Raw genomic sequence first — 57671 nt, 5'->3', positions numbered from 1 at the left:
TCCCGCTGGCGGTGCAAAAAGATAAGTCAGGTTTATTTTTTCAGATAAATCATTGGGATAATATAAGGCATCCTTATTTTATCCATTATTTCCCACTTATTTCACGGCAATTCAGATCTGGTATGCATCTTGCCTGTTAAATAACGAATATTTATTTAACAGGGACAATGTGATGCTGATGAAAAAATTATGCTTACGCAAATGCCGTCTCGCCGTTGCGGTCAGCGGGGCACTGGCGCTGTTTTCCGCGTTACCCGCCCACGCCTCGACGCTGCGGATCGCCATGACCGCGGCCGATATTCCCCTGACCCTCGGCCAGCCCGATCAAGGTTATGAAGGGAACCGCTTTACCGGAATTCCGCTGTACGATGCCCTTGTGGAGTGGGATCTATCACAAGGTGAAAAGCCCAGTGGCCTGGTGCCCGGCCTGGCGACGGAGTGGCACGTTGACCCGCAAAATCAGAGCCGCTGGATCTTTACCCTGCGCCCGGGCGTGAAATTTCATGATGGCACTGAGGTCAACCCTGATGCCATCGTCTGGAACGTCGATAAGGTACTGAACAAAGCCGCGCCGCAATATGCCCCTGGACAGATTGGCAATACGCTGTCGCGCATGCCGACCCTCACCGGAGCGGAAAAGATTGATGACCACACCGTCGCGTTGACCACCTCAGAACCGGATGCGCTGCTGCCGTACAATATCACCAACCTGTTTATTGTCTCACCGACCGCCTGGCAGAAACTGTATGACGCGGTGCCGGCCAGCACCGGCGATACCGCCGCGCGCAGTAAGCTGGCCTGGACCGAGTTTGCCGCCCATGCGGTGGGCAGCGGTCCGTTCAAAATGGAAAAACTGGTTCCCCGTCAGCAGCTGATCCTCGATAAAAACCCCGACTACTGGAACAAAGATCGCATCCCGCGGGTGGATAAAGTGGTGCTGATCCCGCTGCCGGAAGCCAACGCCCGCACCGCGGCGCTGCTCTCTAAACAAGTTGACTGGATCGAAGCGCCGGCCCCGGATGCGGTGGACCAGATTAAAGCCCAGGGCTTTAAAATCTACGCCAATACCCAGCCACACCTGTGGCCGTGGCAGTTCTCCTTCGAAGAGGGCTCCCCGTGGAAAGATATTCGGGTGCGCAAGGCCGCCAACCTGTGCCTGAACCGCGCCGAGCTGAAAAGCTACCTTGGCGGCTACATGACCGAAGCCACCGGCGTCTATGAAGCCGACAGTCCGTGGCATGGCAAGCCAACCTTCCAGATTAAGTATGACCCGGAAACCGCCCGCAAGCTGATGACCGAAGCCGGATTCAGCGCCAGCAAACCGCTGCACGTCACGGTGGCGACCTCGGCCTCTGGCTCCGGGCAGATGCAGCCGCTGCCGATGAACGAATACATCCAGCAGAGCCTGAAAAGCTGCTTCTTTAACGTCGATATCAAAGTGAACGAGTGGAACACCCTGTTCACCAACTGGCGTCTCGGGGCGAAAGATCCCGCGGCGAAAGGGATCGATGCGATCAACGTTAGCGCCGCGGTCAACGATCCCTACTTTGGCCTGATCCGCTTCTCCACCGCCAAAGCCTTCCCGCCGGTCGCCACCAACTGGGGCTATTTCTCAACCCCGGAAACCGAAAAGCTGGCCACCGCCGTGAAGCACGCCTTTACCCCGGCGGAAATGGACAAAGCCGCCGGTGAACTGCACGCCGCACTGGTCGATCAGGTGCCGTTCCTGTTCGTCGCCCACGACGTTGGGCCGCGGGCGATATCTCCGGCGGTCACCGGCGTGGTACAGCCACAAAGCTGGTTTATCGACCTCAGTCTGGTGAGCAAGAAAGAGTAATCGCAACGGGAGCTACCGATGATCAATACGCTGCTATATCGCATCCTGCTGGCCATCCCCACCATGCTTGGGGTGGCGGTGATCTGTTTTATGTTGGTGCAGATAGCGCCGGGAGATCCGCTGGTCTCGGTGATGCCGCCGGATGCTTCCGAAGCCCTGCGTCAGACCTTAATGCAGGCCTACGGCTTTGATAAACCGCTGCCGCTGCAATTTGTTCACTGGCTGTGGCGGGCGCTACACGGTGACCTGGGGATGTCGGTAGCGACCGGTCGGCCGGTGATCGGCGAAGTGATGACCGCCGTTGGCTACTCGCTGCGCCTGGCGCTGCTGGCGACGGTGATCGGCTTTGTGCTGGGCAGCCTGTTTGGCTTTGTCGCCGGTTACTTCCGTAACAGTATTGTTGACCGTCTGGCTTCTGTGCTGTCGGTGTTTGGCGTCAGCGTGCCGCACTACTGGCTGGGGATGCTGCTGGTTATCGTCTTTAGCGTTAAGTTCGCGCTGCTCCCGGCGACCGGCGGCGGGCCGATTGGTGAAGTGGGCTGGCAGTGGGACTGGGAGCACCTGCAGTTCATGCTGCTCCCGGCGATCACGTTGTCGGTGATCCCCACCGGGATCATCGCCCGCACCGTGCGTTCGCAGGTGGCGGACATTCTCAGCCAGGAGTTTATCGTCGGCCTGCGCGCCCGCGGGCTTAACGAGTCACGGATCTTCTTGCACGTGGTGAAAAATGCCGCCCCGACCGCACTGGCGGTGATGGGATTGCAGGTGGGTTATCTGATGGGCGGCTCGATTCTGGTGGAGACGGTCTTCTCCTGGCCCGGCACCGGCCTGCTGCTCAATACCGCCATTTTCCAGCGCGACCTGCCGCTGTTGCAGGGCACCATCTGGGTGCTGGCGCTGTTCTTCGTGGTGCTCAACCTGCTGGTGGATATGCTGCAAACCAGCCTCGACCCGCGCATTAAGAGGAGCTGACGATGGTGGATACTGTGACACCCAAAAGCATTGCCGTGACGTCGGTTACCCCTGCCCGACAAGGCTACTGGCGCGGCGTGATACGGCGTTTACTGCGCGACCCCGGCGGCGTCTTCGTCGGGGCCATTATCCTGATCCTGTTGGCGCTGGCGCTGTTTGGCCCGTGGCTGATCGTAAAGGACCCGTATCAGACATCGATGTTTTTACGCCTCAAGCCAATCGGCACCGACGGTTTCCCGCTGGGCTCGGATGAGCTAGGGCGCGATATGCTCTCAAGGCTGATCCTCGGCACCCGTCTGTCGCTGTTTATGGGGATTGTGCCGGTGGTCTTCGCCTTCTTTATCGGCGGGGCGATCGGCATTATCGCCGGCTATGCGGGCGGGAAAACCAACACCCTGATTATGCGTACCGTCGACGTTTTCTACGCTTTCCCTTCCGTGCTGCTGGCAATAGCGCTCTCCGGGGCGCTGGGAGCGGGCATCGGTAACGCGCTACTGTCGCTGACGCTGGTGTTTGTCCCACAGGTGGCGCGCATCGCCGAGAGCGTCACCGCCCAGGTACGGCATATGGACTATATCGAGGCCGCCCGGGCCACCGGCGCCAGCGCGTTCACCATCATTCGCGTTCAGGTGCTGGGCAACGTATTGGGGCCGATTTTTGTCTTCTCCACCGGGCTGATTTCGGTATGCATGATCCTCGCCTCCGGGCTGTCGTTTCTCGGCCTCGGGGTGCGTCCGCCAGAGCCGGAGTGGGGCTTGATGCTGAACACCCTGCGCACGGCGATCTACACCCAGCCGTGGGTGGCGGCGCTGCCTGGCCTGATGATCTTTATTACCTCCATTTCGTTCAATATCCTCGCGGACCGCCTGCGTGCGGCAATGGCGATTAAGGAGTAAGCGATGCAACCCTTTATCAAGACCGACCTTGGTGGCCCGGCCCAGCCGCTGCTGAAGGTCAATAATCTGCTCAAGCACTTTCCTGCCGGCGGCGGCAAAGGCCGCGACGTGGTACAGGCGGTGGATGACGTCAGTTTTACGGTGCTCAAAGGCGAAACTCTCGGTGTAGTGGGGGAGTCGGGTTGTGGTAAATCAACCACCGCGCGCCTGCTGATGCAGTTGCTTAAGCAGGACAGCGGCGAGCTGATCTTCGACGGCCAGGAGGTGGGGTCATCGCGCCTGCCGATGAAAGCCTATCGCCGCCAGGTGCAGATGGTCTTTCAGGATAGCTACGCCTCGCTGAATCCGCGCATGACCATGGAAGAGAGCATTGCCTTTGGTCAGCGGGTGCATGGCGTCAGTGCCAAAGAGGCCAGCGAATATGCCCGCTATCTGCTGGCTCATGTTGGTCTTGAGCCGGGTCGCTTTGCCCACCGTTACCCCCATGCGCTCTCCGGCGGCCAGCGTCAGCGCGTGAATATCGCCCGCGCGCTGGCAATGAAACCCCGGCTGGTGATCCTTGATGAAGCGGTCTCGGCGCTGGATAAATCGGTGGAAGCCCAGGTGCTGCAGCTGCTGCAGGAGCTGAAACGCACCCTCGAGCTGACCTATGTGTTTATCAGCCATGACCTGCACGTGGTGCGCTGGCTGTCGGACCGGATCCTGGTGATGTATCTCGGCGAAGTGGTAGAGGTTGGCCCCGCGGAACAGCTGTTTACCGCCTCGGCACACCCCTATACCCGTGCGTTATTAAGTTCGATGCCGTCGATGGATCCGCAGCACCGCACCCTGACTTCGCCATTGAACGGCGATCCGCCGAGCCCGATTTCCCCGCCCTCCGGCTGCCGCTTCCATACCCGCTGTCCGCATGCGAGGGCGGTGTGCTCGCAGGTGAAGCCGAAGCTTGAAAACATTGGCGAGGGGCATCAAAGCGCCTGCCTGATGGCGCAGCCCGCCTCGCCCTGGCATCAGAATATCGCTATCCAGGAGGTGAGCCATGTCGCATGACGCTTATGTCCACATCCGCGATTTGCGGGTCGAGTTTCGCCGCGACGGGCAGACGGTCAACGCGGTCAACGGCGTCTCTTTCGATGTGCAAAAAGGCGAAGTGATGGCGTTGATTGGCGAGTCCGGTTCCGGGAAAAGCGTGACCTTGCGCGCCCTGATGCGTCTGCATCCGCCGAAAAGCAGCGTCCTTTCCGGCACGATGCGGGTGGGGGGCGAAGAGGTGTTGACCATGAGCGCCTCACAGCTACGACGCTACCGTGGTGCACGCTGTGCGATGATTTTCCAGGAACCGCTGCTGGCGTTCGACCCGGTCTACACCGTCGGGCAGCAGATTGTTGAAGGTCTGCGCCGCCACGAAGGGCTGTCGCGTCAGGCGGCGCGGGAGCGGGCGCTGGAGGCGTTGCGTCAGGTGCGCATCCCCAGTCCGGAGCGGCGGCTGGATGCCTATCCGCACGAGATGTCCGGTGGTATGCGCCAGCGGGCGATGATTGCCCTCGCGCTCTCCTGTAATCCGCAGCTGCTGCTGGCGGATGAACCGACTACCGCGCTGGATGCCACGGTGCAAATCCAGATCCTGATCCTGCTGCGGGAGCAGCAAAAGCAGCGCGATCTGTCGATTATCTTTGTGACTCACGACATCGGCGCGGCGGTGGAGATCGCTGACCGGGTGGCGGTGATGTATGCCGGGCGCATCGTCGAGGAGGCGTCGATAGAGGACATTTTATATCGTCCTCGCCACCCCTATACCCAGGTGCTGCTGGGCAGTCGTCCGAAGGAGGGGCTGAAGAAGGGCGATGCGCTGCACTGTATTCCCGGTGCGCCGCCGGATCTCTCGCACCTGCCGCCCGGCTGCGCCTTTGCCGAACGCTGCCCGCACGCGCAGCCTGCCTGTTCGCAGAGCCAGCCCACTACCGAGCAGGTTGGGCCGCGCCACGTGGTGAGCTGTCATCGCTGGCGGGCGTTGAGCCCGTCCGTTGAACACCGGGCGCTGTACGCCTGAAGCAAAGAGGAAACCACTATGCAGGATGATCTTCGCGCCTTTATGCCCTATCCGGCGCATCCGGTGGCCCATGCGTTAAGCGGGCCGCTGAGCGGGATGACCTTTGCGGTCAAAGATTTGTTCGATGTGGCGGGCTACCCGACCGGCGGCGGCAATCCGCATCTGTTGGCGCTGTCCGGAATAAAAAACCGCACCGCGCCGGTGGTGCAGACGTTGCTGGACAACGGCGCGCGCTTTATTGGTAAAACCCACACCAGCGAACTGGCGTACTCCATGAGCGGGCACAACGTGCATTACGGCACGCCGCGCAACGGCGCCGCACCGAACCATATTCCCGGCGGTTCGTCGTCCGGGTCGGCGTCGGCGGTGTCGAATGACGCCTGCGATTTTGCTCTCGGCACCGATACCGGCGGGTCGGTACGCACGCCGGCCAGCTACTGTGGGTTATACGGCCTGCGTCCAACCCACGGCCGTCTCTCCCTCGACGGCTGTCAGCCGCTGTGTGCCAGCATGGATACCTGCGGTTTTTTTGCCCGCTCAGCGGCGGTCTTCTCCGCCGTGGCCGACTGCCTGCTGGGTGAGGCGTCTGCGGATATCGCAAACGTGCGGTTGGCCAGTCACGATGGCCTGTTTTCCCGCTTGCCGCTGCGCAGTCTGCAGGCATTGCAGCCGGTGCGTCAGCGAGTCAGCCGTGAGTTCGGGCCGGTCACCGTGTTGAACGCGCCGCTGCCAGAAGTGGACGAGATCTATCTCGCCTTTCGCCAGATTCAGGGCTACGAGGCGTGGCAGTCGCAGGGCGAGACCATTGAGCGCTATGGCCTGCAGTTGGGACCGGACGTGCGCGAACGCTTTTTCTGGGGCAAGGCGGTGACCTCCGCGCAGTTTGAAGCCGCCTGCCAGCAGCGCGAACGTTTTAGCGCCTGGTGGGACCAACAACTTGGCGATGCGGTACTGGTGATGCCGACCGTTCCCGACGGGGCGCCGTTGTTGACCGCGCAGGCGGAGGAGATCGAAGCGGTGCGCCGTCTTTCCCACGATCTGCTGTTAATTTCGGTGATGACCCGGCGCCCACAGGTGACGCTGCCGGTCGCTCAGGTGGGCGGTCTGCCGCTGGGCATCTCACTTTTAGGGCCACGTGGCAGCGATCGTCTGCTGGTCGCGCTGGCCAGCGCATTGATGCAAGGAGACCAATATGAGCAGTGATGTCCTTTTTACCCCAGTAACCGAAACCGCCGCCTATCGTATCAATGGCGAACGTCTGTGGGATTCCCTGATGACGCTGGCGGAAATCGGCGCCACGCCGAAGGGCGGCTGCTGTCGCCTGACCCTGACCGACCTCGACCGTCAGGGGCGGGATCGGGTGATTGGTTGGGCGCAAGCGGCCGGGATGAGTGTCACCGTGGATAAAATCGGTAACGTGTTTATGCGCCGGGAAGGGCGTAACCCGGCGTTGCCACCGGTGGTTTCCGGCAGCCATATCGATACCCAGCCAACCGGCGGTAAATTTGACGGCAACTACGGCGTGCTGGCGGCGCTGGAGGTGGTGCGCACCCTGAACGATCTGGAGATCGAAACCGAGGCGCCGATTGAAGTGGTGTTCTGGACCAACGAAGAAGGGTCGCGCTTTGTGCCGGTGATGATGGGTTCCGGGGTCTTTGCCGGGGTCTTCCCACTGGAGACGATCTACGCGGCGCAAGATAGCGAAGGCAAAACCGTCGGCGAAGAGCTGGCGCGTATCGGCTATATCGGCAGTCAGACGCCGGGCGATCATCCGATTGGCGCCTACTTCGAAGCGCATATCGAACAGGGACCGATTCTGGAAGATGAAGAGAAAATTATCGGTATCGTGCAGGGCGTACTGGGGATCCGCTGGTATGACTGCGTGGTGACCGGCCAGGCTTCCCACGCCGGGCCGACGCCGATGCGTCTGCGCCAGGATGCATTGCAGGTGGCGACCCGCATAATGCAGGAAGTGGTGGCGATTGCCGGACGCAGCACAGAAGGGCGCGGCACGGTGGGAATGGTGCAGGTCCATCCGAACAGCCGCAACGTGGTGCCGGGTGAGGTGGCGTTTTCCATTGATATGCGCAATCTCAGCGATGCGCTGGTGGATGAGATGGATCGCCAGCTGCGGGCGTTTATCGATCGCGTCGAGCAGGAGAGCGGGCTGACGGTGGCGCTGAAAGAGGTCAGCCACTATCCGGCGGCACCGTTCCACCCTGAGTGTCAGGCGGCGATTGCCGGGGCCGCGCAGCGTCTGGGGTATCCGGCGCGGGAGATTGTCTCCGGGGCCGGGCATGATGCGGTATATATGAGCTATCTGGCGCCCACCGGGATGATTTTTATCCCCTGTAAGGACGGTATCAGTCACAACGAGATCGAGTATGCGTCGCCGGAGCATGTCACCGCCGGGGCGAACGTGCTGTTACAGGTGATGTTGCAGTACGCGCAAGCGGTATAGGCGACGCCTGGAACCATTCCCGGTGGCGCTACGCTGACCGGGCTACGGGGTTACCGCCGTCTGGGGGTTGGTAACCTGGGCACCACACCCCGGTGGCGCTGCGCTGACCGGGCTACGGGGTTATCGCCGTCTGGGGGTTGGTAACCTGGGCACCACACCCCGGTGGCGCTACGTTGATCGGGCTACGGGGTTACCGCCGTCTGGGGGGGGTAACCTGGGTACCATTCCCCGGTGGCGCTGCGCTGACCGGGCTACGGGGTTATCGCCGTCTGGGGGTTGGTAACCTGGGCACCACACCCCGGTGGCACTACGCTGACCGGGCTACGGGGTTACCGCCGTCTGGGTTTTGTAGCCCGGACAGGCGCAACGCGCCGCCTCCGGGAGAGGTACTGCGGCGGCCGCTAACCCATTTGTGCCAGCTGCCCGCGCAACACGTCGACCCCTTGCTCAATGGCGTCGGGGTTAATGGCGTGGAACCCCATGCGGAAGAAGTTACCCGGTGGTGCATCGCTGAGAAAATGCCGCGCGCCGGGCTCAATCAGCACACCCGCATGGGTGGCGCGCCAGGTCAATTGCTGGGTGTTGATCTGCTCAGGGGTCGCCAGCCAGAAGGCGTTGGCGTGTTCACTGCCGGCAATAATCCGGCACTCTGGCAGATAGTGTTGCAGGGCATTATGGAGGCGATCCCAGCGCTGGGCGGAGTCGTAATGGTAGCGCCGCAGATGCGTTTCGTAGTGGCCCTGGGCGAGGAAATGGGCCATCTGATACTGAATATTGGTGGGCGGATGACGATACATCAACCGGCGCAGCGCCCGCGCTTCGTCAATCAGGTCCGGGTCGGCAACCATAAAGCCCAACCGCAGGCCCGGCGACAGCGCTTTTGACAGGCTGCTGACGTACACCACTCTGCCGCTACGGTCGCTGGCCTTCAGCGCCGGGAGCGGGTTGAGCATAAAGTTACTTTCCGAGTCGTAATCATCCTCAATAATCACCGCGTCGTGGCGCGCGGCGTGCTCCAGCAGCTGGCTGCGTCGCGCCTTGCTCATCGCCACGCCGGTCGGCACCTGGTGGCCCGGGGTAACGTAGTAGTAATCGCAGGGGGCGTCGTTAAGGACAATGCCCTGTTCATCCACCGGGTGCGGCACAATATCGGTATCGGCGAGCAGGAAGGTGTTGATGGCCTCGCGAAAGCAGGGGTTCTCCACGCCCACACGGGTCTTCGCTGACATCAGCAGGCGGGTCAGCAGGTACAGCGCATTCTGCGAACCGAGGGTGATCAGGATCTCATCCGGCGCTGCCACAATCCCGCGTTTCGGCAACACCCGGGTGCGGATCTGCTCAATCAGCATCGGCACATCCTGGTCGATATGGTCCACCACCCATGCCGGGTCGCGCACGCCGCCGTGCAGCCAGTTGGCCGCCGAACGCCAGGTCGCTAGCGGGAACTGGCGGGTATCTGGTTGACCGTAGATAAACGGATAGCGGTAGTTCATCCAGCCTGCCGGTTTGAGAATCGACTCCTGTTGGCTGGGGGTGATTTGCAGCCGCGCGCCCCATCGTGGTGCAGAACTCTCGCGTTGCGGTGCAGTTTCCACGGTGGCAGCAGAGGAATGCTGGTAATCCGGATGCAGATAATACCCGCTGCGCGGACGGCTGATGAGGTAGCCCTCGTTCACCAGACTTTCAAACACCAGTGCCGTGGTATTGCGCGATACCCGTAGCTGGCTGGCCAACTGGCGGCAGGAAGGGAGCGGGGTATCGGCGGAAAAAATCCCGCCCAGAATGGCGTTAATCAGCGTCTCGCGCACCTGCTCCTGCAAACCGCGGTGCGGGTCGAAATCAACATGTAACAGGTGTCGGATCATGCTCAGCTCCTTACGCAAACGCGTGCTGCAGGAACTGGAGCAAATTCCATACCACCCTGAAAATGACTGACACATCCCCGCAGCGAATCTGGCTCTATCGAGAAATTTAAAACCGTCCCTACAGTAAAAATGTATTCATCAGCCGCGGACCGGAGCTTCCATCGGCACATATTTTGCAAAACCTTTTCATGTTCGGGAATGAACACGTCTGGCGAATTAATTTAGGGGTGGATTGATGAAAAAATCATTAGGTTCAATGTGTCTTGGCGCCGTTATGGCAATGGCCTTTTCTTATCACGCAGTCGCCGCAGATCTTCCGGAAATTGAAAAGTCCGGCACCCTGAAAGTCGCGACGGAAGATGATTACGCGCCTTTTAACTTTATGAATAACGGCCAGGCTGACGGCTTCAACAAAGATATGCTAGATGAATTGCGCAAATATGCAAAATTCCATGTTGAGCAAAGTATTTTACCGTGGACCGGATTATTAGCAGCGGTCTCAACCGGTCAGTACGATATGGCCTTAACCGGTGCGGTTATTACCGACGATCGTCTGAAAGTATTTGATTTCACCCCACCGTGGGCCTCTGCCCAGCACTATTTTGTTAAACGTGCCGGCGATAACTCACTGAATACTATTGCTGACCTCAGCGGTAAAAAAGTGGGGGTTCAGGCGGGTAGTGCGCTGCTGGCGCGTCTGCCGGAGCTGAAAGCGATGCTGGAGAAAGGCGGCGGTAAACTGGGGCCGGTGGTGGAGTACCCCTCCTACCCGGAAGCCTACGCCGACCTGGCTAACAAACGCCTCGATTACGTGATTAACGTGGTTATTTCGGTTAACGATCTGGCCAAAGCCAAACCGAAGGTCTTCGCCAAGGGGCTGCCGGTGTCGGGTCCTGGCTATATGGCCTGGCCGATTCCGAAAAACTCACCGCAGCTGTTGGCCTATATGACCAAATTTATGAACCATATGCGCGAAACCGGCAAGCTCGCCGAGCTGCAGAAAAAATGGTTTGGCGAAACCTACGATGACCTCCCGACAGAGCCGATTACCAACCCGGAACAGTTCCATAAGCTGGCTGGTTTCTGACAAGTTGCGGCGGGTAACCGCCGCGTGTTAATGCGAAGGAGGGCTCTATGGACGCAATTTCCTGGCAGTTACTGATTGAAGGCGCATGGACGACCCTCTGGATTTCGGCTATTGCGATTACTTTTGGCGTAGTGATTGGTTTGCTGATTGCGCTGGTGCGGATGTTACGCCTGCCGGTTATCGATCAGCTGCTGGTGGTGTATATCAGCCTTGCCCGCGCCACGCCGCTGGTGACGCTGGTGCTGTTTCTGTTTCTCTCGTTGCCCACCGTGGGGATCAACCTCGACAAAAACATGGCGGCTATCGTCGCGCTGACCCTCAACACATCGGCGTTTAACGCAGAAATCTGGCGTAACGCCTTCCGCACTTTCCCCCGTGAACAGCGCGAGGCGGCAGAGTCCGTCGGGATGGGACGCTGGACCTATTTCCGCTACATCATGCTGCCGCAGATGTGGATCGAGAGCCTGCCAGCACTGGTCAACGAAATGTCTTTCCTGATTAAAGGCAGCCCGGCGATCGCGGTGATCGGCGTGGTCGATTTGACCCGCGTGACCAACCGTATTTCATCCGTCACTTACGAACCCTTGTCGCCGATCCTGGCGGCGGGCCTGCTGTACGTCGTGCTTATCGGTACGCTGCTGAAATTGCAAAGCATGGCGGAACGTAAAGCCAAACGCCTGGCGCGATAATCACAGGAGGATCTATGAATCAGTGGGCCGTTATCTGGTCAGTGCGCGACAGCTTTATCGCTGGATTGCTCGCCACCCTTGAGCTTTTTATTACTGCAGCAGTCGTTGGATTTATTGCCGGAATCGTCTTGTGTTATTTAACCGAATATCAGAAAAAGACCCTGAACCGGTTAATTGTTGGCTTTGTCAGCTTAATGCGGGCCATTCCTTTTCTGATTCTGGCTTATTTGCTCTATTACGGATTACCGGAAGTCGGGATCAGTATGGAAGCATGGACCGCCGGGTTAATTGCATTAATTATCTACCATGGTGCCTATTTCTTTGAAATATTGCGCAGCCAGCGCCGGGTATTTTCCGGGGGCTATATCGAAGCCGCCGTCGCCCAGGGTTTTTCGCGTTATCAAATTTTTCGGCGGATTATTTTGCCGAATATCGTCTCATCAGCCTTACCGCTACTGGGTAACCAGTTGATTATTTGCCTGAAGGATACTGCTTTTCTGAGCATTATCACCGTTCAGGAGATTACCGCCGCGGCCAACAGCGTCCAGGCGACCTATTTCATCCCGTTTAACGCATTTATTGTCGCCATTGCGCTGTACTGGGCCGTCAGCATTGTGCTGGAGCTGCTGATCAAACGATTGAGCGCTCTGGGAGCCAAAAGAGGAATGAGTCATGCCTGATACAACGGCTGTGAGTATTAAAAACGTCTCCAAGCAGTTTGATAATATTGAGGTGCTGCGCGATATCAACCTGACGGTTGAAAAGGGGTCGGTGGTGAGTATTTTAGGCTCGTCTGGCTCCGGTAAATCGACGCTTCTGCGCTGTATGAACTGGCTGGAGCAGCCGGATCGCGGCGAGATCCATATCGGTGGCCAGCGTCTGGGAATTGACGAACAAAACGGTAAGGCCATGTCCCATCGTCAGCTGTCGAAGATTCGCGAGCGGGTGGGGATGGTGTTCCAGAGCTTTAATCTGTGGCCGCACCTGAGCGTGCAGCAGAATGTCAGCGAGGCGTTGCTGCGTGTCAAAGGCATGAAGCGCGATGAAGCCAATGCTATCGCTCTGCAGCAACTGGAAAAGGTGGGGATGGCGCACAAAGCTGATGCCTGGCCGATTACCCTGTCCGGCGGTCAGAAACAGCGGGTGGCGATTGCCCGTTCGCTGGCGATGTCGCCGGAGGTTATCCTGTTTGATGAACCGACGTCGGCGCTGGATCCTGAGCTGGTCAATGAGGTGCTGGGAGTCATGAAGGCGCTGGCGGCAGAGGGGTATACCATGGTGGTGGTGACCCACGAAATGGATTTTGCCCGGCAGGTGTCAGATGAAGTGGTGTTTCTTGAAAAAGGATTGCTGATTGAGAAAGCGCCACCGGAGAAGTTTTTCACCAACCCGGACTCCGAACGCGTCAGACAGTTTTTACAAAGCAGCCGCTAATCAATGCAGTAGCCCGGACAGATGCTTGAGGCGCCTGTCCGGGCTACAAACCCTAAAACCTCAATCGCGGTCAATGGCGAACGGCTGCCAGGCCTGACGTACCGGCATGACTTCAACCCGGTTGATATTCATATGGTCCGGCAGGGTGGCGATGTAAAACATCTGTTCGGCAATATCCATCGCGCTCAGCGGGGTGGTGCCGCGATACAGATTATCCGACGCCGCCTGGTCGCCTTTGGTGCGCACCAGGGTAAATTCCGTTTCGGCAATGCCCGGAGCCAGGTCGGTGACGCGCACGCCGGTCCCGAGCAGGTCGCAGCGCAGATTGTAGCTAAACTGCTTCACAAAGGCTTTGCTGGCGCCATACACGTGGCTGCCCGGATAGGGCCACTGGCCGGCGATAGATCCGATATTGATGATGCTGGCGCCCGCGCCGTGGTTAATCAGCGTCGGCAGCAGCGCGTGAGTGACGTTCACCAGCCCGGTGACGTTGGTATCGATCATCGTTTTCCAGTCTTCCAGTTCGACCTTCTGCGCCGGCAGCGGCGATAGCGCCAGCCCGGCGTTATTGATAAGCGTGGTCACATCGGCAAACTCAGCGGGAAGGGCCGCCACCGCTGCCGCCACCGCGTCGCTGTCGCGGACGTCAAGTTCGATAATATGCACCGGGACTTGCGCGGCGAGCTTATCCTGTAATGTCTTCAGTCGCTCAAAACGACGTCCGCTGAGGACCAATGACCAGCCTGCCTCGGCAAAGACCTGTGCTGCTGCCTCCCCAAATCCCGAGGTTGCCCCGGTAATAAACACCACTTTGCTCGTTGTCATTTCATGCTCCTGTGCAGGTTGTCGTCCCACTATAAAAAAGCCTTCCTGACGGGCACAGAGCCAGTCGCGCTGTGGCGATGTGACACGGTGTCACATCATTTTCCTCGCACTGGCTCTATCCGTTTTCCCGCTATGCAGCCAATGATGAATCCAACAACAACGACATGAGAGAGGGCAGGGTATGAAGCTGGCATTACAGAACGATGTTACGGTAAGCAACGATGAAGTACGCCAACTGGATCGTGCTTATGTCTTTCATTCGTGGTCAATACAGGGCAACGTCAATCCGCTGGTGATTGCCGGGGCTAAAGGCTGTGAACTGTGGGACTACGACGGCAATACCTACCTTGATTTCAGCAGCCAGCTGGTGAACGTCAACATCGGCTATCAGCATCCTCGGGTGCTGGCGGCCATGAAAGCGCAGATGGATGAGCTGGTGACCATTGCGCCAGCTACCGCCAACCTGGCGCGTGGCGAGGCGGCAAAACGCATCGTTGAACTGGCGCCGGAAGGCTTCAGCAAGGTGTTTTTCACCAACGCCGGGGCGGATGCTAACGAGAACGCCATCCGCATGGCGCGACTGTACACCGGGCGCGATAAAGTGCTGTCGGCCTACCGTTCCTACCACGGTAATACCGGTAGCGCGATTGCCGCCACCGGCGACTGGCGTCGCGTACCGAACGAATATTCACGCGGACACGTGCACTTCTTTAACCCGTATCTCTATCGCAGCGAATTTAATGCGCTGACGGAAGAGGAAGAGTGTCAGCGTGCGCTGGCTCATCTGCGCAGAATGATCGAGTGTGAAGGCCCAACCGCCATCGCCGCGATTCTGCTGGAGTCGATTCCGGGGACTGCCGGGATCCTGGTGCCGCCTGACGGCTATATGCAGGGCGTGCGGGCGCTGGCCGATGAGTTCGGCATCGTGCTGATCCTCGATGAGGTGATGGCCGGCTTTGGGCGCACCGGTAGCTGGTTTGCCTTCGAACAGGACGGTATCGTGCCGGATCTGGTGACCTTCGCCAAAGGGGTGAACGCCGGGTATGTGCCGGCAGGCGGAGTGTTGATCAGCGATCCTATCGCCCGCTACTTTGACGACCATTTCTTTGCCGGAGGGCTGACCTATTCCGGTCATCCGCTGGCGATGGCGGCGATTGTTGCCACCATTGACGCGATGAAAGAAGAGAAGGTGGTGGAGAACGCGGCGACCATTGGCAATGAGGTACTGCGTCCGGGGCTGGAAGCGCTGGCAGAGAAGCACGCGATTATCGGCAACGTGCGCGGGCGTGGCCTGTTCCAGGCGTTGGAACTGGTCAGCAATCGTGAGCAGAAAACGGCGTTAACCGCGGCGGATATGGCGGCGATTAAAGGGGCGTTAACCGAGGCTGGCCTGCTGGCGTTTGTGGTGGAAAACCGCATCCACGTAGTGCCGCCGTGCACCATCAGCGCCGAGCAGGTGGCGAAAGGGCTGGCGATTTTCGACAGCGTCTTCAGCCGTTTTGCCAGCCTGGCGAAGTAACGCCCGCACGCTACGATTCCCGGATAAGGCATCGACGTCTTACCCGGGAAAACCTTATCCCATCCGATGTTCACCGTTCATCAGCGCTTTGCGGTCGAAGAAGCGCTGAATCACCCCTTGCGCCATAAAGGCCGCCCGGTCTGACATATGGGCAATCACATCGGCATCGTGGCTGACCAGCAGATAGGTCATTCCATGCTCCTGTTTCAGCCGGTTCAGCAGATTGAGGATCTCCGCCTGCACCGACATATCCAGCGCCGAGGTCGGCTCATCCAGCAGCAGGATCTGCGGGCGCAGCAGCAGGGCGCGGGCAATTGCCACGCGCTGACGCTGGCCGCCGGAGAGCTGGTGAGGATAGCGTTGGACGGCATCCGCCGGTAGACCTACCTGTTCCAGCGCGGTGGTCACCCGCTGCGTAATTTCACCGATACCATGAATTTTCAGCGGCTCTGCCAGGGTGCGCCACAGCGTATGATTGGGGTGCAGCGACGCGTAAGGATCCTGAAACACCATCTGCACGTTGCGCCGCAACGCCCCTTGAAAACGCTCGCCGGGGGTGATGGCCTTATTGAAGAGCTCGACGCGGCCGTGCCACTCGCGCTGAAGACCGGCGAGCACCCGTAAAATAGTTGACTTCCCGCAGCCGGAGGCGCCGATCAGGCTGAAGGTTTCCCCCGCCTCAACGCTGAAAGTGGCCGCAGAAACTGCCGTTTTATCGGCAAAATTGACCTGCAATGCATCGAGATTAACGACTGCCATGTGCCGCCTCCGTAAAATCCAGGGTTCGGTTGAGCGTCGGCAACATCTGGCCATAGGTGCCGGCATCGGGACGGCAGGTCCAGAGCGTGCGGGTATAGGGATGGCTCGCCTGCGGAAGTTCCCGCGCCGGCATCTCATCTACCTGCATGCCCTGATACATCACCAGCACCCGGTGGCAATGTTCAGCCACCAGCGGCAGATCGTGGCTAATCAACAGCATCGCCATTTGCCGCTGCTCGCACTGCTCCACCAGCAGTTCGAGTATCTGGTTACGCAGCCGGGAGTCGAGCGCCGAGGTGGGTTCATCGGCAATCAGTACCTTCGGGTTGTTAAGCAGTGCGATGGCGATCATCACCCGCTGTCCCATCCCGCCGGAGAGTTCGCCGGGATAGCGGCGCAGCACCGGGAGATCGAGGCCGACCGCATCCACGGCGGCTTTCACCGCCTCCAGTCGGGCGCGGCGGTTCAGACGCTGATGCAGCGTTAACGCTTCTTCCAGCTGATCCTGAATGTTTTGCACCGGGTTCAGCGCATAGCGCGGGTCCTGCAAGATCATGGCGATATCGTTGCCACGCAGCGCCCGCCAGCCGCGGTCGTTAAGGGTCAGAAGGTCGTGCCCCAGCACGTTCAGCGTTTCCGCGCTGACCACCCCCGGTTTGCGTACCAGCCCCATCAGAGCGCGGGCGGTCATGGATTTGCCCGAACCGGACTCACCCACCAGCGCCAGCCGTTCGTTGCCGAGAGTAAAATTGACGTTATTCACCACCCGGGCGGCAGGGTAGTCGATGCACAGCCCGCTAACGGAGAGTCGGGTATCAGTCATGTTGTGGCTCCAGAACATCGCGCAGGCCGTCGCCCAGCAGGTTAAATGCCAGGCTGGCGATCAGGATCACCGCGCCAGGGGCGGCGGCAATCCACCACTGATCGAAAATGACCTGCATGCCGTCGGCAATCATCGCCCCCCATTCCGCCATCGGCGGACGCGCGCCGAGGCCAAGGAAGCCCAGCCCGGCGGCGGCGAGAATAATTCCCGCCAGGTCCAGCGCCAGACGCACGATAGCAGAAGGCAGGCACAGCGGCAGAATATGGCCGACCAGCAAACGCCAGCCGCGGATCCCCATCATTTCGGCGGCGGCCAGATAATCACTGTGGCGCAGGCGCTGTATTTCGCTTCGTGCCTGACGGGCATAGGCCGGCCAGGTGGTGAGGGCCAGCGCCAGCGCGCCGTTGACCAGCCCCGGCCCGAGCATGGCAACAAAGGCAAAGGCGAGGATCAGGCGCGGCATTGACATCACCACGTCGGTGAAGCGCATCAAAATACGCTCCAGCCAGCCGCCGTAATAGCCGGACAAAATCCCCACCAGCAGGCCAACGGGCAGGGTGATAAGGGTGACCAGCGCCACCAGCCCCAGCGCCGGGCGCGCGCCGTAAATCAGACGTGAGAGCAGGTCGCGGCCATAGCTGTCGGTGCCGAGCCAGTGCTGGGCACCCGGCCCCTGCAGCCGCGCGGCGGCATCCTGCCAGTTAGGGTCGAGCGGCGCCAGCCAGGGGGCGAACAGCGCCACCAGCAGCAGCAAGGTGATAATCACCAGCCCGCAAAAGGCGGCGGGGGAGCGACGCAGGCGACGCAAAAACAGATAGGTCGGCATCAGCGTACCCTCGGGTCGGTCAACCGGACCAGCAGGTCGGTGAGGTTATTAATGAAGACAAAACTCGCGCCAATCAGCAGCGTACCGCCCATGATGGCGGTGGTATCGCCGGCAAACAGTGCGGTGGTCAGGTAGCGGCCAATTCCCGGCCAGGAGAAGACGGTTTCGGTCAGGACCGCCCCTTCGAGCATCGAGGTCCAGGCCAGCGCGATGACCGTCAGCAGGGTGCCACGGATGTTCGGCAGCACGTGGCGCAGCAGAATCGTCATCTCGCTGGCGCCTTTGGCGCGGGCCAGCAGGATGTACTCTTTGTTCATCTCGCTAAGGCAGGCGGAGCGGGTCAGGCGGGTAATACTGGCCAGCGAATAGTATCCCAGCAGCAGCACCGGCAGCAGCAGATGGCCGATGGCGTTTTTGAACGCCGCTTTATCGCCGGAGAGCCAGGTGTCGATCAGCACGAAGCCGGTCCGGGGCTCGACGGTATATTGATAAATATCGTCCAGCCGACCGGGACCTGGCGTCCACTGCAGTTTGGCGTAGAACAGCGCCAGCATCAGCAGGCCGAGCCAGAAAATAGGTACCGAGTTGCCGATCAGGGTAAAGGTGCGTACCGCCAGATCCCATGGTGACCCCACGTAGCGCGCGCACAGTACGCCAGAGATCACCCCAAGCAGCGCGCCAACGATCAGCGCCAGCGTGGCCAGTTCGAGGGTGGCGGGAAAGGTGGCGAGCAGATCCTGCAGCACCGGCTGACCGGTGGAGCTGGCAATGCCCAGATCGCCGTGCGCCAGGTTGACCAGGTAATGCCAGAACTGCACCGGCAGGGCGCGATCCAGCCCAAGTTGATGGCGAACCTGATCGTAGGTGGACTGGCTGGCATGATCGCCAACGATTTGCAGCACCCGGTCAACCGGCGACAGGGCCGAGAGCGCAAAGGTGACCAGCAGCAGACCGAGCAGGGTCAGCGCCAGGGTGAACAGCCCCTGAAACAATGCGAGCAGAGGGCGCGTGCTGCGCCGCTCTGCTCTGGTAGGTAAAACAGCAGACATGGTTATTCCGTCGGTAAAAATGCAGTGTTATCAGTTGGTGCGATTTGTTGTTGTAGCCCAGTCAGCGTAGCGCCTGCCCGGGCCACCTGGGTTACTTGGTCACCCGGTCATACCAGACCATGTCGGCGTTCAGGCCCTGCTGATAACCTTTGACGTTATCGCGGACCACGATCTGGGTTTTCCCTTGATCAACGAAGACGTAAGGCGAGCTGCGCTGCAACTCTTCCTGCATTTTTTTATACAGATCGAGGCGTTTTGCCGGGTCCGCTTCGGCCACCGCGGCCTGGGTCTCTTTGTTCAGCTGCGGGATCTGCCAGCCGTTCAGGCCGGCGACGGTGCTGGATTTACCGTCATTCCAGGCGAAGGCGCTGGCGTTAGAGTGGGCGTCGAAGTAGTCGGGGATCCACAGACGAATAGCCGCCTGGTGCTGCTTCGCGCGCACCCGGGCATACACCTGGCTACCGGCAGCCGGCAGCAGATCGATCTTCACGCCGCCCTGGGCAAAGCTGGCCTGCATTGACTGGGCGATGGTGATGAACGGTGGTTTGTTTTCAACATCAAGGGTGAAATGAGCATCTTTGATCCCGGCTTTGGCGAGGATGGCTTTGGCTTTCTCAGGGTCAAACTTAAAGGGATTGTTGTCCAGCGCGCCCGGCAGACCCACCGGCAGGAAGCTCTGATGGACGAAATACTGGCCCTTGAGCAGATCTTTGGTAATGCCGTCGTAGTCCACCAGCCAACGTGCTGCTTCCCACAGGGCCGGATTTTTCAGCAGCGGGTTAGCGCTGTTGCCGGTGTTGAACGCCAGGTAGTTCTGCTCGGCGGACGGAATGCTCAGCACCGTGACGCCCGGCTTGCCCTGCAGAGCGGCTATCTGATCGGCCCCGAGATCGCGGGCGACATCAGCATCGCCCTGCTGAATCAACAGGCGGCGAGACGCCGGGTCGGGGACGTTTTTAATAATCACGTTTTTCAGTTTTGGCGCACCGGTCGGCGAGCTGTCGTTGGCTTCCAGCACGATGGCCTGATGCGGTTGATAGACGCGCATTTTGAACGCGCCGCTGCCCGCGGAGTGCATTTTCAGCCAGCTGTTGCCGAAGTCGTTATCTTTGACGTTCGGCGCCACCAGTTTTTCATCGACGATGGAGGCGATCGGCGTGGAGAGAATATTCAGCGCAACCGCCGGGCTGACGTCGGCGGTCCAGTGCAGCTCCAGGGTGTGGTCATCCACCTTTTTCAGCTGGCTGGCGATGTTATCCGGCTGCCAGCCGAGAACGTTAAGGATAAAGGCCGGGGATTTGTTCAGCGTCACCGCGCGGGTGTAAGAGAAAATAATATCTTCCGGGCGCAGCGGGTTACCGGAGGCAAATTTAGCATCGGGCTTGAGCTTGATGGTCAGCGTTTTGGCTGCCGGATCTGCCTGCCAGCTTTCTGCCAGAATCGGGGTGATTTTTTCAGGGTTATCGCGGTCCGGTTGAACCAGGCGTTGATAGAGGCTCGGTACCGTCTGAATACTGGACAGCTCATTGGCTTCCGCCGGGTCGAGGCTGACAATATCGTCGAGTCCCTGGGCAACGACCAGGGTAGTTGGCGGTGTAGCGGCATGGACGGCAGCGGAGAGCGCGGTCAGCACCAGTAAAGACAGCAGTTTTTTGGTCATGAGCAATCCCTGAAAAATGTTGTTTTGATTATTTATGCTTCGCTACGTTAGGCCGCTTCACTGTCGTCGTAAAGTCAAAATACCAATAAGCTTATGCATAAAAAGAATAATCAATAGGCTTGAGTTATAAACGGAAAAAATGACGGCGCGGTTTCCGGGTTTATCGCAACTTGATATAACTATTTGGTTACCAATCAATGGGGTAAGGTCATGCCGGAAATCAATCAGTATGGTCAGTGGGTGAACGACAGGGTCGCCGACTGGCAAGGTGCCAGCCTCCTTAAGCGTCTGCCATTGGGCGGGCGTTTTTGCCAACTGGAGCCGCTGGACGTACGCCGCCATGCCGCCGATCTGTTTGCGGCCTACGCGCAGGGCGACGAGAGCTACTGGACCTGGCTTGCCAGCACACGGCCGGAGAGCCTTGAGGCCACCGCCCACTGGGTTGCCGGGAAAGTGAACGATGACGCGCTGGTGCCGTATGCGGTTATCGACCGACATAGCGGGCGAGCGCTGGGGCTGGTCAGCTATATGGCTATCGACCGCGGGATGGGGACGGCTGAAATCGGCCATGTTACCTGGTCACGGCAGATGAAAAATACCCCGTTGGGAACGGAAGCGGTGTGGCTGTTGCTGCAACATGCCTTCGAACAGGGCTATCGCCGACTGGAGTGGAAATGCGATTCGATGAATGTTGCGTCGCGGCGGGCGGCGGAGCGTCTGGGCTTCACCTGGGAAGGGTGCCTGCGACAAAAGATGGTGCGTAAAGGGCGCACCCGCGACAGCGATCAGCTATCGATTATCGATAGCGAATGGCCGGTACGGGATGCGGTGCTGCGCAGGTGGCTGGCCGCGGATAATTTTGATGACAATGGAAGACAGCGGAAACGGCTGGAAGCGTGTCGCGAATGAGCGATAGCTGACCACGCGTGTTTTTCTGGCATTGCCGGGCAAGGCGCCCGGCATGCATATCAGCACAGCTCAGAACAGCTCAGCACAGTCCAACGTGACTTCAATACTGTTGTCATGCTCAGCGCCGAACCGGTGCGCCATTCGCGACATAATAGGTCGCGGTGCTTTTTGGCAGCGGCTGACGACCGCGAATGGCATCGGCCATTTTTTCGCCAATCATGATAGTGGTGGCGTTAAGATTGCCGGTAATAATCTGCGGCATTATCGAGGCGTCGACCACGCGCAGGCCTTCCAGCCCGTGCACCCGGCCTTCACTATCGACCACCGCCATCTCGTCGTAGCCCATTTTGCAGGTGCCGCAGGGGTGGAAGGCGGTCTCCGCGTGGTTGCGCACGAACTCATCCAGTTCAGCATCGCTCTGACAGTCCAGACCCGGGCTTATCTCCCTACCGCGATATTTATCCAGCGCCGGCTGATTCATGATGTCGCGGGTAATGCGAATCGCGTCGCGGAACTCCTGCCAGTCCTGTTCGCTGGACATATAGTTAAACAGAATGGCCGGATGATCGTGCGGGTCGCGCGATTTGAGCCGAACGTGGCCGCGGCTTGGGGAACGCATGGACCCCACGTGGCACTGGAAACCGTGTTCCTTCACCGCGTTGGAACCGTTGTAGTTAATCGCCACCGGCAGGAAGTGGTACTGAATATTCGGCCAGGTAAACTCATCCCGGCTGCGAATAAATCCGCCCGCTTCAAACTGGTTGCTGGCGCCGACGCCGGTGCCACCGAACAGCCACTCGGCGCCGATCTTCGGCTGATTCCACCACTGTAGCGCCGGGTAGAGCGACACTGGCTCTTTGCATTCATACTGCAGATACATCTCCAGATGATCCTGCAGGTTTTCGCCGACGCCGGGCAGGGCGTGAACCAGCGGAATATCGAACTGACGCAGCAGTTCCGGGCTACCGACGCCGGAGCGTTGCAGGATCTGCGGTGAGGCGATGGCGCCGGCGCAGAGCAGCACTTCTTTATTGGCGGTGGCTGTTGATGGCGCGGTGCTGTCGCCCTCCAGCCATTCGACGCCAACGGCGCGCTTGCCGGCGAAAATAATATGATCGGTCAGCGCGTGGGTGCGGATAGTCAGATTAGGACGCTCGCGGGCCTGGTCGAGATAGCCGCGGGCGGTGCTGGCGCGACGTCCCTGGGGCGTCACGGTGCGATCCATCGGGCCAAAGCCCTCCTGCTGATAGCCGTTAAGGTCATCGGTGCGCGGATAGCCGGCCTGCACGCCGGCTTCCACCATCGCGTGGAACAGTGGATTGTTGTCCTGCTTTGGCGTGGCGACGCTTACCGGTCCATCGCCGCCGTGATAGTCATTGGCGCCGATATCGCGGGTTTCCGCTTTGCGATAGTAGGGCAGGCAGTCGAGGTAGCTCCACTGCGCCAGTCCCGGCGCGGTGGCCCAGTTGTCGAGGTCCATGGCGTTGCCACGGATATAGCACATGCCGTTAATCAACGAGGATCCGCCGAGGCCTTTTCCGCGTCCGCACTCCATGCGGCGGTTGTTCATATGCGGTTCCGGCTCGGTCTCGTAGGCCCAGTTATAGCGTCGGCCCTGCAACGGGAAGGCCAGCGCGGCGGGCATCTGGGTACGGAAGTCAAAACGATAATCCGGGCCACCGGCTTCCAGCAGCAGGACGGTGGTGTCGGGATCTTCCGTCAGTCGTGTCGCCAGTACGTTACCGGCGGAACCGGCACCAATAATGATGTAGTCAAATTGCAAAAATGACCTCCTGGTTAAAATATGGATTGAAACTGACCCATCTCAACCTGGATGGATTTTACCTGGGTGTAGTTCTGCAGAGTCTGGACACCGTTTTCACGGCCAATACCGGAGTGCTTGTAGCCACCGACCGGCATCTCCGCCGGGGATTCACCCCAGCTGTTGATCCAGCAAATACCGGCTTCCAACTGGTGGATGATGCGGTGGGCTCGGTTGAGATCCGGGGTGACGACACCGGCGGCGAGGCCGTACTCGGTGGCGTTGGCGCGGCGAATCACTTCGGCCTCGTCGTCATAGGTCAGAATCGACATCACCGGGCCGAAGATCTCTTCGCGCACAATGGTCATCCGATCATGACAGTCGGTAAAAACGGTCGGGGCAACCCATGCGCCGTGGTCGAACGCCGCCCCTTTCAGTACATCGCCGCCGCACAGCAGGCGTGCGCCTTCTTGTTTGCCGCTCTCGATGTAGCGCAGCACGTTTTCGCGGTGCGGAAAACTCACCAGCGGCCCGAAGTTGGTGCTTTCCGCAAACAGATCGCCGGGGCGGATGCGTGCCACGCGGGTGAGGATTTTCTCTTCAAACGCCGCTTTAAAGCGCGTCGGAATAAATACGCGGGTGCCGTTGGTGCAGACCTGGCCTGAACTGTAGAAGTTGGCCATCATCGCGATGTCGGCGGCGAGGTCGAGGTTGGCGTCTTCGCAGACGATCAGCGGTGATTTGCCCCCCAGCTCCATGGTCACTTCCTTCAGGGAGGAGGCGGCGGAGTTAGCCATCACTTTTTTGCCGCTGGCGATGCCGCCGGTAAAGGAGATTTTGGCGATATCCGGGTGTTCGGTGAGGTACTGCCCGGTTTCGGCACCGATCCCTGGCAGCACATTAAACACCCCTTCCGGCAGGCCCGCTTCGCGGTAGATTTCTGCCAGCTTCAGGGCGCTGAGCGGGGTGACCTCGCTCGGTTTAAAGATCATGGCGTTACCGGCGGCCAGCGCCGGGGCCGATTTCCATAAGGCTATCTGGATCGGGTAGTTCCAGGCGCCGATCCCGGCGACTACGCCCAGCGGTTCCCGTCGGGTATAGACGAATGAACTCTCGCGCAGCGGGATCTGGCTGCCTTCCAGCGCCGGGATCAGGCCCGCGTAGTACTCCAGCACGTCAGCGCCGGTGGCGATATCAACGGCGGCGGTTTCGCTCAGCGGTTTGCCAGTGTCGAGGGTTTCCAGACGCGCCAGTTCGTCATTGCGCTGGCGCAGAATATCGACCGCGTTGCGCAGAATGCGCGAGCGTTCCATGGCGCTCATTGCTGCCCAGATTTTTTGCCCTTTTTGGGCGCTTTTGACCGCCCGGTCGACATCTTCGCGACCGGCTGCCTGGACGATAGCCAACACTTCCCCGCTGGCGGGGTTGATGGTCTCGAAGGTTTTACCGCTGGTGGCGGAAACATAACCACCGTGGATATAAAGCTGTTGTTCGGCCATTCGGGACATGGGTCCTCCGTTAGTGAGAAGTCGGTGGCAAATACTGGCTGATGAAGTGCTCGGCGAGCGTATCGGCGCGGGCTTTATCCAGCGGCTTACCGCTTAGCGCTGCGCGTAGCCACAGCCCGTCGATCAGCGCGGCGAGACCGTAACCGGCCTCCTGCGCCTTTTCACGCGGCAGGGCGCGCTGAAACTCATAGACAATATTCGAGAGCAGTCGCCGGCTACAGACCTGCTGCAGGCGATAGAGCATCGGTTGATGCATGCTGCTGGCCCAAAAGGCGAGCCAGGCTTTCATCGCCGCGTTGCTGATCTGGCTGTCGTCGAAATTGCCCGCCACGATAGCGCGCAACCGCTCCTGTGGAGAGGCTTCGGGCAGGGCGTGCAGGCGGCTCAGTACCGCCTCGCGCAGCTGGCCGGTGATATCACGCATCGTTGCTTCCAGCAGCCCGTTCTTATCCTTGAAATAGTGGCTGATGATGCCGGTCGAGACCCCAGCGCGTCGGGCAATCTGCACGATGGTGGCATCGTGCATTCCCACTTCATTAATGGCGGCCAGCGTGGCGTCAATCAGCTGCCGCTGCCGTATCGGTTGCATCCCCAGTTTGGGCATTTTTCAGACTCTATTCATCAGCTTTGTTTATATATTAAAGCGGTTTTTGATTGGACGTTCAATATAAAGTGTGTCTTAATTGTTGCGGATTTTGATTCTAATAGTTGCAAAAACAGTAAGGAGAATGGATGACAGACCTTTCGCCGAGCAGAGAAAAGGACAAAGTCAATCCGGTGGTTTTTTATACTTCCGCGGGACTGATTTTGTTGTTTTCCCTGATGACTCTCTTCTTCAGCGATTTTTCCGCGGCCTGGATTGGCCGTACCCTGAACTGGGTTTCAAAGACCTTTGGCTGGTACTACCTGCTGGCCGCAACGCTGTATATTGTGTTTGTGGTGTGCATTGCCTGCTCGCGCTTCGGTTCGGTGAAGCTCGGGCCGGAGCACTCGAAACCGGAGTTTAGCGTGCTGAGCTGGGCGGCAATGTTGTTCGCCGCCGGGATCGGCATCGACCTGATGTTTTTCTCTGTCGCCGAGCCGGTGACCCAGTATATGCAGCCGCCGGAAGGGGCGGGGCAGACCATGGAGGCGGCGCGCCAGGCGATGGTGTGGACGCTGTTTCACTACGGGCTGACCGGCTGGTCGATGTATGCTCTGATGGGGATGGCGCTGGGATACTTTAGCTATCGTTATAATTTACCGCTAACCATCCGTTCTGCGCTCTATCCTATCTTCGGCAAAAAGATTGATGGTCCTATTGGCCACAGTGTGGATATCGCCGCCGTTATCGGGACGATTTTTGGTATCGCCACCACTCTCGGGATTGGCGTCGTGCAGCTTAATTACGGCCTCAACGTGCTGTTCGATATTCCGGATTCGCTGGGTGCGAAAGCGGCACTTATCGTGCTGTCGGTAATTATTGCCACCATTTCTGTGACCTCCGGTGTCGATAAAGGCATTCGCATTCTTTCCGAGTTGAATGTGATGCTGGCGCTGGGGCTGATTCTGTTCATCCTGTTTATGGGGGATACCGAGTTTCTGCTCAATGCGTTGGTGCTTAACGTCGGCGACTATGTGAATCGTTTTATGGGCATGACGCTGAACAGTTTCGCCTTCGACCGCCCGGTGGAGTGGATGAACAACTGGACCCTGTTCTTCTGGGCGTGGTGGGTGGCGTGGTCACCGTTTGTCGGGTTGTTCCTGGCACGTATTTCGCGCGGACGCACCATTCGTCAGTTCGTCTTGGGAACGCTGATTATTCCGTTCACCTTTACGTTGCTGTGGCTGTCGGTGTTCGGTAATAGCGCGCTGTATGAAATCATCCATGGTAATGCGGCCTTTGCCGCAGAGGCGGTAGCGCATCCGGAGCGCGGCTTCTATAACCTGCTGGCGCAATATCCGGCGTTTACCTTTAGCGCCTCGGTGGCGACAATCACCGGCCTGCTGTTCTATGTTACCTCCGCCGATTCCGGGGCGTTGGTGCTGGGTAATTTCACCTCGAAGCTGAAGGATATCAACAGCGATGCGCCGAACTGGTTACGGATTTTCTGGTCAGTGGTGATTGGTTTGCTGACTCTCGGGATGCTGATGACCAACGGCATCTCTGCCCTGCAGAACGCCACGGTAATTATGGGGCTGCCGTTCAGTTTCGTGATCTTCTTCGTGATGGCTGGGTTGTATAAATCATTGAAAGTGGAAGATTATCGCCGCGAGAGCGCCAACCGTGATACCGCCCCTCGTCCGTTGGGTGTGCAGGATCGCCTGAGCTGGAAGAAGCGCTTGTCGCGGCTGATGAACTACCCCGGTACGCGCTATACCCGCCAGATGATGGAGACGGTCTGTTTCCCGGCGATGGAAGAGGTGGCGCAGGAGCTTAAGCTACGCGGCGCTTACGTCGAGCTGAAAAGCCTGCCGCCGAAAGAGGGGGGCAACCTGGGCCACCTCGACCTGCTGGTTCATATGGGCGACGAGCAGAACTTTGTTTATCAGATCTGGCCGCAGCAGTATTCCATTCCCGGCTTTACCTACCGGGCGCGTAGCGGGAAGTCGACTTACTATCGTCTGGAGACTTTCCTGCTGGAAGGGAGCCAGGGCAATGACCTGATGGACTACAGCAAAGAGCAGGTGATCACCGATATTCTCGATCAGTACGAACGCCATCTGAACTTTATCCATCTGCATCGCGAAGCGCCGGGAAACAGCGTGACCTTCCCGGGGATGTAGGCCGTCTGAACGTTTTCTTAAAAAGGAGTTTAGCTGGTTAAATAGCCAGTGGTATGCGCAGGGAAGCGTATGATGACGACGGGTGCCTGAGGCTTTCTGAGTTCAGGCTGAGGTGAGGATTCAGAAAGACGAAGCCCCAGGAGATGTTCCCATCAACCTGAGGCCTACAATCCAAACCCAACACGTTGGATAGTAGCCTCTTCTTCGCATGGAGGCAACGAGATGCTGACAAAGTATGCCCTGGTGGCAATCATGGTGTTATGTCTGACAGCACTGGGATTGACGTTAATGGTACGCGACTCGCTGTGTGAGTTAAGTATTAAAGAACGTCATATGGAGTTTAAGGCGGTTCTCGCTTACGAAACGAAGAAGTAGCCGGTATGCGGGGAGCGATCCCCGCCTATCCGCAGGCTGGGTAAGGAACCTTCAGGCACCTTTTTTAACCATTCTGTCCTGGCGTAAACATCGCTTTTCTGGCCTGATTTAACGGCCCCATTCAGCACGTAAAGACAGGATCTTCTCTGAGTTCTGGTCAGTCTGAACGTTTTCTGAAAAATAATTTTCGCTGGTTAAATAGACAGTGGTATGCGTAGGGAAGCGTATGATGATGGCGGGTGCCTGAGGCTTTCTGAGTTCAGGCTGAGGTGAGGATTCAGAAAGACGAAGCCCCAGGAGATGTTCCCATCAACCTGAGGCCTACAATCCAAACCTAGCACGTTGGATAGTAGCCTCTTCTTCGCATGGAGGCAACGAGATGCTGACAAAGTATGCCCTGGTGGCAATCATGGTGTTATGTCTGACAGCACCAGGATTGACGCTAATGGTACGCGACTCGCTGTGTGAGTTAAGTATCAAAGAACGTCATATGGAGTTTAAGGCGGTTCTCGCTTACGAAACGAAGAAGTAGCCGGTATGCGGGGAGTAATCCCCGCCTATCCGCAGGCTGGGTAAGGAACCTTCAGGCACCTTTTTTAACTGATGAAGGCGCAGGATGGACGGCAAAAGAAAATAGACCGGTTAACAGCAATAGCGCCGCCACCCTGCATAATACGGTAATGACACGCCCTGCATCGTGGTATGTGCAGAAGGCTTACCAGCAGACAAAACCGCCATCAACCACCAGATCAACGCCGGTGCAAAATGAGGCGGCATCGCTTGCGAGGAACAGCGCCGGTCCTGCCATCTCTTCGACTTTCGCCATACGCTGAATTGGCGTCTGGCTTTCAAATTCACGGGTCTGATGGACCATCTCAGGGCGGGTGTTCATCGGCGTAGCGGTGTATCCCGGGCTGATGGAGTTAACGCGGATCCCTTTACCGACCCATTCCATGGCGAGGCTTTTTGACAGGTGAATAACGCCCGCTTTGGAACAGTTGTAATGAGCCTGATCCAGACCGCGGTTAACGATAATACCGGACATAGAGGCGATATTGATGATCGACCCACCGCCGAACTCCTGCATCAGTTCGGCTTCTGCCTTGCAAGAGTTCCACACGCCAGTCAGGTTAATATCAATGACCCGCTGCCATTGTTCGGTTTCCATCTCCAGAGCCGGGTTGGCGTTAGCGATACCTGCGGCGTTGACGGCGATATCAAGGCGGCCAAAGCGATTTTTGGCCAACTCGACACCCTTACGTAAATCGCTCAGCTGGCGTACATCTCCGGTATAAAAACAGGCCTGTCCACCAATAGCCTCGATATTGTTAACCGTTTCAGCAAGGCCGCCATCTTCGCGGAGATCAAAGCAGACGACCCGGGCGCCCGCGCTGGCGAGTCCGTAGGCAATCATCTGACCGATACCGCTACCTGCGCCCGTTACAAAGGCTACACGGTCCTGCAGATTAAACAGTTGCTGGGCAAAATCTTTCGCAATCATAGTCATTACTCTCTGAATAAATATCTTGTGGCGCATCAGGCAATGAGGGTTTTCTGAAGCGGCGTGTAGCCCGGGTTAGGTGTTAGCCGCAACCCGGGGGCGACAGGCTAGCGGTTTACGACATAATCAGGCCGCCATCGATATTGATGGTCTGTCCGGTGAGATAGCGGGCATCATCTGACGCCAGGAATGCCACCAGGCCAGCGACATCCTCCGGTTTACCGGCGCGTTTCATCGGAATACCTTCGACCCACTCCGCCATGAGTTCACCTTTGCCATAACGTTTTTGTTCGGTGCTGAGGACTTCTCCCCATACGCGGTCGTTGTAATCCCACATTTCGCTTTCAATGATGCCCGGGCAGAAGGCATTAACGGTGATATTCCATGGCGCCAGCTCGTGCGCCAGGCTTTGGGTAATACCGATGACGCCCATTTTGCTGGCGGCATAATGTGGCGTGTAGATAAATCCCTGACGGCCCTGGCCAGAAGAGGTATTAATCAGGCTGCCATGGTTTTGTTTCACCATGTATTTAGCGGCTTCACGGCAGCACAGCCAGACGCCGGTGGTGTTAACGGCCAGCACTTTTTCAAAGTCGGCTTTCGGCATGCGATCGAAATAATCGATGGTGATAACGCCTGCATTCTGGATTGAGACATCAATAGAACCGAAACGCCCCGCGGCCTGCTCATACAGTGACTGAACCTGCGCCTCATCGGTCACATCCACTTGCAGCGACAGAATGTCGGCCTGGTAGCGTTGACGCAGAACTTCTGCCGTTTCGTGGACGCGTTCGGCATTAGAGACCATCACCAGGTTGGCGCCATCACGCGCAAAGCGCTCAGCAATGCTGGCACCAATTCCGCGGCATGCGCCGGTGATAACAACCGTTTTGTTGTGGAAATTTCTTTGCATCTTTTTTCCCTCATGTAGGCCGAACGTCAGTGGGTCCGGCGGGGTAATAAAAACCTTATTAACTGGTGGCCCCGGCCGCTGCCAGCTTTTCATCATGGCGGCGCATCAGGATCACTTTGTTCTGTAGTTTTTGCTGGAACTGGTCGACGACGACGGCGGTGACAATCACCACGCCCTTAATGACCATTTGCCAGAAATCGCTGACCCCCATCATCACCATGCCATCGGCAAGGAAGACGATAACGAAGGCGCCGATGATCGATCCGGTAACCCGGCCACGGCCTCCTGCCAGCGCGGTTCCACCGAGAACGGTGGCGCCGATGGCGTCCATTTCGAACATATTGCCGGTCATCGGGTGGGCAGTTTGCAGTTGCGAGGCGACGATTAAGCCAACGAACGCGGAACACAAACCGGAGAAGGCGTAAACAAACACTTTAGCTTTAACAATAGGAACGCCGGCCAGACGAGCAGCGGATTCATTACCGCCAATCGCGTAGATATAGCGGCCCAGAGGCGTTTTGGTGGTCAGCCAGTAGCCCAGCAGCAGGAAGGCAATCATCAGCCAGATTGGCAGGTATATCCCCATCAACGTTCCGGAACCCAGCGTCGCGAAACCGGTGTTGCCAAGCGCCTCCATGCCGTTAAGGTTGGGGTAGGTGCTACCATCGTTAAACAGCAGAGCGGAGCCTCTGGCGACATACATCATGCCCAGCGTGCAGATAAAGGGCGCAACGCCGAAACGGGTGATCACGGCACCATTAATGAAACCGACGATCACCCCGAAGAGGGCAACGCAGAGAATAACTTCCGGCACATTGAAGAAAATAACGCTGCCATTCCATAACGGCAGGCCGTTAGTTAATAGCGCTCCCGCGACCATTCCGCAGATCCCGGCGACGGCACCGACGGAGAGGTCTATCCCCCCGGTGAGGATCACCAGCGTCATGCCGATGGCCAGCAGGCCGGTAATCGCCACGTGCTGCGTCATAATCAGCAGGTTAGATGTGGTCAGGAAATTCGGTACCATCACGCTGAAGAATGCAATAACCAGCAGCAGAGCGATGAACGTTCTGGCCTTCAGCAGGTACATATAAATCATATATTTCTGGTTCATGATGGGTTCCAGCCTGATTAATCTTGAGGTGTTGAAGCCGCGATTAATTTTTCGCGGGTAACGGCATGACGCGGTAAATCGGCGGTAATACGGCCATCGGCCATGACCAGAATTCGGTCAGCCAGCGCCATGACTTCATCCAGTTCAGATGACGAAAACATCACTGCCAGACCCTGCTGGGCCATTTTGCCGATAAGATGGTAAACGTCGGTTTTAGCGCCGACATCGATACCGCGGGTCGGCTCATCAAGAAAAACGACCTCAGGCTTCGTCATTAATGCTTTGCCGAGCACCACTTTTTGTTGGTTGCCACCGCTTAAAGAGGTAATTGGCAGGTCGGGGTCGCTAACCTTGATAGCCAGTTCACGAATCATCTCTTTGACGCAGCTGATTTCTTTCTGCGGGTTCAGCCATTTCCACGCCCGGCGAAAACCCTGCAAACTAAAATCAGATAAGGTCATGTTCGATTGAATCGACATCATCTGCACCACGCCTTCGCCCTGTCGATCTTCAGGAACCAGCGCCAGCCCTTTTTTCAAGCGTGCCTGAAAGGGGGATTTTTCAATATTTGCGCCATTGAGCCGAACGCTGCCATTCTGGCAAGGCATGAGCCCAACCAGTCCTTTAAATAGCTCTGTTCGCCCAGCGCCAAGCAAACCATAAATACCAATGACTTCTCCCTTACTTAAGGTAAAGGTCACGTCATTAAGTTTGTAGCCTCCACTAGGGTGCAGGGCCGTCAGGCCGTCGACAGAAAGAACGGTTTCTCCCTGTGGCGCGGGCTGATAGTCGAAATGTTTTTTCTTATCGCCGACCATTTGTTCGATAATCCAGGGAATACTGGCATCGTTAACCTGTCGTTCACTGATAAAACGTCCATCGCGGAAAATGGTAATGTGATCGCCAATTTCCATCAGTTCTTCCAGACGATGAGAAATATAAATAATGGTAACGCCGCGGCGTTTGAGTTGTTCAATAACGTTAAACAGGATTTTGACTTCCGACTGGCTGAGTGCGGAAGTGGGTTCATCCATGATTAATACGCGCGTATCTTTGGAAAGCGCACGTGCAATTTCGACCATCTGTTGGTGGCCGATGCCCAGTTCACCAAGTTGAGTGTAGGGGTCAACATCGAGTTCCAGCCTTTCCAATAAATTTTTGGCTAGCGCATATTGGTATTTTTCGTTGATTTTGCCTTTCTGAAAAAATTCGTTAGCCATGAAAATATTATCCATGACGTTCATGTTAGGGAATAAGTTTAATTCCTGAAAAATAATGCTAATGCCGTTCTTTTCTGCCTGATGGGTAGAACCAAGGGTGACTGGCGTGCCATCAAGAATAATTTGACCGGATGAGGGAGTTTCAACACCAGCAAGCATTTTCATCATGGTGGATTTACCAGCACCATTTTCACCGATCAGAACGTTAACTTTATTTCGATAGACCCGGTAGTTCACATTATCTAAGGCTATTACACCCGGATAAACGCGAGATAATTCGCGGGTTTCGATAATAACTTCAGATTCGACTGGTTGGGGAGTGACGAGTTCTTGCCGTTGCATGTTATTGTCCTCCCAAACGAACAATCTTCGCTGGCGTAATATCAGGGATGGTTTGCGGCAGATCCCAGGCTGAGAATACGCCATAGACTTGTGTTGATTCGCCCATTTTAACTTGCGCAGCGGCAATCATTTTTACCGCCTGCTCGTTAATTGCCCGACCATATTCACCAAAGAGAACCTGGTCGTTAAAGTCCTGATAACTGGCCCCCTGATAACCATCACGCAATAGCGTGCCACGCAGGGTTGGCCCAATCTGCACAACAACATTGCTGCCACTGGCATCGTGAATTGTCATTTTTCCACTACGGGAAGTGGAATCGATATTGGTGATATTGCCTTCAACTTTCACGTAAAAAATGCACGGGTTTTCATCCTGCGAGCGATAGCCTAAATCTTTACAGGCACTATCGATATCTTTCGCCGAACGTAGGGCGGTCATTAATTCAGCAACGGGACGAGCCTTAGCAACGACCTGAGGAACCACCTGGTCTTGCCAGGTCTGGTCGATATTAGCCATGTGCGGATTGGGCGGGGATTTAAGGTCGGCCAGCTCCTGCTGAGAGACAATACGACAGCCTCCGAGCGTAAGAACAGCCAGTGCCAGCCAGGTTTTTTTATACATAATACTCTCCTGTGCGCCCCCGCAGGGGCGCAACAACCCGAACTCAGGACTTGATATTGAAGTCCTGAACTTTGTCTGCATTGTCTTGTGTGATCAGAATGCCGCGGAACATAACGCGCTGCTTCGCCGGTTTTTCCCCTTTTTGCAGGTAGTTATCGAGGTCGGTAACGCCCTGAGCGGCGATAGCCTGAGCCTGAAGCATGACGGTTGCCTGCAGCGTTCCGGCTTTCACCGCATCGCGCTCATCGTTGCTGCCGTCGATACCGACAACCACAACATCAGTGCGATTTGCGGCTTTCAACGCGGCAATCACACCGAGGGCGACAGGACCGTTACCGCAAATCACACCTTTTACGTCAGGATGCGCTTGCAGAATGCTGTCCATAATGCGTTTGCCGTCGATTAATGTCCCTTTAGCATCTTGTTTTGCAACGCTGACCATATCCGGGTACTGATCGATGACCTGATGGAAGGATTTAGAACGCGTAACGCAGTTATTATCGGCAAGGTTACAGGTCAGTTCGGCATATTTCCCTTTCTCCGCCATTTTTTCTACAAATACGTTGGCGACTTCCGAACCCGCCTGGAAGTTATTATGTGTAATTTGCTCAAGCGCAACATCATCGACAGGGATTTCGCGGTTGATTAATACGACGGGAATGCCCGCTTTTTTGGCTTTTTCAATGGCGGCGACGCTAGCGGTAGAATCAGCATTATCCAGAATAATGCCCTGAACCTTTTTGCCGATGGCGGTATCAATTAGTTCATTCTGTTTTTTTACATCTTCGCCATGGGACAGAATGGTGGTCTGATATCCCAGCTCTTTTGCTTTCTCGCTGGCACCCTTGGCTTCAGAAGCGTAATACGGGTTATCCAATGAGTTTACCATGATCATAATAGTGCCTTTTTCTGCAGCATGGGCGGCAAAAGAAAAGGCGGTCAGGGTAGCTGCAGTTAAAAGCGTTAAACGTAATTTCATGACAATTATCTCTCTTGGTTGTTATTGTCGGGTACGGTGAAACAACGTAAGGCCTGAAAATCAAATTTATGGGCCGGAAGTCTCCTTTTGTTAGTGATTAAGGGTCGTCATACACGAGATTCCCTGGTGGGTATCAGGCGGACGTTGCCGGTTTCCATAATGTTCTGTTCACTGCATGGCGCCACTCCTGCCATCTTTTCTGCAAGCGTTGGTGGCGGGCCATGTCGGGGATGAATTCGCTATGTTCGGTTAAGAAGGCTTTCAGGTCGGTCACGGAACCTGGATTCAGAGCTTTGCGGGCGAGCAAGGCTGCGCCGATCGCTGAAAGTTCAGCGATGTCACTGCGCATTACCGGGCAGCCCAGCAGATCGGCCTGATACTGCATCAGCCAGTCGTTTTTCGTCGGGCCGCCGTCGACCATTAATGCCGTCAGCTGAAAGTCATCCTGTTGGCGCATGGCGACGACCACGTCGGCGATTTGATAGGTAATAGACTCCAGCGCGGCACGGATCAGATGGGCTCGTTTGACGCCGCGGCTCAGGCCACAAATCACGCCACGGGCGCTGTCGTCCCACCACGGAGCGCCCAGCCCGGTTAAGGCTGGTACAAAATAGACGCCCAGCGTAGATTCCACGGAGGCGGGAAGCGTATTGAGTTCGTGAGCCAGTTCGGCATCGGATAGTTCACTCAGGCCGGTGCTATCAGCCATCCACGCAACGGCATCTCCGGTATGCGGAATATTACCTTCCAGTCCGTAAGTGATGCTGTCGCCGTCGTGCCAGGCGATGGTGGTGGCCAGTGCGCCGATGTCGCACTGTGCGGATTTTACCGGCGCCATCACCGATGACCCCGTACCGTAGGTGGCTTTTACACAGCCTGGTTCGCCAAGAGCATGGCCGAAAAGTGCCGCGTGGGAATCGCCAACCATCGCCATCACCGGAATACCATCGGGAATGGCGTTAAGCCCGCGGGTGTAACCAAATAATCCGCTGGAGGGTTTAATCTCCGGCAGTGCGGCACGCGGGATCTGAAACAGCGCCAGCATCTCGTTATCCCACTGCCCGGTTTGCAGATTCAGCAACTGGGTACGTGCGGCATTGGAGTGATCGCAATAGAAGGCTTCACCTTGGGTTAAATTCCACAGCAGCCAGCTGTCGATAGTGCCAAGGCAGATCTCTCCACGTTCTGCCTGCATGCGGCCTTCAGGAACGGATTCCAGTAACCAACGCATTTTTGAGGCAGAGAACAGGGGCGCAATCGGCAAACCGGTGGTGGTTTTGATCTGTTGTTCTTTGTTGTTGCGACGCAGTTCATCGCAAAACGTCGCGCTGCGCGTACACTGCCAGGTGATGGCGGCGTTAATTGGTTTGCCGCTCTGACGGTACCAGCCGATGGCGGTCTCTCGCTGGTTGCTGATGGCTAATGCGGCGATATTATCTGCACCCACGTGCTCAACCGCTTTAGCGATAACGTCAAGTGAGGCCTCAACCAGACCTTCGCCCGACTGCTCTACCCAACCATCTCGCGGCGTTTGAATGGCCAGCGGCTGAGAGAATTTTGCCACGACGTGGCCGCGGCTATCGAGCACGACAGCTTTGGCGTTAGTGGTGCCTTCGTCCAGTGCAATAATGAACTCTTTACATGTTACCTGCATGAGGTTGTCTCCTGAGTCACACTTCGTCCTGGCGCAGAGAGGGTAAGCAGGGCATTCCTCTTTATCGCAATGCGTCTTAGCAGGCCATGATGTGACATTTCGTTTTCACTTTTTTAATCACTGAATATATATTCGATAGTGATTATTTATTTGATACCTTAGCCAGAAACTTCTCGTCGGGCTACAGGCAAAGTCATCAATTGTGCTGGCAATCACACTTATCCGATCGGTGATGCATGCGAGAGGGGGTGGGAAAGATAGTGGTTTTTTGTGTTTATCTGTTTGAAAGATAAATATTTATTTGCAGTTCCTTTACGCTCATCAGAAAGCGTAAAGGCTGCGGTAAAGTGGTGGAGATAAAAAATTAACCGGCGATAAGCAATCTTGCGGTGGGATAGTCGGTGACTAAAACATCGATATAACCACCTGATAACGCGCCTTTGATAGCCGCAACCTTATCACTGCCGCCGGCGAGGGCAACTACGTTAGGACACTTCTTCACCTTCTCAAGGGCCATGCCGATAACAGGATCTTCATCGTCGCTTAACACTGGCTGACCGTTTTTATCGTAGTAGTGCAGGCATATGTCTCCAACTGCACCACGTTCAGCCAGTACCTGAAGCATATCTTCGTGGTAGTAGTTTCCGGACGTTTTCAGTAGCTGCGAAGGCTCAAGAATACCAATCCCGACGATAGCAATGTCCACTTCGTCGAAACGTGCGATGACATCGGCGACATCTTTACTGGCGACGAGACGATTTTTCTCCTCGATAGAGCCTTCAATGCTCTGGGAAGGGAGCAGCCAGGCCTCGCAGTTAAGATGTTGCGCCAGAGTTTGGGTAAGGATTGTCGCCTGCACGTTACCGTTGGGACCTACGCCGCCCAGCAATTGGATAACGCCGCTGGCCTTAAGATTTTGTGCGTGCACTTCATCCACCATCGCGCGGATGGTTGAGCTCCACGAGGAGACGCCGATCAGATCTTTCGGGCGCAGCCGTGTTTCCAGATAGTGAGCTGCCGCAGAACCGATAGCCCGCTTAATTGTGTGATCGCTGGCGTCCTCTTCGGTATCTACCACGATGGCTTGCTTAATTCCGTAGCGATCCTCAAGCCCTTTTTCGAGATTAAGGAAAATATTCGATGGCTGAACAACGCTAATTTTTACAACGCCTTCTTTTTGACAACGGGTAATCGCTCGGGAGACAAATGACTGAGAAAGCGAGAGAAGTTGAGCAATGTCGGACTGCTTGCGTCCTTCAAGATAGTAAAGCGTGGCAATCTTAACTAATAGCCGTTGTTCATCCTGCTTAGCCATATATTTCCCCGAAAATCATTTACGTGCAGCCATTATGTTAGAGCTCATTATCATACGCGAAAAGAGAAGACATTTAAGTGTGATGGATATCTAACTTTCGCCAATCCTCAAAATCAGCTATGGACAAAAACAAAACAGTGATAGCATAATTGAATAAAGAATCGATAATGAATATATATTCAATCGACTTTCAGATCAACTAAAAAGTACCCAGGCGCAGATCTGCCTGGTAGTAAGGAGGCAGAATGTTCCTGAGTATGATGCAGCGGCGGAAGAGTTGCGATGCGTTGGCTGGGGATGTCTGGTTTTTTTAGTCCCTGGTGGAATAAATATTCCAAGTTGAAAATAAATTCAGAGGTATTAAATGAATCCCTATAGCTATGATGTTCAGGCACTAGAGCGTGAAGCGCGCGCAGTGCGTCGTCACATTGTCAGGCTTAATGCCAACAGCCCGGCCGGCGGGCATACCGGAGCCGACCTGTCACAAGTTGAACTGCTCACCGCGCTCTATTTCCGCATTATGAACGTTGCGCCGGACCGTCTGGCTGATGAGCAGCGCGATATCTATATCCAGTCGAAAGGTCACGCGGTGGGCTGCTATTACTGTGTGCTGGCCGAAGCCGGTTTCTTCCCTGTTGAGTGGCTGGAAACCTACCAGCACGCGAATTCACATCTTCCGGGCCACCCGGTTCGTCAGAAAACCCCTGGTATTGAGCTGAACACCGGAGCGCTGGGGCACGGTTTGCCTGTCGCCGTAGGGCTGGCGCTGGCGGCGAAGAAAAGTAACAGCTCCCGCCGCATCTTTTTAATTACCGGCGATGGTGAACTAGCTGAAGGCAGTAACTGGGAAGCGGCGCTGGCTGCTGCTCACTATGGGCTTGATAACCTGGTCATTATTAATGACAAAAACAACCTGCAGCTGGCAGGCCCGACTCGCGAAATAATGAATACCGATCCGCTGGCTGAGAAATGGAAAGCCTTTGGTATGGCAGTAACCGAATGCCAGGGGAACGATATGGCGTCGGTGGTTGCGACCCTGGAAGCGCTGAAACAAGAAGGTAAACCGAACGTTATTATTGCCAACACGACGAAAGGTGCTGGTATTTCCTTTATCCAGGGGCGTCCGGAATGGCACCACCGGGTACCGAAAGGCGAAGAAATTGCACTGGCACTGGAGGAACTGAAAGATGAGTAATGCAGAACATCTGGCGACCGTGATGGTTCAGGCGTTTATTGATGCTGTTGAGCGTGGTGTCGATCTGGTACCTGTGGTCGCTGACTCAACGTCAACCGCGAAAATTGCTCCGTTTATTAAACAATTTCCAGGCCGCCTGGTTAACGTGGGTATCGCCGAGCAGAGCATGGTCGGAATGGCCGCAGGGCTGGCGCTGGGCGGAAAAGTGGCGGTGACCTGTAACGCCGCGCCGTTCTTGATCTCTCGCGCTAATGAGCAAATCAAAGTCGACGTTTGCTATAACAACACCAACGTCAAATTGTTTGGTCTTAATGCTGGTGCCAGCTACGGCCCTCTGGCGAGTACTCATCATGCGATTGACGATCTGGCAGTGATGCGCGGTTTCGGCAATATTCAAATTTTTGCTCCTTCTTCACCGCGAGAATGTCGGCAGATTATTGATTACGCTATTGGGTATCAAGGGCCGGTTTATATTCGTCTCGACGGCAAAGCATTGCCGGAGTTACATGATGAAGATTATCAGTTCGTGCCGGGGGCCGTGGTGACCTTGCGCGAAGGCGAAGATATTGCACTGGTGGCAACCGGTTCTACGGTTCATGAAATCGTCGATGCCGCGCAGATTCTGGCCGATGCCGGGATTGCGGCCAAAGTGGTGAGCGTTCCGTCAATTCGTCCTTGCGATACCGCCGCGCTGCTGGCTGCGTTGAAGCCGTGCAAAGCGGTGATTACGGTGGAAGAACATAACGTCAACGGTGGTTTGGGCGGCCTGGTGGCAGAAGTGCTGGCAGAAGCCGGAGCGGGTATGACGCTTAAGCGCCTTGGCATTCCGGACGGCGAGTATGCTGCAGCGGCAGATCGCGGCTGGCTGCGCAAACACCACGGTTTTGATGCAGCGTCCATCGCTGAGCTGGCAAAGCAGATGCGCTGATTTTATCGCCGCGTTAGCTAACTAACCCGTACGGAAAACCGCGCGGGTTTTCGTTTTTACGACGCACATAGCGTAATGACGTAATCATCCTCCATCATCCATGACAGCCAATACTCCCCGGTAGATAACCGAAGTAGCAAACGTCCTTCCTTTATATGCACCAACTGAAAGTCGCTAAAACCGATTCCGGTTTGTGTCTCCGGATGACTCGCCTTAAACCCGCTCTCCTTCGCCGAAAATGCCAGCGTCAGGGCCAGTTCAAAGGGCAGCCCGCTCGCGTTTAGCACCGTGCGCTCCGCTGGGGTGATAATGCTGCTTTCCAGCTCCGATGCCAGAGATGGCGAGAACTGTCGCTCAATATCCACGCCGACCGGACGGTCAGCGACCACCGCCAGCGCGCTATGTTCGCAGTGGCTGATGCTGCCGTACCACGGCGCGGGCCACAGTGGCTGGCGCTGCTCGCCAATTCCGGGGATCGATTTTACGTCCACTTCCCGCAGGGCGTAAACCGCGGCGATGCGGCCGGCAAGATGTTCGGTCTGCCGTTTACGCGCACCGTTAGCGAGCCGGGCATGATGAGGGAGCCACAGGAGATCGGTGGCCTGAAACGTCGCCGGATCGAAATCAACCCGATGAAGCGAATGGCCGGCAAGCTGGATTATCGTGTGTTGGATGTGCATCGAGAGATGTTAACAGATTCCTCCCTCCGCCCTCCATGAGAAGAGGGCGGGGGGAGATCAGGCGAGCAATCAGAAGTGGGTATTGACGCTCATGTACCAGGTACGGCCCGGTTCGTTGAAGGTCTCTGCCCCTGCGCCGTACATATAGCCGGTCGCACCGCCGGTGGTCTGGGCATTACCGGCACGCCAGTGACGCTTGTCAAAGACGTTATCCACGCCGCCGGTCAGACTGACGTATTTGGTGACGTCCCAGGTCGCGCTCAGGCCGAGGATGCTATACGGGCTAACCTCGTTTTTCTCGCTGCCGGTGACCGGCTGACCTTTGTAGTTATATTTCTTCGGCTGCTGTTTGCCGTACCAGGTGAAGGTCGACTGGACGGAAACGTCTTCCTGAATCTGCCAGCTCAGGGTGGAGTTCAGCGTATATTCCGGAATAATCGACAGACGATCGCCTGTGGTTTTATTCTTACTCTGCAGCATATAGGTGATGTTGTTGGTCCAGTTCACCGCTTCAGTAACCGGTACGTTCAGGGTTCCTTCCAGGCCTTCAACAACCGCTTTAGGGACGTTTTCCCATTTGTAGAGATCGGTGCCGCTACCGTTGGTGTAAACCGGTGAATAGCCCGCTTCAATCTTGTTACGGTAGTCGTTGCGGAACCAGGTGACGCCCGCCAGCCAGCCATCGCGTTTAAACTCGAGGCCAACTTCTTTGTTGATGCTGGTTTCTGCTTTCAGGTCTTCATTACCCTGCAGGTAACAACCGGCCTGGCTCGCATAGCAACCCTGACCGCGGCTGTAGAGAATGTAGTTCGGGTTGGTCTGATACAGGCTTGGCGCTTTGTAGGCGCGGGCGATGCCCATTTTCAGCGTGAAGTCATCCCAAAGGCCCTGGGACAGGTTCAGAGAAGGACTCCAGTTATTGCCCACAATGCTGTGATGATCGAAACGCAGCGCTGGCGTCAACATGGTGGTGTCGGTTAACTCCATGTTGTCTTCAGCAAACAGGGAGAAAATCTCGGCTTTTGAGTACGGGCTACGACCGGTGCTGTCATAGCCTGGGATGGTGCCGCCCATAAAGGTTTGGGTGTTTGATGCCTTATCCTTCATGCGCTGCTGGTTCCATTCGGTACCCAGCGTCAGGTTCTGATTCACTAACAGATCGAACGGAATGCTGATTTCGCTGTGCAGCATTACGTCGGACAGGTCGATATCAGAGAACTGATTGCTGCTGAAGATCCCCTCGGTTCCCCCGGCCAGGCCTTCGCCTTTACGTGAGTTGCGGGTATGTTCGTACTGCGCCCAGTTGCTGGTGGTAATACCGTTATCCCAGGCACCGTTCCAGGTCACCGAGTAGGTGTTACGGTAGATACGGTTGGTCTCTTTACCGTAGTTCTCTTTCACCAGGTCGTTGGAGTTGGTGTTCTGCGTATCACCGGAGTAGAGGTTGCCCTGGCGGCTGTAGCCCGCTTCGAACTCCAGGGATTGCATCGGCGCGAAATCCCAGCGCACGACGCCGTCGATATTCTTGTTTTTAACCCCTTCGCGCCCGGCGGGCAGGGTATCGGAATAAATGCCGGTACGCTCGGACTGATGGCCCTGGTTGATGTCCCAGGCATCAGCCTGGGTTTTGTCCAGGTTGCCTAACAGGCGGAAGCTGAAATCGCCGCCCAGCGGGCCGCTGAGGCTGAAGTTGGTACGCTTGGTGGAGCCTTCATCTTTGTGCTCCGGGGCGTTCATGTAGGTGTTCCATGAACCGTGCCACTCATCGCCGCCTTTTTTGGTGATGATGTTGACCACGCCACCTGCCGCGCCGTTACCGTAGCGGGCGGCGGCCGGGCCACGAATGACCTCGATGCGCTCGATCATTTCTGGTGGAACCCAACCGGTGTCACCGCGGGTGTCGCGCTCACCACGCCAGCCCAGACGCACGGAGTTACGGCTGGTGACCGGTTTGCCATCGATCAGGATCAGAGTGTTTTCCGGGCCCATGCCGCGAATATCGATCTGACGGTTGTTACCGCGCTGGCCGCTGGTGGAGTTACCGGTCAGGTTGACGCCCGGCATGGTACGAATGATTTCTGAAACATCGCGGGCCGGTGGACGTTTACGAATTTCATCGGCGGTGATGGTCGAGACGCCAGGCGCCTGCAGGTTTTGTTCGGCGGCAGTCACCACCATGGTTTCTTCGGTGGCCGTTTTTTGGCTATCGAGGGTCTCTTCCGCACACAGCGGGAAGGCCGCACCGTAAATTCCCAGATTGACCAGTAAGGCCAATGATTTGATTTTGTTATTCATTTTACGTCCTGCTTTTCGTTGCCGCCTTCCCCTGAAGCCCCATCCCACCGGGAGGGGAGGCCGCAAAAAATGTCGTCAGTAGAGGGCCCTGGCATTCCGTCGCTAACCAAACGACCTTCTCTGACCTGTGTAATTAGAAGTGACTCTCCCAAAGGGCGGTAATACGCTATTGCAAATGCAAATAGTTATCAATAATATTATCAATAAAAATTACGTTTGTTGAGAAAAATCACGATAAACATAGGGTTAATGACGGGATGTTAATAACAGGAAGTGATGAATGGTGGCAGACGCTCTCCGGACCGCAGTCCGAGGCCCGTGATGACCGCTGTTTAGTGACATTCTGGTGGCGGGATCCGGCGGGTCGTGAAGAGACCTCTTCGACCCGGCGAGTGTGGATTTATATCACCGGCGTGACCGACCATCATCAAAATGCCGTACCGCAAACCCTCACGCGGGTGCCTGGCACCGATGCCTGGTGCTGGCAAACGACCCTGTCGCCGACCTGGCGCGGCAGCTACTGTTTTATTCCCTCCGATCGTGAAGACGACTTTGCTCCCGAGATTTTCAACGGTGGCAGCCCGGACCGCATGCTGCTGCGCGAAGGCTGGCGAAAACTGCTGCCGCGTGCGATTGCCGACCCGTTAAACCCTCAAAGCTGGAAGGGCGGGCGCGGTCATGCGGTGTCGGCGCTGGAGCTGCCGCAGGCGCCGGAACAACCGGGCTGGTCGCCGCGCACTACTCACGCGTCTGCGCCGGTTTGCATTGAGTGGCGCAGCGCCAGGCTGGGCAACACCCGGCGAATATGGATTTACACAACCGGCGATGACGCGCCTGAAGAACGCCCGCTGGCGGTGCTGCTGGACGGCCAGTTCTGGGCCGAAAGCATGCCGGTCTGGCCGGCGCTGGCCGGACTGACGCAGGCGGAAAAACTGCCTCAGGCGGTCTACCTGCTGATTGATGTCATTGATAACGAACATCGTGGCCGGGAACTGCCCTGCAATGCGGAATTCTGGCTGGCGGTACAGGAAGAACTATTACCCCAGGTACGCTACATCGCCCCCTTCAGCGATCGCGCCGATCGTACCGTGGTCGCCGGGCAGAGCTTTGGCGGCCTGGCAGCGATGTTTGCCGGACTGTACTGGCCGGAACGCTTTGGCTGCGTCCTGAGTCAGTCTGGCTCTTACTGGTGGCCGCATCGCGGCGGCGCCGGAACGGGCCTGCTGATTGAGCGCCTGAGCCGGGGGGAACTTCATCCGCAGGGGCTGCGAATCTGGCTGGAAGCCGGTGAGCGTGAGCCGCTGATTTTTCGCGCCAACCAGGCGCTTTTATCGCAATTACAACACACACAGCAGACGATTTTCTGGCGTCAGGTTGACGGCGGGCACGATGCGCTTTGCTGGCGTGGCGGGCTGACGGCGGGATTAATCCAGCTATGGCAGCCGTTGAGCCACGACCACTGACAAAGCGCGCTTCAGACTCAACATCATTGCGACGGCGTGATGGCGACAGCCCGCGCCTGAGTAACGTAATGGATGGCGAGTAAAGACAGGAGTTTGGTATGCAATTCAGCAACCCCTTCGATAATCCGCAAGGGCAGTTTTATATTCTGCGCAACGAACAGCAGCAGTACAGCCTGTGGCCGCACCACTGCGCTCTGCCGCAAGGCTGGACGGTGGTTTGCCCGCCGCAGCCTTCAGAGGCATGTCATGCCTGGCTGACTGCGAACTGGACAACCCTCACCCCCGCAGACCATGCACGTTAAGGAGTCGAAGATGACCACTCGTTTACCGTTGGTGGCGGCACAGTCTGGGATCTGGATGGCGGAGCGACTCTCTACGCTGCCCGGCGCATGGAGCGTGGCCCACTATGTTGAACTGCGCGGCAACCTTGACCCGGCGCTGCTGGGACGCGCTATTGTCAGCGGTCTGGCGCAGGCCGATACCCTCAGCATGCGGTTTTGTGAAGACAACGGCGAAGCCTGGCAATGGGTTGATGAGCGCCGCACTTTTGCTGAACCTGACTCTCACGATCTGCGCGATGCGCACGATCCCCATGCCGCCGCGCTGGCGCTAATGCAGGCCGACCTTGGACAGAACCTGCGGGTCGATGGCGGCAATCCTCTGGTTTGTCACCAGCTGATGCGGGTGGCGGATGATTGCTGGTACTGGTATCAGCGTTACCATCATTTACTGGTGGATGGCTTCAGTTTTCCTGCTATTACCCGCCAGATCGCCGCAATTTACCGCGCCTGGCAGCGTGGGGAAGAGACCCCTGAATCCCCCTTTACGCCTTTCGCCGAGGTGGTGGAAGAGTATCAACACTATTACGGCAGCGACGCCTGGCTGCGGGATAAACAGTTCTGGATGGAGCAGCGAAAAGCGCTGCCGTCTCCGGCCTCGCTCTCGTCTGCGCCGCTGGCAGGACGTGCGACCAGTACCGACATCTGGCGGTTAAAGCTGGATGTCGACGCCGGTCTGTTCAGCCGCCTGGCGACCAGCCTGCCGCAGTGCCAACGTGCCGATCTGGCGTTGGCGCTGACGACCCTGTGGCTCGGTCGCTTATGCAGCCGGATGGATTATGCCGCCGGGTTTATCTTTATGCGGCGTATGGGATCCGCGGCGCTGACGGCAAGCGGACCGGTGCTTAACGTGCTGCCGCTGGCGGTGCATATCGACGCTCAGGAAACCCTCGCCGATCTGGCGCTGCGCCTGTCCGCGCAGCTGAAAAAAATGCGTCGCCACCAGCGCTACGACGCTGAACAGATTGTCCGCGATAGCGGTAAAGCCGCCGGCGATGAGCCGCTGTTTGGCCCGGTACTCAACGTTAAAGTCTTTGATTACATTCTGGATATTGATGGCGTTGAGGCCGTAACCCACACCCTGGCGACCGGCCCGGTCAATGACCTTGAGCTGGCGCTGTTCCCGGATGAGTCCGGCGGCTTGTCGCTGGAAGTGCTGGCCAATAAAGCCCGCTATGACGAAGCGACGCTGCGCAACCACGTGGCGCGCCTGTCTGCGCTGCTGGCCCAGTTTGCCGCCGATCCGGCGCTGCGCTGCGGCGAAGCCGATATGCTGTCAGGCGACGAAACGGAACAGCTGGCGCAGGTCAATAACACCGGCGTCGCGCTCCCGGTGACCACGCTGAGTGCGCTGGTCGCGGCACAGGCGGAGAAAACCCCCGATGCCCCGGCGCTGGCGGATGCCCACTGGCAGTTCAGCTACCGCGAAATGCGACAACAGGTGGTGGCGCTGGCGCAATTGCTGCGCGAACGCGGTGTGAAACCGGGTGATAGCGTGGCGGTGGCGCTGCCGCGCTCGGTGTTCCTGACCCTCGCGCTGCACGGTATCGTCGAGGCCGGTGCGGCCTGGCTACCGCTGGATACCGGCTATCCAGATGACCGTCTGCGCATGATGCTGGAAGACGCGCGTCCAACCTTGCTGATTACCGCCGAGGATCAGCTGGCGCGCTTTAGCGATATTCCGGGCCTTGACAGTCTGTGCTATCAGCAGCCGCTGCCGGCGGGCGATGCCGCGCCGCTGGCGCTGTCACAGGCCGATCACACCGCCTATATCATCTTTACCTCTGGTTCCACTGGGCGCCCGAAAGGGGTGATGGTGGGACAAACCGCGATCGTTAACCGCCTGCTGTGGATGCAGAATCACTACCCGCTCAGCGCCGACGATGTGGTGGCGCAAAAGACGCCATGTAGCTTCGATGTGTCGGTCTGGGAGTTCTGGTGGCCGTTTATTACCGGCGCGCGGCTGGTGATGGCGGAGCCGGAAGCGCACCGCGATCCGCTGGCGATGCAGCAGTTCTTTGCCCGTTACGGGGTGACCACGACCCACTTTGTTCCGTCGATGCTGGCCGCCTTTGTGGCCTCGCTGGATGATGACAACGTGGCGACCTGCCGCACGCTCAAGCGCGTCTTCTGCAGCGGTGAAGCGCTGCCGACCGGACTGTGCCGCGAGTGGGAAGCGTTGACCGGCGCACCGTTACACAATCTGTATGGCCCAACGGAAGCGGCGGTGGATGTGAGCTGGTATCCAGCCTGTGGTGCGGAGCTGGCGGCGGTCACCGGCAACAGCGTTCCTATTGGCTGGCCGGTGTGGAACACCGGGCTGCGCATACTTGATGCCAGCATGCGTCCGGTTCCGCCGGGCGTGGCGGGTGATTTATACCTGACCGGTATTCAGCTGGCACAGGGATATCTGGGCCGTCCGGATCTGACCGCCTCGCGCTTCATTGCTGATCCGTATGCCGCCGGCGAACGGATGTACCGGACCGGTGACGTAGCGCGCTGGCTGGAGAACGGCGCGGTGGAGTATCTCGGGCGCAGCGACGATCAGCTGAAAATTCGCGGCCAGCGTATTGAACTGGGTGAAATCGATCGGGTGATGTCTGCGCTACCGGATGTTGCTCAGGCGGTGGCGAATGCCTGCGTCTTTAATCAGGCGGCGGCGACCGGGGGGGATGCCCGTCAACTGGTGGGATACCTGGTATCAGAGTCCGGGCTGCCGTTAGATACCGGGATGCTGAAAGCGCGCCTGGCTGAGCAACTGCCGCCGCATATGGTGCCGGTGGTGTTGATACAGCTGGCTGAACTGCCGCTGAGCGCTAACGGCAAGCTGGATCGTAAAGCGCTGCCGCTGCCGACGCTCGGCAATGAACAGCGTGGACGTCCACCGGAGCCGGGGATTGAAACCACGGTCGCCCAGGCGTTCAGCCAGTTGCTGGGTTGCGAGGTCAACGATATTGAAGCCGACTTCTTTGCCCTGGGTGGTCATTCGCTGCTGGCAATGCGCCTGGCGGCGCAGCTCGGCCGTGAACTGGATCGTCAGGTCACGCCGGGACAGGTGATGGTGGCGTCGACGGTAGGGAAACTGAGCGCGCTGCTGGCCTCCGATCTCAGTGATGAACAGGCCCAGCGTCTGGGCTTTGACGCGATTCTGCCGCTGCGGGTGAGCGACGGGCCGACGCTGTTCTGTTTCCATCCGGCATCGGGCTTCGCCTGGCAGTTCAGCGTGCTGGCCCGCTATCTCAGCCCACGTTGGTCGATTACCGGCATTCAGTCGCCGCGACCGGAAGGGCCGATGATGCGTGCGGCCAGCCTGGATGAAGTCTGCGAGCAGCATCTGCAGACGCTGCTGGCACAGCAGCCGCACGGGCCATATTACCTGTTCGGTTATTCCCTCGGGGGAACCCTGGCGCAGGGCATCGCCGCCCGTTTACGTCAGCGTGGCGAAGCGGTGGCCTTCCTCGGATTGTTGGATACCTGGCCGCCGGAGACGCAGAACTGGGCGGAAAAAGAAGCCAACGGTCTGGATCCGGAAGTGCTGGCGGAGATCGATCGCGAGCGTGAAGCCTTCCTTGCCGCTCAGCAGGGGCAGGCCTCCGGCGAGCTGTTCAGCGTGATCGAGGGCAACTATGCCGATGCGGTACGTCTGCTGACCACCGCACACAGCGCTAAATTCGACGGCAAGGCCACGCTGTTTGTGGCGGAGAAAACCCGTCAGGAAGGGATGGATCCGCAGGTAGTGTGGGGGCCCTGGGTGGGAGAGCTGGAGGTCTTTAGCCAGAACTGCGCCCACGTGGAGATTATCTCGCCGCAGGCCTTCGAGTCGATTGGCCCGGTAGTGCGGGAGATACTGGGGTAATCCTGAGTCTGTTCCCGGATAGCGGCGCCAGCGCCTTATCCGGGCTACTGTATCTCGATGCTGTCATTGAACCGTAGCCCCGGTAAGCGTAACGCGACCAGGGTTTTTTATTGCCGAGTGCGGTGGAAAAGCGAGGTGTTTAACGCCGTCCCAGCGGAACGACCAGCGGGGTATGGGCCACCGGGTCATCGATGATCGTGCAGCGCAGGCCGTAAATCTGTTCGATCAACTCGGCGGTGACAATCTCTTTCGGAGCCCCCTCGGCGACAATTTTTCCGTCGCGTAGTGCAATTAAATGGGTCGCATAGCGGCAGGCCTGATTGAGATCGTGCAGCACCGCCGCCAGGGTATATCCCTTCTCGCGATTCAGCTCGCTCAGCAGCTCCAGCAGATCGATCTGATGGCTGATGTCCAGCCAGGTGGTGGGCTCATCCAGCAGCATAATGGCGGTTTCCTGCGCCAGTACCATTGCAATCCATGCCCGCTGTCGCTGTCCCCCGGACAACGTATCGACGCTCTGCTGCGCCAGGTCGGTGATGCCGGTGGCCTTCATTGCCTTGTTGACCGCGTCATCATCCTCTTTGCGCCAGCGGGTAAACATTGGCTGATGCGGATAGCGACCGCGGGCGACCAGTTCCTGCACCGAAATATCGCCAGGGGTGGTGGCGTTCTGCGCCAGCAGGCCGATGCGTTTCGCCACCTCTTTACTGGCGTAGCGCTGGATCTGCTCGCCATCGAGATAAACATGGCCGCTGACCGGGGTCATCAGGCGGCTCAGGGTTCGCAGTAGCGTGGATTTACCGCAGCCGTTGGGGCCAATAATCGCGGTGAAATGGCCATCAGGAATGGTGACGTTCAGCGATTCGGCGATGATCTTTTTGCCGTACGCCAGGGTGAGCTGGTCGCCACGCAAACGGGTCGTTTCAGCGGTCATTTTTTGCGGGACTCCTGAATTAACAGCGCGATGAGATAAATGCCGCCGAGACTGACGGTCACGACGCCCACCGGTAATTGATAGGGCATAAACAGACGCTGGGCGCTGTAATCCGCCAGCGCCAGCAGCAGCGCGCCGCAGAGCGCCGATTGGGTTAATCCCCAGCGCGCGGTGCCGCTCAGGCGGCGGGCGATATGCGGTGCCACCAGAGCGATAAACGAAATCGGCCCGGCCAGCGCGGTGGCGGCGGCGGTGAGCACCACCCCCACCAACATCATCAACAGACGCGAACGTTCAACCCGTACGCCGAGCGCGCAGGCGGTATCGTCACCCATCTCCAGCAGGCGCATCCGGCGCACGAGCAGCGCCGCACATACCAGCATCAGCAGAATCAGCGGTGCGGAAGGCCAGGTTTTTCCCCAGGTCAGCCCATTGAGCGAACCGGCATTCCACAGCCCGGCGGAGAGGGCGGTTTCCAGTGAGGCGCGCAGCAGCAGCCAGGTATTGAAGGCGACCAGCATCGCGCGCACGCCAATACCGATAATAATCAGACGAAATGTTTCAATGCCGTTGCGCCACGCCAGCAGCCAGACCACCAGCGCCGTCAGCACGCCGCCAACCATTGCCGCCAGGGCGATAGCCGTCAGGTTCTGACCGAATATCACCATCGCTACCAGCACGCCGCTCCAGGCGCCGGTATTGAAGCCCATCACGTCCGGGCTGCCGAGGGGGTTGCGCATCAGTGACTGAAAAATAGCGCCGCTGACGCCAAGGGCCGCGCCGATAAGCAGCGCCATCAGTACCCGCGGCAGGCGCCATTCGGTCACCACCATAGTGATATTGCGCGGCGCGTCGCCCAGCAGGGCGGAAACCACCTGATTGACGCTGAGCGGCACCAGACCGCTGCCGAGTCCCAAAAGTGAGACGGCCAGGCTGGCGGCAAGCAGAATCAGGCAGCTGAGCAGCAGACGGCGGGAAGGCGTTTTCACATGACACCTCCGCGTGACTGGCGGCGCACCAGCCAAATCAGCACCGGCGCGCCGATAAAGGCGCTGACCACCGATACCCGGAGTTCACCGGGGACCAGCAGACGACCGAGGACATCGGCGAACAGCAGCAGGGCAGGGGTAGCCAGTAAGGTTACCGGCAGCGACCAGCGATGGTCCGCCCCCACCAGCCAGCGTGACATATGCGGCATCATCAGGCCGATAAAGGCGATGGGACCAACCACCGCGGTGGCGCTGCCGCAAAGTACGGTAATGGCCAGCAGGCCGATAAACTGGGTGCGAGCGACCCGGCTACCGAGCGCGGTGGCGGTATCGTTGCCAAGGCTCAGGCTGTTCAGCGCCCGGCTTAACAGCAGGGTGACGGCTGCAGCGATCAGCACCGGAAGCAGGACGATTTTCAACGTTTGCAGGGTGCGAATATCCAGCGAGCCGGCCTGCCAGAAGCGCAGCTGGTCATAAACTTCAGGGTTGAGCAAGGCAATACCGTTGGACAGCCCTTCCAACACGGCCGCCAGCGCCACGCCGGCCAGCGTCAGGCGTACCGGGCTGAGCTGGCCGCCTCCCTGGCTACCGGTAAAGGCCACCAGCAGCGAAGCGCCAAACGCGCCGCAAAACGACATCAGCAGCTGTTCTTGTGGAGAGTGGATACCAAACAGCGCTGCACCCAGCACGATGGCGAAGCTGGCACCAGAGTTGACGCCGAGTATGCCGGGGTCGGCCAGCGGGTTGCGGGTCAGGGTTTGCATCAGCGAACCTGCCAGGCCCAGCGCGGCACCTGCCAGCAGCCCCGCGAGGGTTCGTGGCAGTCGGGCATCGAGTACGATGGTGCAGTCGGCGGTGCGGCAGGTACCCGAAAGGGCATCCACAACGACGTGCAATGGAAGCGGTTTGGCCCCGACGAGCAGACTGAGGGCGATAGCAACGGCTAAGACCAGTAACAGACCAGGCACGGCGACGGCGCGCGCCCTGGTCACAGGAAACGACATAATTCACATCCCTGATATGATAATGATAGTAATTATCGTTATCGATTCTATTCAGTTATGTTAGCATGATCGCCCACAAGAATGGTATATACCCGGCATACTTCAGGTTGCCTTGATGTTGGCTGCACCCGTTCACCCTGGTCACTTACTTGCGTAAGCGCCTGGGGATTGACGGCTTTGCCGCCTACAAGCAACTCGAATAATGTTGGGTTTACGCAAAATCAATCAGAATGCATCGCGGCACCACATGCACGCCTGCCTGGAAGTAACGCTAACCGTATGACCGGGATAAAAAAGTGCAGCCAACACAGACGCAGCCTGAAGGATCGCGCGTAGATGGAAAATAATAACAAGGCGCTGTAATGAACCGACAATCCCGGCTGCTGAACCTCAGCCTGCTGAAGACCCACCCGGCGTTTCGCGCCGTCTTTATTGCCCGTTTTATCTCAATCTTATCGCTGGGCCTGCTCGGCGTGGCGATCCCGGTACAAATCCAGATGATGACCCATTCGACCTGGCAGGTGGGGCTGTCGGTGACGTTGACCGGCTGTTCGATGTTTGTCGGCCTGATGGTAGGCGGGGTACTGGCGGATCGCTACGAGCGTAAGCGTTTGATTCTGCTGGCGCGCGGCACCTGCGGCATCGGGTTTGTCGGGCTGTGTCTCAACGCGCTGCTGCCTGAACCGTCGCTGATTGCGATTTATCTGCTGGGCATCTGGGATGGTTTCTTTGCTTCGCTCGGCGTCACGGCGCTGCTGGCGGCCACGCCAGCGCTGGTCGGGCGCGAAAACCTGATGCAGGCCGGGGCGATCACCATGCTGACGGTACGCCTGGGCTCGGTGATTTCGCCGATGATCGGCGGTCTGCTGTTGGCGACCGGCGGCGTGGCCTGGAACTATGGCCTGGCGGCGGCGGGCACCTTTATTACCACCTTAACCCTGCTGCGCCTGCCGCTGCTGCCCCCACCGCCGCAGCCGCGAGAACACCCGCTGAAGTCGCTGCTGGCGGGGCTGAAATTCCTCTTCAATAGCCCGCTGATCGGCGGGATTGCTCTGCTTGGCGGCCTGCTGACAATGGCCAGCGCGGTACGGGTGCTGTATCCGGCGCTGGCCGACGGCTGGCAGATGTCAGCCTCGCAGATTGGCTTTCTGTATGCGGCGATCCCGCTGGGGGCCGCGCTCGGGGCATTGACCAGCGGCCAGCTGGCGCAAACCGCCCGACCGGGCGCGTTGATGCTGATGACCACGGTTGGCTCATTCGTCGCGATTGCGCTGTTCAGCGTGATGCCGGTCTGGGCGCTGGGGGCGCTGTGTCTGGCGTTGTTCGGCTGGCTGAGCGCCATCAGTTCGCTGCTGCAGTACACCCTGATTCAAACCCAGACGCCGGAAGCGATGCTCGGACGTATTAACGGTCTGTGGACCGCGCAGAACGTCACCGGCGACGCTATTGGCGCAGCTTTGCTGGGCGGACTGGGGGCGATCATGACTCCGATGGCGTCGGCGAGCGCCAGCGGTTGGGCGCTGGTGATTGTCGGCGTGATCTTGATGGGACTGTTGAGTGAACTGCGCCGGTTCCAGCGCCCGGAAGCGGTCAGCGAAAGTTAAGTCGATGGAAATATCCCGGCCAGGCGTTGCGCCAGCCGGGAAGGGCCGTTAGCCGAACAGAGAAGAGAGACGCTGCAGCACCAGCATGGCGCTGTAGTAATCGAGGCGGAAGGTTTCGATACCGAGCGGATAAACGCGCTTGTTCTCTACCGCAGGCAGGTGTGCCAGCAGCGGATTGCTGTAAATCGCCCCGGCATCTTTCTCGTCACCGGCAAACAGGAACAGGCTCTGGCCGTTGAGGCCTGCCGCTAAATTCTCACCGCCCAGCTGCACGATGTCGTGGCGTTTGCCCTGACTCTGGCTGGCATGCAGCCCCTCAGGCAGGGTGGCGAGGGTGAAGCCCAGTTGCTCAAGCATCTGGCCCTGGGCGGACGCCGGCGTCCACAGATTGGCTGTATGGGCGGCGGCGGTATAAACCAGCGCGCTTACCGGCTGTGGCGGCAGTTTCATCTGTTGCTTCAGGGTGGCGAGCTGCTTATCAAATTCAGCAATCCGCTCGGCGGCCTGCTTTTCCTGACCGGTGATCTGTCCGAGGTCGGTCAGCAGCGCCTGCCAGCTTTTATCGTCGTAGTTAATGATAAGCGTCGGGGCGATGGTCGACAGCTGGTCATACAGCGCCAGCGCAGAATCGCCGCCGGTGGCGCTAATCAGGATCAGGTCCGGCATCTGTGACGCCACCGCTTCGGCGCTGGGTTCGCCGATATACAGACGCGTCAGCTTGCGCGCTTTGGCGACGCTGCTCCACTGGCGCAGAAAGCCCTGGTCATCGGCCACGCGGTTGTTTGGCGTGGTCGCGCCGCTGGCGACAACCGGCGCATCGATGGCCAGCAGGGAGCCGGTGAGGGTCACGCTGGTGGAGACGATCCGCAGCGGTTTGCTTTCCAGCGTATGCACGCCGTGGCTATCGGTTATCTGGCGCGGCCAGTCGGCGGCCAGCACTGAGGACATTCCGAAAATGGTCAGCCCGCAGGCCAGTAAGGTACGGCGGCAAAAAGTGGACAAATTCACGAATTCGCATCCTGATTAGGTTGAAATAAATGCGTCTCATTTTCAACTTTGTACCGTGCGGATGCAAGTCTAAGTAGCACAACATGCTGTTTGTATGGTTGACATGCCAGGCAATACCTTTTAGGTTAGCCAACCAAAATATAAATGATAATTATTCGTAATATCTTTATCGTTTTTGGAGGATGATATGGAAACGTCACTGGCCGAGGATGTGCGGGAACAAAAAATGACCCTGTCACCGGAAAGCTTCTTCTTTATGTCGCCGTACCGCAGTTTCAGTACCGCGGGATGTTTTAGCCGTTTTACCCACTCTGCCGCGGATGGCGCGTCGCTTGATGGCGCTTTCCAGCAGAAGATGGCGGCAGCGTTCAGGGAGGCGAAGGCCGCCGGGATCCGTAAACCGGTGATGGTCGGCGCTATTCCGTTTGATACCCAGCAGCCGTCCGAGCTGTTTATCCCCGAACGTTGGGAAAACTTCTCCCGTACCGCAAAGCAGCAGTCGGCACGCTACGCGTCGGCTCAGGCACCGATGGACGTGGTGGAACGCCAGGAAATTCCGCAGCAGGATACCTTTATGGCGATGGTCGAACGCGCTGCTGCGCTGACCGCCACGCCGGAAGTTGACAAGGTCGTCCTGTCGCGCCTGATTGATATTACCACCCGCGATCGCGTCGACAGCGGCGCGCTGCTTGAGCGCCTGATCGCGCAAAACCCTGCCAGCTTTAACTTCCACGTGCCGTTATCAGATGGCGGCGTGCTGCTGGGCGCCAGCCCGGAGCTGCTGCTGCGTAAAGAGGGCGAGCATTTCAGCTCTCTGCCGTTGGCCGGTTCGGCCCGTCGTCAGCCGGATGATGTGCTGGATCGCGAAGCTGGCAACAAACTGCTGGCATCAGGAAAAGATCGCCATGAGCACGAGCTGGTGACCCAGGCGATGAAATCGGTGCTGGCACCGCGCTGCCGCGAGCTGTCGCTGCCTGACTCGCCACAGCTGGTCAACACGCCGACCCTCTGGCATCTGGCGACACCTATTGAAGGCACGGCGCTGGCATCGGAAAACGCGATGTCGCTGGCCTGCCTGTTACACCCGACGCCGGCCCTTAGCGGTTTCCCGCACCAGGTGGCAAAACGCCTGATTGGCGAACTGGAACCGTTCGACCGCCAGCTGTTCGGCGGTATCGTCGGTTGGTGTGATGATGAAGGTAACGGCGAGTGGGTGGTGACGATTCGCTGCGCCCGTCTGCACCAGCGCACGCTGCGCCTGTTTGCCGGCGCAGGGATTGTACCGGCTTCTTCCCCGCTGGGTGAGTGGCGCGAAACGGGCGTCAAACTGACGACCATGCTGAACGTGTTCGGCTTGAACTAAGAGGCGATGATGATTGAATTTACCCGCTGGCCGGAGAGCTTTGCCGCCCGCTATCGCGAAAAAGGTTACTGGCAGGATCTGCCGCTCACCAATTTGATTACCCGTCACGCCAATAACGACGCTATCGCGATTATCGACGGTGATACCCGCTACAGCTATCGCCAATTTAATCAACAGGTAGATAATCTGGCCTCATCGCTCCAGCGTATGGGGTTGAAGCGTGGCGAAACCGCGCTGGTGCAGCTCGGCAACGTCGCCGAGTTCTACATTACGCTGTTTGCGCTTCTGCGCATCGGGGTGGCTCCGGTGAATGCGTTGTTCAGCCATCAACGCAGTGAACTTAATGCCTACGCCACGCAGATCGAGCCGGCGCTGCTGATTGCCGATCGCGAGCATGCCCTGTTTGCCGACGATCAGTTCCTGAACGGCTTTGTGGATCAACATGCATCGGTACGGGTGGTACTGCTGCGTCAGGATCGTGGCGAGTACGATCTGGCGGCGGCGATCGCCCAGCCGGCGGATAACTTTATTGCCAACCCCACGCCTGCCGATGAAGTGGCTTTTTTCCAGCTCTCCGGCGGCAGCACCGGTACCCCCAAGCTGATCCCGCGCACCCATAACGACTACGACTACAGCATCCGCCGCAGCAACGAAATTTGCGGCATCAGCGCCGGGACGCGCTACCTGAATGCGCTGCCCGCGGCCCATAACTACGCGATGAGCTCGCCGGGTTCCCTTGGGGTGTTCCTCGCCGGCGGCCAGGTGATCCTGGCCAACGATCCCAGCGCCACGCTGTGCTTCCCGCTGATTGAGCAGCATCAGATCAACGTGGCGTCGCTGGTGCCCCCGGCGGTCAGCCTGTGGTTACAGGCGATCCGCGAAGGGGCCGGCAACCAGCAACTGCGTTCGCTGGAGCTGCTGCAGGTCGGTGGCGCGCGGCTGTCAGCCACGCTGGCGGCGCGGATCCAGACAGAGATTGGTTGCCTGCTGCAGCAGGTTTTCGGCATGGCGGAAGGGCTGGTGAACTACACCCGTCTCAACGACAGCCAGGAGCGCATCATCAATACCCAGGGCTGCCCGATGTGCCCGGACGATGAAGTTTGGGTGGCGGATGCCGAGGGTAACCCGCTGCCGCGCGGTGAAGTGGGCCGTCTGATGACCCGCGGTCCGTACACTTTCCGCGGATATTACAAAAGCCCGCAGCACAATGCCGATGCCTTTGATGCGGACGGTTTTTACTGCTCCGGGGATCTGATCTCGATCGACGAGGACGGGTACATCACCGTGCAGGGACGTGAAAAAGATCAGATCAACCGCGGTGGCGAAAAGATCGCGGCAGAAGAGGTGGAAAACCTGCTGCTGCGCCACCCTGAGGTGATCCATGCCGCGTTGGTCAGTATGGAAGATAACCTGCTGGGCGAGAAAAGCTGCGCCTGGCTGGTGGTCAAATCGCCGCTGCGCGCGGTGGCGGTGCGCCGCTTCCTGCGTGAGCAGGGAGTCGCAGAATTTAAACTGCCGGATCGCGTGGAGTGCGTCGATGCGCTGCCGCTGACGCCGGTGGGCAAAGTCGATAAAAAACAATTACGTCAGCAGCTGGCCGAACGCAAGCCGGGCTGAAGGAGAAGACAGAATGGCCATCCCTAAATTACAGGCTTACGCATTGCCGGAAGCGAACGATATCCCGGCAAACAAAGTGGACTGGCGCTTTGAGCCGTCCCGCGCCGCGCTGCTGATCCACGATATGCAGGAGTATTTCCTCAACTTCTGGGGTGAAGACAGCGCCATGATGGCGAAAGTGGTCGCCAATATTGCCGCCCTGCGTGACTTCTGCAAACAGAACAACATTCCGGTTTTCTACACCGCCCAGCCGAAAGACCAGAGCGATGAAGATCGCGCGCTGCTCAATGATATGTGGGGACCGGGCCTGACCCGTTCACCGGAGCAGCAGCAGGTGATTGCGGCGCTGGCGCCGGATGAAGACGACACCGTGCTGGTGAAGTGGCGCTACAGTGCGTTTCATCGCTCGCCGCTGGAGGCAATCTTAAAAGAGAGCGGTCGCGACCAGCTGATCATTACCGGCGTCTATGCCCATATCGGCTGTATGACTACCGCCACCGACGCCTTTATGCGGGATATTAAACCGTTCTTCGTTGCCGATGCGCTGGCTGACTTCAGTCGTGAAGAGCATCTGATGTCGCTGAAGTATGTCGCCGGTCGCTGTGGTCGGGTGCTGATGACCGAAGAGCTGCTGCCGCTGCCGACGTCGAAAGCGGCGCTGCGGGCGC

Annotated in this window: 49 protein-coding genes (1 of these 49 running past the window's edge); 25 read left to right on the top strand and 24 right to left on the bottom strand. The window is 57.9% G+C overall.

Annotation, left to right across the window (positions count from 1 at the left end):
• Positions 1–172 precede the first annotated feature (172 nt).
• From ACMYSP_RS06165 to ACMYSP_RS06135, 7 genes are read left to right on the top strand one after another with little or no spacing between them, the layout of a single operon-like run.
• Entirely contained in the window at positions 173–1837 is a 1665-nt protein-coding gene (locus tag ACMYSP_RS06165) for an ABC transporter substrate-binding protein (protein WP_434585992.1), read from the top strand.
• 18 nt (positions 1838–1855) lie between these two features.
• Positions 1856–2809, top strand: a complete 954-nt coding sequence (locus ACMYSP_RS06160) for an ABC transporter permease (protein WP_434585991.1) — start codon at positions 1856–1858, stop codon at positions 2807–2809.
• 2 nt (positions 2810–2811) lie between these two features.
• On the top strand, positions 2812–3705 hold the full coding sequence (locus ACMYSP_RS06155) for an ABC transporter permease (protein ID WP_434585990.1): 894 nt from the start codon (positions 2812–2814) through the stop codon (positions 3703–3705).
• A gap of 3 nt (positions 3706–3708) precedes the next feature.
• Complete coding sequence (locus ACMYSP_RS06150; protein WP_434585989.1) at positions 3709–4752, top strand: ABC transporter ATP-binding protein; 1044 nt, start codon at positions 3709–3711, stop codon at positions 4750–4752.
• Positions 4742–5752 (top strand): ABC transporter ATP-binding protein, encoded by a 1011-nt coding sequence (locus ACMYSP_RS06145; protein WP_434585988.1) that lies wholly within the window; start codon positions 4742–4744, stop codon positions 5750–5752. The genes ACMYSP_RS06150 and ACMYSP_RS06145 overlap by 11 nt, the downstream gene beginning before the upstream one ends.
• An 18-nt stretch (positions 5753–5770) precedes the next feature.
• Positions 5771–6955, top strand: coding sequence for an amidase (locus ACMYSP_RS06140; protein ID WP_434585987.1), 1185 nt, complete (start codon positions 5771–5773; stop codon positions 6953–6955).
• Complete coding sequence (locus ACMYSP_RS06135) at positions 6945–8213, top strand: Zn-dependent hydrolase (protein WP_434585986.1); 1269 nt, start codon at positions 6945–6947, stop codon at positions 8211–8213. Before ACMYSP_RS06140 ends, ACMYSP_RS06135 begins: the two co-directional genes overlap by 11 nt.
• Positions 8214–8614: 401 nt before the next feature.
• Here ACMYSP_RS06135 and ACMYSP_RS06130 read toward each other — a convergent pair whose 3' ends face one another.
• Positions 8615–10078 (bottom strand): PLP-dependent aminotransferase family protein, encoded by a 1464-nt coding sequence (locus ACMYSP_RS06130; RefSeq protein WP_434585985.1) that lies wholly within the window; start codon positions 10076–10078, stop codon positions 8615–8617.
• Between the two features lie 235 nt (positions 10079–10313).
• Here ACMYSP_RS06130 and ACMYSP_RS06125 point away from each other — a divergent pair, with 235 nt between their 5' ends.
• The 4 genes from ACMYSP_RS06125 to ACMYSP_RS06110 are packed head-to-tail and all read left to right on the top strand — an operon-like array spanning position 10314 to position 13288.
• Positions 10314–11165 carry a transporter substrate-binding domain-containing protein gene (locus tag ACMYSP_RS06125; protein WP_123755871.1) on the top strand — a complete coding sequence of 284 codons (852 nt, stop codon included), beginning with the start codon at positions 10314–10316 and terminating at the stop codon, positions 11163–11165.
• A 47-nt stretch (positions 11166–11212) separates the two neighbouring features.
• Positions 11213–11854, top strand: coding sequence for an amino acid ABC transporter permease (locus ACMYSP_RS06120; protein WP_434585984.1), 642 nt, complete (start codon positions 11213–11215; stop codon positions 11852–11854).
• Positions 11855–11868: 14 nt separating this feature from the next.
• On the top strand, positions 11869–12534 hold the full coding sequence (locus ACMYSP_RS06115) for an amino acid ABC transporter permease (protein ID WP_434585983.1): 666 nt from the start codon (positions 11869–11871) through the stop codon (positions 12532–12534).
• A complete protein-coding gene (locus tag ACMYSP_RS06110; RefSeq protein WP_123755874.1) occupies positions 12527–13288 on the top strand; it encodes an amino acid ABC transporter ATP-binding protein in 762 nt (253 codons plus the stop codon). The genes ACMYSP_RS06115 and ACMYSP_RS06110 overlap by 8 nt, the downstream gene beginning before the upstream one ends.
• A 60-nt stretch (positions 13289–13348) precedes the next feature.
• Here the strand turns inward: ACMYSP_RS06110 and ACMYSP_RS06105 are convergent, their stop codons facing one another.
• Complete coding sequence (locus ACMYSP_RS06105; protein ID WP_434585982.1) at positions 13349–14113, bottom strand: SDR family NAD(P)-dependent oxidoreductase; 765 nt, start codon at positions 14111–14113, stop codon at positions 13349–13351.
• Positions 14114–14294: 181 nt separating this feature from the next.
• Here ACMYSP_RS06105 and ACMYSP_RS06100 point away from each other — a divergent pair, with 181 nt between their 5' ends.
• On the top strand, positions 14295–15632 hold the full coding sequence (locus ACMYSP_RS06100) for an aspartate aminotransferase family protein (protein WP_434585981.1): 1338 nt from the start codon (positions 14295–14297) through the stop codon (positions 15630–15632).
• 54 nt (positions 15633–15686) lie between these two features.
• Here the strand turns inward: ACMYSP_RS06100 and ACMYSP_RS06095 are convergent, their stop codons facing one another.
• The 5 genes from ACMYSP_RS06095 to ACMYSP_RS06075 form a co-directional block, all read right to left on the bottom strand.
• Positions 15687–16391 carry an ABC transporter ATP-binding protein gene (locus ACMYSP_RS06095; protein WP_434585980.1) on the bottom strand — a complete coding sequence of 235 codons (705 nt, stop codon included), beginning with the start codon at positions 16389–16391 and terminating at the stop codon, positions 15687–15689.
• Complete coding sequence (locus ACMYSP_RS06090; protein ID WP_434585979.1) at positions 16378–17214, bottom strand: ABC transporter ATP-binding protein; 837 nt, start codon at positions 17212–17214, stop codon at positions 16378–16380. The genes ACMYSP_RS06095 and ACMYSP_RS06090 overlap by 14 nt, the downstream gene beginning before the upstream one ends.
• The gene (locus ACMYSP_RS06085) at positions 17207–18040 is read right to left on the bottom strand and encodes an ABC transporter permease (protein ID WP_434585978.1); all 834 of its coding nucleotides are present in this window, start codon (positions 18038–18040) and stop codon (positions 17207–17209) included. Before ACMYSP_RS06085 ends, ACMYSP_RS06090 begins: the two co-directional genes overlap by 8 nt.
• Positions 18040–19089 carry an ABC transporter permease gene (locus tag ACMYSP_RS06080; protein WP_434585977.1) on the bottom strand — a complete coding sequence of 350 codons (1050 nt, stop codon included), beginning with the start codon at positions 19087–19089 and terminating at the stop codon, positions 18040–18042. The genes ACMYSP_RS06085 and ACMYSP_RS06080 overlap by 1 nt, the downstream gene beginning before the upstream one ends.
• 91 nt (positions 19090–19180) lie before the next feature.
• Positions 19181–20749 (bottom strand): ABC transporter substrate-binding protein, encoded by a 1569-nt coding sequence (locus tag ACMYSP_RS06075; RefSeq protein ID WP_434585976.1) that lies wholly within the window; start codon positions 20747–20749, stop codon positions 19181–19183.
• 210 nt (positions 20750–20959) lie between these two features.
• Between ACMYSP_RS06075 and ACMYSP_RS06070 the strand changes: the two genes are divergently transcribed.
• Positions 20960–21658: a GNAT family N-acetyltransferase gene (locus ACMYSP_RS06070; protein WP_434585975.1), complete on the top strand. Its 699-nt coding sequence runs from the start codon at positions 20960–20962 to the stop codon at positions 21656–21658.
• A gap of 118 nt (positions 21659–21776) precedes the next feature.
• Here ACMYSP_RS06070 and betA read toward each other — a convergent pair whose 3' ends face one another.
• Genes betA through betI form a run of 3 tightly spaced genes read right to left on the bottom strand, consistent with a single transcriptional unit; the run spans position 21777 to position 25532 of the window.
• Positions 21777–23441: a choline dehydrogenase gene (betA, locus tag ACMYSP_RS06065; protein ID WP_434585974.1), complete on the bottom strand. Its 1665-nt coding sequence runs from the start codon at positions 23439–23441 to the stop codon at positions 21777–21779.
• Between the two features lie 14 nt (positions 23442–23455).
• Complete coding sequence (betB, locus tag ACMYSP_RS06060) at positions 23456–24928, bottom strand: betaine-aldehyde dehydrogenase (protein WP_434585973.1); 1473 nt, start codon at positions 24926–24928, stop codon at positions 23456–23458.
• Between the two features lie 10 nt (positions 24929–24938).
• Entirely contained in the window at positions 24939–25532 is a 594-nt protein-coding gene (betI, locus tag ACMYSP_RS06055; protein WP_434585972.1) for a transcriptional regulator BetI, read from the bottom strand.
• A gap of 128 nt (positions 25533–25660) precedes the next feature.
• On the opposite strand from betI, the gene ACMYSP_RS06050 reads away from it, so the two are divergent.
• From ACMYSP_RS06050 to ACMYSP_RS06040, 3 genes are all read left to right on the top strand, one after another.
• A complete protein-coding gene (locus tag ACMYSP_RS06050) occupies positions 25661–27694 on the top strand; it encodes a choline transporter (RefSeq protein ID WP_434585971.1) in 2034 nt (677 codons plus the stop codon).
• Positions 27695–27916: 222 nt separating this feature from the next.
• Positions 27917–28069 carry a Hok/Gef family protein gene (locus ACMYSP_RS06045; protein WP_049267697.1) on the top strand — a complete coding sequence of 51 codons (153 nt, stop codon included), beginning with the start codon at positions 27917–27919 and terminating at the stop codon, positions 28067–28069.
• A 379-nt stretch (positions 28070–28448) separates the two neighbouring features.
• Positions 28449–28601 (top strand): Hok/Gef family protein, encoded by a 153-nt coding sequence (locus ACMYSP_RS06040; RefSeq protein WP_434585970.1) that lies wholly within the window; start codon positions 28449–28451, stop codon positions 28599–28601.
• 183 nt (positions 28602–28784) lie between these two features.
• On the opposite strand, the gene ACMYSP_RS06035 is transcribed toward ACMYSP_RS06040, so the two are convergent.
• From ACMYSP_RS06035 to ACMYSP_RS06000, 8 genes are all read right to left on the bottom strand, one after another.
• The gene (locus ACMYSP_RS06035) at positions 28785–29570 is read right to left on the bottom strand and encodes an SDR family oxidoreductase (protein ID WP_434585969.1); all 786 of its coding nucleotides are present in this window, start codon (positions 29568–29570) and stop codon (positions 28785–28787) included.
• 115 nt (positions 29571–29685) lie between these two features.
• The gene (locus tag ACMYSP_RS06030; protein ID WP_434585968.1) at positions 29686–30483 is read right to left on the bottom strand and encodes an SDR family oxidoreductase; all 798 of its coding nucleotides are present in this window, start codon (positions 30481–30483) and stop codon (positions 29686–29688) included.
• 58 nt (positions 30484–30541) lie between these two features.
• Positions 30542–31597, bottom strand: a complete 1056-nt coding sequence (locus ACMYSP_RS06025) for an ABC transporter permease (protein ID WP_434585967.1) — start codon at positions 31595–31597, stop codon at positions 30542–30544.
• Positions 31598–31614: 17 nt separating this feature from the next.
• A complete protein-coding gene (locus tag ACMYSP_RS06020) occupies positions 31615–33159 on the bottom strand; it encodes a sugar ABC transporter ATP-binding protein (RefSeq protein WP_434585966.1) in 1545 nt (514 codons plus the stop codon).
• A 1-nt stretch (position 33160) separates the two neighbouring features.
• Positions 33161–33781, bottom strand: coding sequence for a DUF2291 family protein (locus tag ACMYSP_RS06015; protein ID WP_434585965.1), 621 nt, complete (start codon positions 33779–33781; stop codon positions 33161–33163).
• Between the two features lie 43 nt (positions 33782–33824).
• Positions 33825–34760 carry a D-ribose ABC transporter substrate-binding protein gene (locus ACMYSP_RS06010; protein ID WP_123755891.1) on the bottom strand — a complete coding sequence of 312 codons (936 nt, stop codon included), beginning with the start codon at positions 34758–34760 and terminating at the stop codon, positions 33825–33827.
• A gap of 133 nt (positions 34761–34893) precedes the next feature.
• Entirely contained in the window at positions 34894–36414 is a 1521-nt protein-coding gene (locus ACMYSP_RS06005; RefSeq protein WP_434585964.1) for an FGGY family carbohydrate kinase, read from the bottom strand.
• A 364-nt stretch (positions 36415–36778) separates the two neighbouring features.
• Entirely contained in the window at positions 36779–37729 is a 951-nt protein-coding gene (locus tag ACMYSP_RS06000) for a sugar-binding transcriptional regulator (RefSeq protein ID WP_434585963.1), read from the bottom strand.
• Positions 37730–38093: 364 nt separating this feature from the next.
• Here ACMYSP_RS06000 and ACMYSP_RS05995 point away from each other — a divergent pair, with 364 nt between their 5' ends.
• Together ACMYSP_RS05995 and ACMYSP_RS05990 are read left to right on the top strand one after the other, a co-directional pair.
• Positions 38094–38924: a transketolase gene (locus ACMYSP_RS05995; protein ID WP_434585962.1), complete on the top strand. Its 831-nt coding sequence runs from the start codon at positions 38094–38096 to the stop codon at positions 38922–38924.
• Positions 38917–39852: a transketolase family protein gene (locus tag ACMYSP_RS05990; protein ID WP_434585961.1), complete on the top strand. Its 936-nt coding sequence runs from the start codon at positions 38917–38919 to the stop codon at positions 39850–39852. The genes ACMYSP_RS05995 and ACMYSP_RS05990 overlap by 8 nt, the downstream gene beginning before the upstream one ends.
• A 56-nt stretch (positions 39853–39908) precedes the next feature.
• Here the strand turns inward: ACMYSP_RS05990 and entD are convergent, their stop codons facing one another.
• Positions 39909–40532: an enterobactin synthase subunit EntD gene (entD, locus tag ACMYSP_RS05985; protein WP_434585960.1), complete on the bottom strand. Its 624-nt coding sequence runs from the start codon at positions 40530–40532 to the stop codon at positions 39909–39911.
• A gap of 69 nt (positions 40533–40601) precedes the next feature.
• Positions 40602–42827 carry a siderophore enterobactin receptor FepA gene (fepA, locus tag ACMYSP_RS05980; protein WP_434585959.1) on the bottom strand — a complete coding sequence of 742 codons (2226 nt, stop codon included), beginning with the start codon at positions 42825–42827 and terminating at the stop codon, positions 40602–40604.
• Between the two features lie 257 nt (positions 42828–43084).
• Here fepA and fes point away from each other — a divergent pair, with 257 nt between their 5' ends.
• The 3 genes from fes (at position 43085) to entF (ending at position 48484) form a co-directional block, all read left to right on the top strand.
• Positions 43085–44290, top strand: coding sequence for an enterochelin esterase (gene fes, locus ACMYSP_RS05975; RefSeq protein WP_434585958.1), 1206 nt, complete (start codon positions 43085–43087; stop codon positions 44288–44290).
• Between the two features lie 98 nt (positions 44291–44388).
• Positions 44389–44592, top strand: coding sequence for an MbtH family protein (locus ACMYSP_RS05970; protein ID WP_434585957.1), 204 nt, complete (start codon positions 44389–44391; stop codon positions 44590–44592).
• Positions 44593–44602: 10 nt separating this feature from the next.
• Positions 44603–48484: an enterobactin non-ribosomal peptide synthetase EntF gene (entF, locus tag ACMYSP_RS05965; protein WP_434585956.1), complete on the top strand. Its 3882-nt coding sequence runs from the start codon at positions 44603–44605 to the stop codon at positions 48482–48484.
• 139 nt (positions 48485–48623) lie between these two features.
• Here entF and fepC read toward each other — a convergent pair whose 3' ends face one another.
• The 3 genes from fepC to fepD are packed head-to-tail and all read right to left on the bottom strand — an operon-like array spanning position 48624 to position 51411.
• Positions 48624–49418: an iron-enterobactin ABC transporter ATP-binding protein gene (fepC, locus tag ACMYSP_RS05960; protein WP_434585955.1), complete on the bottom strand. Its 795-nt coding sequence runs from the start codon at positions 49416–49418 to the stop codon at positions 48624–48626.
• Positions 49415–50407 (bottom strand): iron-enterobactin ABC transporter permease, encoded by a 993-nt coding sequence (fepG, locus tag ACMYSP_RS05955; protein WP_434585954.1) that lies wholly within the window; start codon positions 50405–50407, stop codon positions 49415–49417. The genes fepC and fepG overlap by 4 nt, the downstream gene beginning before the upstream one ends.
• Positions 50404–51411: a Fe(3+)-siderophore ABC transporter permease gene (gene fepD / locus ACMYSP_RS05950; protein ID WP_434585953.1), complete on the bottom strand. Its 1008-nt coding sequence runs from the start codon at positions 51409–51411 to the stop codon at positions 50404–50406. The genes fepG and fepD overlap by 4 nt, the downstream gene beginning before the upstream one ends.
• A gap of 362 nt (positions 51412–51773) precedes the next feature.
• Between fepD and entS the strand changes: the two genes are divergently transcribed.
• Positions 51774–53015 carry an enterobactin transporter EntS gene (gene entS / locus ACMYSP_RS05945; RefSeq protein ID WP_434585952.1) on the top strand — a complete coding sequence of 414 codons (1242 nt, stop codon included), beginning with the start codon at positions 51774–51776 and terminating at the stop codon, positions 53013–53015.
• A 48-nt stretch (positions 53016–53063) separates the two neighbouring features.
• Here entS and fepB read toward each other — a convergent pair whose 3' ends face one another.
• Positions 53064–53963 (bottom strand): Fe2+-enterobactin ABC transporter substrate-binding protein, encoded by a 900-nt coding sequence (gene fepB / locus ACMYSP_RS05940; RefSeq protein ID WP_434587026.1) that lies wholly within the window; start codon positions 53961–53963, stop codon positions 53064–53066.
• A gap of 247 nt (positions 53964–54210) precedes the next feature.
• On the opposite strand from fepB, the gene entC reads away from it, so the two are divergent.
• The 3 genes in view from entC to ACMYSP_RS05925 are tightly spaced (at most 13 nt apart) and all read left to right on the top strand, a layout consistent with a single transcriptional unit that may run on beyond the window.
• On the top strand, positions 54211–55386 hold the full coding sequence (entC, locus tag ACMYSP_RS05935) for an isochorismate synthase EntC (protein WP_434585951.1): 1176 nt from the start codon (positions 54211–54213) through the stop codon (positions 55384–55386).
• A 9-nt stretch (positions 55387–55395) separates the two neighbouring features.
• Positions 55396–57003 carry a (2,3-dihydroxybenzoyl)adenylate synthase EntE gene (gene entE / locus ACMYSP_RS05930; RefSeq protein ID WP_434587025.1) on the top strand — a complete coding sequence of 536 codons (1608 nt, stop codon included), beginning with the start codon at positions 55396–55398 and terminating at the stop codon, positions 57001–57003.
• 13 nt (positions 57004–57016) lie between these two features.
• Positions 57017–57671: the 5' portion of an isochorismatase family protein gene (locus ACMYSP_RS05925; protein ID WP_434585950.1), read on the top strand. The gene runs 197 nt beyond the window's last position; the window shows 655 of its 852 coding nt (coding positions 1–655); it begins with the start codon at positions 57017–57019; its stop codon lies off the right edge, out of view.

Origin of the sequence: Klebsiella sp. R390, from assembly GCF_051131745.1 — a bacterium.
GTDB lineage: Bacteria > Pseudomonadota > Gammaproteobacteria > Enterobacterales > Enterobacteriaceae > Klebsiella.
Note: the sequence above shows the minus strand (reverse complement) of the source record. Positions and strands in the feature narration are given on the sequence as shown.

Coding starts and splice junctions, on each gene's coding strand:
- ACMYSP_RS06165 (WP_434585992.1), top strand. CDS start 173: ATGCTGATGAAAAAATTATGCTTACGCAAATGCCGTCTCGCCGTTGCG.
- ACMYSP_RS06160 (WP_434585991.1), top strand. CDS start 1,856: ATGATCAATACGCTGCTATATCGCATCCTGCTGGCCATCCCCACCATG.
- ACMYSP_RS06155 (WP_434585990.1), top strand. CDS start 2,812: ATGGTGGATACTGTGACACCCAAAAGCATTGCCGTGACGTCGGTTACC.
- ACMYSP_RS06150 (WP_434585989.1), top strand. CDS start 3,709: ATGCAACCCTTTATCAAGACCGACCTTGGTGGCCCGGCCCAGCCGCTG.
- ACMYSP_RS06145 (WP_434585988.1), top strand. CDS start 4,742: ATGTCGCATGACGCTTATGTCCACATCCGCGATTTGCGGGTCGAGTTT.
- ACMYSP_RS06140 (WP_434585987.1), top strand. CDS start 5,771: ATGCAGGATGATCTTCGCGCCTTTATGCCCTATCCGGCGCATCCGGTG.
- ACMYSP_RS06135 (WP_434585986.1), top strand. CDS start 6,945: ATGAGCAGTGATGTCCTTTTTACCCCAGTAACCGAAACCGCCGCCTAT.
- ACMYSP_RS06130 (WP_434585985.1), bottom strand. CDS start 10,078: ATGATCCGACACCTGTTACATGTTGATTTCGACCCGCACCGCGGTTTG.
- ACMYSP_RS06125 (WP_123755871.1), top strand. CDS start 10,314: ATGAAAAAATCATTAGGTTCAATGTGTCTTGGCGCCGTTATGGCAATG.
- ACMYSP_RS06120 (WP_434585984.1), top strand. CDS start 11,213: ATGGACGCAATTTCCTGGCAGTTACTGATTGAAGGCGCATGGACGACC.
- ACMYSP_RS06115 (WP_434585983.1), top strand. CDS start 11,869: ATGAATCAGTGGGCCGTTATCTGGTCAGTGCGCGACAGCTTTATCGCT.
- ACMYSP_RS06110 (WP_123755874.1), top strand. CDS start 12,527: ATGCCTGATACAACGGCTGTGAGTATTAAAAACGTCTCCAAGCAGTTT.
- ACMYSP_RS06105 (WP_434585982.1), bottom strand. CDS start 14,113: ATGACAACGAGCAAAGTGGTGTTTATTACCGGGGCAACCTCGGGATTT.
- ACMYSP_RS06100 (WP_434585981.1), top strand. CDS start 14,295: ATGAAGCTGGCATTACAGAACGATGTTACGGTAAGCAACGATGAAGTA.
- ACMYSP_RS06095 (WP_434585980.1), bottom strand. CDS start 16,391: ATGGCAGTCGTTAATCTCGATGCATTGCAGGTCAATTTTGCCGATAAA.
- ACMYSP_RS06090 (WP_434585979.1), bottom strand. CDS start 17,214: ATGACTGATACCCGACTCTCCGTTAGCGGGCTGTGCATCGACTACCCT.
- ACMYSP_RS06085 (WP_434585978.1), bottom strand. CDS start 18,040: ATGCCGACCTATCTGTTTTTGCGTCGCCTGCGTCGCTCCCCCGCCGCC.
- ACMYSP_RS06080 (WP_434585977.1), bottom strand. CDS start 19,089: ATGTCTGCTGTTTTACCTACCAGAGCAGAGCGGCGCAGCACGCGCCCT.
- ACMYSP_RS06075 (WP_434585976.1), bottom strand. CDS start 20,749: ATGACCAAAAAACTGCTGTCTTTACTGGTGCTGACCGCGCTCTCCGCT.
- ACMYSP_RS06070 (WP_434585975.1), top strand. CDS start 20,960: ATGCCGGAAATCAATCAGTATGGTCAGTGGGTGAACGACAGGGTCGCC.
- betB (WP_434585973.1), bottom strand. CDS start 24,928: ATGTCCCGAATGGCCGAACAACAGCTTTATATCCACGGTGGTTATGTT.
- betI (WP_434585972.1), bottom strand. CDS start 25,532: ATGCCCAAACTGGGGATGCAACCGATACGGCAGCGGCAGCTGATTGAC.
- ACMYSP_RS06050 (WP_434585971.1), top strand. CDS start 25,661: ATGACAGACCTTTCGCCGAGCAGAGAAAAGGACAAAGTCAATCCGGTG.
- ACMYSP_RS06045 (WP_049267697.1), top strand. CDS start 27,917: ATGCTGACAAAGTATGCCCTGGTGGCAATCATGGTGTTATGTCTGACA.
- ACMYSP_RS06040 (WP_434585970.1), top strand. CDS start 28,449: ATGCTGACAAAGTATGCCCTGGTGGCAATCATGGTGTTATGTCTGACA.
- ACMYSP_RS06035 (WP_434585969.1), bottom strand. CDS start 29,570: ATGATTGCGAAAGATTTTGCCCAGCAACTGTTTAATCTGCAGGACCGT.
- ACMYSP_RS06030 (WP_434585968.1), bottom strand. CDS start 30,483: ATGCAAAGAAATTTCCACAACAAAACGGTTGTTATCACCGGCGCATGC.
- ACMYSP_RS06025 (WP_434585967.1), bottom strand. CDS start 31,597: ATGAACCAGAAATATATGATTTATATGTACCTGCTGAAGGCCAGAACG.
- ACMYSP_RS06020 (WP_434585966.1), bottom strand. CDS start 33,159: ATGCAACGGCAAGAACTCGTCACTCCCCAACCAGTCGAATCTGAAGTT.
- ACMYSP_RS06015 (WP_434585965.1), bottom strand. CDS start 33,781: ATGTATAAAAAAACCTGGCTGGCACTGGCTGTTCTTACGCTCGGAGGC.
- ACMYSP_RS06010 (WP_123755891.1), bottom strand. CDS start 34,760: ATGAAATTACGTTTAACGCTTTTAACTGCAGCTACCCTGACCGCCTTT.
- ACMYSP_RS06005 (WP_434585964.1), bottom strand. CDS start 36,414: ATGCAGGTAACATGTAAAGAGTTCATTATTGCACTGGACGAAGGCACC.
- ACMYSP_RS06000 (WP_434585963.1), bottom strand. CDS start 37,729: ATGGCTAAGCAGGATGAACAACGGCTATTAGTTAAGATTGCCACGCTT.
- ACMYSP_RS05995 (WP_434585962.1), top strand. CDS start 38,094: ATGAATCCCTATAGCTATGATGTTCAGGCACTAGAGCGTGAAGCGCGC.
- ACMYSP_RS05990 (WP_434585961.1), top strand. CDS start 38,917: ATGAGTAATGCAGAACATCTGGCGACCGTGATGGTTCAGGCGTTTATT.
- entD (WP_434585960.1), bottom strand. CDS start 40,532: ATGCACATCCAACACACGATAATCCAGCTTGCCGGCCATTCGCTTCAT.
- fepA (WP_434585959.1), bottom strand. CDS start 42,827: ATGAATAACAAAATCAAATCATTGGCCTTACTGGTCAATCTGGGAATT.
- fes (WP_434585958.1), top strand. CDS start 43,085: ATGTTAATAACAGGAAGTGATGAATGGTGGCAGACGCTCTCCGGACCG.
- ACMYSP_RS05970 (WP_434585957.1), top strand. CDS start 44,389: ATGCAATTCAGCAACCCCTTCGATAATCCGCAAGGGCAGTTTTATATT.
- entF (WP_434585956.1), top strand. CDS start 44,603: ATGACCACTCGTTTACCGTTGGTGGCGGCACAGTCTGGGATCTGGATG.
- fepC (WP_434585955.1), bottom strand. CDS start 49,418: ATGACCGCTGAAACGACCCGTTTGCGTGGCGACCAGCTCACCCTGGCG.
- fepD (WP_434585953.1), bottom strand. CDS start 51,411: ATGTCGTTTCCTGTGACCAGGGCGCGCGCCGTCGCCGTGCCTGGTCTG.
- entS (WP_434585952.1), top strand. CDS start 51,774: ATGAACCGACAATCCCGGCTGCTGAACCTCAGCCTGCTGAAGACCCAC.
- fepB (WP_434587026.1), bottom strand. CDS start 53,963: ATGTCCTCAGTGCTGGCCGCCGACTGGCCGCGCCAGATAACCGATAGC.
- entC (WP_434585951.1), top strand. CDS start 54,211: ATGGAAACGTCACTGGCCGAGGATGTGCGGGAACAAAAAATGACCCTG.
- entE (WP_434587025.1), top strand. CDS start 55,396: ATGATTGAATTTACCCGCTGGCCGGAGAGCTTTGCCGCCCGCTATCGC.